58 protein-coding genes and 1 other RNA gene (2 of these 59 cut by a window edge) are annotated in these 57671 nt (G+C 39.5%); 47 read left to right on the top strand and 12 right to left on the bottom strand.

Going from position 1 to position 57671, the window contains the following annotated elements; genetic code table 11:
* The 3 genes from rplJ to H5S39_RS11150 form a co-directional block, all read left to right on the top strand.
* Window positions 1-223, top strand: the 3' portion of a protein-coding gene (gene rplJ / locus H5S39_RS11160) for a 50S ribosomal protein L10 (protein ID WP_182597140.1). Its footprint begins 278 nt before the window's first position; the window shows 223 of its 501 coding nt (coding positions 279-501); its start codon lies beyond the left edge, outside the window; its stop codon occupies window positions 221-223.
* A 62-nt stretch (window positions 224-285) separates the two neighbouring features.
* Entirely contained in the window at window positions 286-651 is a 366-nt protein-coding gene (rplL, locus tag H5S39_RS11155; protein ID WP_003666310.1) for a 50S ribosomal protein L7/L12, read from the top strand.
* Window positions 652-853: 202 nt separating this feature from the next.
* Complete coding sequence (locus H5S39_RS11150; protein WP_182597139.1) at window positions 854-1897, top strand: DUF5692 family protein; 1044 nt, start codon at window positions 854-856, stop codon at window positions 1895-1897.
* 275 nt (window positions 1898-2172) lie between these two features.
* Here the strand turns inward: H5S39_RS11150 and H5S39_RS11145 are convergent, their stop codons facing one another.
* The 3 genes from H5S39_RS11145 to mscL form a co-directional block, all read right to left on the bottom strand.
* A complete protein-coding gene (locus H5S39_RS11145; RefSeq protein ID WP_182597138.1) occupies window positions 2173-2460 on the bottom strand; it encodes a hypothetical protein in 288 nt (95 codons plus the stop codon).
* A gap of 236 nt (window positions 2461-2696) precedes the next feature.
* Window positions 2697-2924 carry a hypothetical protein gene (locus H5S39_RS11140; RefSeq protein WP_182597137.1) on the bottom strand — a complete coding sequence of 76 codons (228 nt, stop codon included), beginning with the start codon at window positions 2922-2924 and terminating at the stop codon, window positions 2697-2699.
* A 137-nt stretch (window positions 2925-3061) separates the two neighbouring features.
* The gene (gene mscL, locus H5S39_RS11135) at window positions 3062-3445 is read right to left on the bottom strand and encodes a large-conductance mechanosensitive channel protein MscL (RefSeq protein ID WP_182597136.1); all 384 of its coding nucleotides are present in this window, start codon (window positions 3443-3445) and stop codon (window positions 3062-3064) included.
* A gap of 198 nt (window positions 3446-3643) precedes the next feature.
* Between mscL and H5S39_RS11130 the strand changes: the two genes are divergently transcribed.
* The 3 genes from H5S39_RS11130 to H5S39_RS11120 are packed head-to-tail and all read left to right on the top strand — an operon-like array spanning window position 3644 to window position 5329.
* Complete coding sequence (locus H5S39_RS11130; protein WP_182597135.1) at window positions 3644-3976, top strand: PadR family transcriptional regulator; 333 nt, start codon at window positions 3644-3646, stop codon at window positions 3974-3976.
* Window positions 3969-4580, top strand: a complete 612-nt coding sequence (locus tag H5S39_RS11125; RefSeq protein WP_182597134.1) for a DUF1700 domain-containing protein — start codon at window positions 3969-3971, stop codon at window positions 4578-4580. The genes H5S39_RS11130 and H5S39_RS11125 overlap by 8 nt, the downstream gene beginning before the upstream one ends.
* A complete protein-coding gene (locus H5S39_RS11120; protein ID WP_182597133.1) occupies window positions 4577-5329 on the top strand; it encodes a DUF4097 family beta strand repeat-containing protein in 753 nt (250 codons plus the stop codon). The genes H5S39_RS11125 and H5S39_RS11120 overlap by 4 nt, the downstream gene beginning before the upstream one ends.
* A gap of 103 nt (window positions 5330-5432) precedes the next feature.
* Here the strand turns inward: H5S39_RS11120 and adhE are convergent, their stop codons facing one another.
* The 4 genes from adhE to nrdH all read right to left on the bottom strand — a co-directional run bounded on the left by adhE (window position 5433) and on the right by nrdH (window position 12080).
* Window positions 5433-8069: a bifunctional acetaldehyde-CoA/alcohol dehydrogenase gene (gene adhE / locus H5S39_RS11115; RefSeq protein WP_182597132.1), complete on the bottom strand. Its 2637-nt coding sequence runs from the start codon at window positions 8067-8069 to the stop codon at window positions 5433-5435.
* A 380-nt stretch (window positions 8070-8449) separates the two neighbouring features.
* Entirely contained in the window at window positions 8450-9469 is a 1020-nt protein-coding gene (gene nrdF, locus H5S39_RS11110; protein ID WP_182597131.1) for a class 1b ribonucleoside-diphosphate reductase subunit beta, read from the bottom strand.
* A gap of 118 nt (window positions 9470-9587) precedes the next feature.
* Entirely contained in the window at window positions 9588-11759 is a 2172-nt protein-coding gene (gene nrdE / locus H5S39_RS11105) for a class 1b ribonucleoside-diphosphate reductase subunit alpha (RefSeq protein ID WP_182597130.1), read from the bottom strand.
* A 99-nt stretch (window positions 11760-11858) separates the two neighbouring features.
* Window positions 11859-12080 carry a glutaredoxin-like protein NrdH gene (gene nrdH / locus H5S39_RS11100; protein WP_153930482.1) on the bottom strand — a complete coding sequence of 74 codons (222 nt, stop codon included), beginning with the start codon at window positions 12078-12080 and terminating at the stop codon, window positions 11859-11861.
* Between the two features lie 260 nt (window positions 12081-12340).
* Here nrdH and tadA point away from each other — a divergent pair, with 260 nt between their 5' ends.
* The 19 genes from tadA to tsaD all read left to right on the top strand — a co-directional run bounded on the left by tadA (window position 12341) and on the right by tsaD (window position 28975).
* Window positions 12341-12841 carry a tRNA adenosine(34) deaminase TadA gene (tadA, locus tag H5S39_RS11095; protein ID WP_182597129.1) on the top strand — a complete coding sequence of 167 codons (501 nt, stop codon included), beginning with the start codon at window positions 12341-12343 and terminating at the stop codon, window positions 12839-12841.
* A gap of 48 nt (window positions 12842-12889) precedes the next feature.
* Window positions 12890-12987: signal recognition particle sRNA small type (gene ffs, locus H5S39_RS11090), an RNA gene on the top strand.
* A 161-nt stretch (window positions 12988-13148) separates the two neighbouring features.
* Window positions 13149-14978, top strand: coding sequence for a DNA polymerase III subunit gamma/tau (dnaX, locus tag H5S39_RS11085; protein ID WP_182597128.1), 1830 nt, complete (start codon window positions 13149-13151; stop codon window positions 14976-14978).
* 17 nt (window positions 14979-14995) lie between these two features.
* The gene (locus tag H5S39_RS11080; protein ID WP_231832891.1) at window positions 14996-15304 is read left to right on the top strand and encodes a YbaB/EbfC family nucleoid-associated protein; all 309 of its coding nucleotides are present in this window, start codon (window positions 14996-14998) and stop codon (window positions 15302-15304) included.
* A 2-nt stretch (window positions 15305-15306) separates the two neighbouring features.
* Complete coding sequence (gene recR, locus H5S39_RS11075) at window positions 15307-15909, top strand: recombination mediator RecR (RefSeq protein WP_182597126.1); 603 nt, start codon at window positions 15307-15309, stop codon at window positions 15907-15909.
* Between the two features lie 4 nt (window positions 15910-15913).
* Window positions 15914-16162 carry a YaaL family protein gene (locus H5S39_RS11070; protein ID WP_182597125.1) on the top strand — a complete coding sequence of 83 codons (249 nt, stop codon included), beginning with the start codon at window positions 15914-15916 and terminating at the stop codon, window positions 16160-16162.
* 9 nt (window positions 16163-16171) lie between these two features.
* The gene (gene tmk, locus H5S39_RS11065; protein ID WP_182597197.1) at window positions 16172-16813 is read left to right on the top strand and encodes a dTMP kinase; all 642 of its coding nucleotides are present in this window, start codon (window positions 16172-16174) and stop codon (window positions 16811-16813) included.
* A gap of 18 nt (window positions 16814-16831) precedes the next feature.
* Window positions 16832-17155, top strand: coding sequence for a cyclic di-AMP receptor DarA (gene darA, locus H5S39_RS11060; RefSeq protein WP_182597124.1), 324 nt, complete (start codon window positions 16832-16834; stop codon window positions 17153-17155).
* A gap of 13 nt (window positions 17156-17168) precedes the next feature.
* Window positions 17169-18182: a DNA polymerase III subunit delta' gene (holB, locus tag H5S39_RS11055; protein WP_182597196.1), complete on the top strand. Its 1014-nt coding sequence runs from the start codon at window positions 17169-17171 to the stop codon at window positions 18180-18182.
* 10 nt (window positions 18183-18192) lie between these two features.
* Entirely contained in the window at window positions 18193-18543 is a 351-nt protein-coding gene (locus H5S39_RS11050; protein ID WP_182597123.1) for a DNA replication initiation control protein YabA, read from the top strand.
* 8 nt (window positions 18544-18551) lie between these two features.
* Complete coding sequence (rsmI, locus tag H5S39_RS11045; protein ID WP_182597122.1) at window positions 18552-19418, top strand: 16S rRNA (cytidine(1402)-2'-O)-methyltransferase; 867 nt, start codon at window positions 18552-18554, stop codon at window positions 19416-19418.
* A 9-nt stretch (window positions 19419-19427) separates the two neighbouring features.
* Entirely contained in the window at window positions 19428-20198 is a 771-nt protein-coding gene (locus tag H5S39_RS11040; protein ID WP_182597121.1) for an acyl-[acyl-carrier-protein] thioesterase, read from the top strand.
* Window positions 20199-20472: 274 nt separating this feature from the next.
* Window positions 20473-21987, top strand: coding sequence for an exopolyphosphatase (locus H5S39_RS11035; RefSeq protein WP_182597120.1), 1515 nt, complete (start codon window positions 20473-20475; stop codon window positions 21985-21987).
* Between the two features lies 1 nt (window position 21988).
* A complete protein-coding gene (locus H5S39_RS11030; RefSeq protein WP_182597119.1) occupies window positions 21989-24229 on the top strand; it encodes an RNA degradosome polyphosphate kinase in 2241 nt (746 codons plus the stop codon).
* 3 nt (window positions 24230-24232) lie between these two features.
* A complete protein-coding gene (locus H5S39_RS11025) occupies window positions 24233-25201 on the top strand; it encodes a Ppx/GppA family phosphatase (RefSeq protein WP_182597118.1) in 969 nt (322 codons plus the stop codon).
* 164 nt (window positions 25202-25365) lie between these two features.
* On the top strand, window positions 25366-26361 hold the full coding sequence (gene galE, locus H5S39_RS11020) for a UDP-glucose 4-epimerase GalE (RefSeq protein WP_182597117.1): 996 nt from the start codon (window positions 25366-25368) through the stop codon (window positions 26359-26361).
* Window positions 26362-26667: 306 nt separating this feature from the next.
* On the top strand, window positions 26668-27393 hold the full coding sequence (gene tsaB / locus H5S39_RS11015) for a tRNA (adenosine(37)-N6)-threonylcarbamoyltransferase complex dimerization subunit type 1 TsaB (RefSeq protein ID WP_182597116.1): 726 nt from the start codon (window positions 26668-26670) through the stop codon (window positions 27391-27393).
* Window positions 27377-27928, top strand: coding sequence for a ribosomal protein S18-alanine N-acetyltransferase (gene rimI, locus H5S39_RS11010; RefSeq protein WP_182597115.1), 552 nt, complete (start codon window positions 27377-27379; stop codon window positions 27926-27928). Before tsaB ends, rimI begins: the two co-directional genes overlap by 17 nt.
* Before the next feature lie 18 nt (window positions 27929-27946).
* Window positions 27947-28975 carry a tRNA (adenosine(37)-N6)-threonylcarbamoyltransferase complex transferase subunit TsaD gene (tsaD, locus tag H5S39_RS11005; protein ID WP_182597114.1) on the top strand — a complete coding sequence of 343 codons (1029 nt, stop codon included), beginning with the start codon at window positions 27947-27949 and terminating at the stop codon, window positions 28973-28975.
* A gap of 61 nt (window positions 28976-29036) precedes the next feature.
* On the opposite strand, the gene proC is transcribed toward tsaD, so the two are convergent.
* Genes proC through proB form a run of 3 tightly spaced genes read right to left on the bottom strand, consistent with a single transcriptional unit; the run spans window position 29037 to window position 31881 of the window.
* Entirely contained in the window at window positions 29037-29813 is a 777-nt protein-coding gene (proC, locus tag H5S39_RS11000; RefSeq protein WP_182597113.1) for a pyrroline-5-carboxylate reductase, read from the bottom strand.
* A 23-nt stretch (window positions 29814-29836) separates the two neighbouring features.
* A complete protein-coding gene (locus tag H5S39_RS10995) occupies window positions 29837-31081 on the bottom strand; it encodes a glutamate-5-semialdehyde dehydrogenase (protein ID WP_182597112.1) in 1245 nt (414 codons plus the stop codon).
* 11 nt (window positions 31082-31092) lie between these two features.
* Window positions 31093-31881, bottom strand: coding sequence for a glutamate 5-kinase (proB, locus tag H5S39_RS10990; protein WP_182597111.1), 789 nt, complete (start codon window positions 31879-31881; stop codon window positions 31093-31095).
* 588 nt (window positions 31882-32469) lie between these two features.
* Here proB and H5S39_RS10985 point away from each other — a divergent pair.
* From H5S39_RS10985 to H5S39_RS10975, 3 genes are read left to right on the top strand one after another with little or no spacing between them, the layout of a single operon-like run.
* A complete protein-coding gene (locus H5S39_RS10985; RefSeq protein WP_182597110.1) occupies window positions 32470-33255 on the top strand; it encodes a carbon-nitrogen family hydrolase in 786 nt (261 codons plus the stop codon).
* 11 nt (window positions 33256-33266) lie between these two features.
* Complete coding sequence (locus H5S39_RS10980; RefSeq protein ID WP_182597109.1) at window positions 33267-34445, top strand: pyridoxal phosphate-dependent aminotransferase; 1179 nt, start codon at window positions 33267-33269, stop codon at window positions 34443-34445.
* Between the two features lie 12 nt (window positions 34446-34457).
* Window positions 34458-35420, top strand: coding sequence for a ketopantoate reductase family protein (locus H5S39_RS10975; protein WP_182597108.1), 963 nt, complete (start codon window positions 34458-34460; stop codon window positions 35418-35420).
* A 230-nt stretch (window positions 35421-35650) separates the two neighbouring features.
* Here the strand turns inward: H5S39_RS10975 and H5S39_RS10970 are convergent, their stop codons facing one another.
* Window positions 35651-37579, bottom strand: a complete 1929-nt coding sequence (locus H5S39_RS10970) for an ABC-F family ATP-binding cassette domain-containing protein (protein WP_182597107.1) — start codon at window positions 37577-37579, stop codon at window positions 35651-35653.
* A 240-nt stretch (window positions 37580-37819) separates the two neighbouring features.
* Between H5S39_RS10970 and H5S39_RS10965 the strand changes: the two genes are divergently transcribed.
* The 8 genes from H5S39_RS10965 (at window position 37820) to H5S39_RS10930 (ending at window position 46638) form a co-directional block, all read left to right on the top strand.
* Window positions 37820-38464 carry a redox-sensing transcriptional repressor Rex gene (locus tag H5S39_RS10965; RefSeq protein ID WP_182597106.1) on the top strand — a complete coding sequence of 215 codons (645 nt, stop codon included), beginning with the start codon at window positions 37820-37822 and terminating at the stop codon, window positions 38462-38464.
* A 234-nt stretch (window positions 38465-38698) separates the two neighbouring features.
* On the top strand, window positions 38699-38983 hold the full coding sequence (gene groES, locus H5S39_RS10960) for a co-chaperone GroES (RefSeq protein ID WP_163705040.1): 285 nt from the start codon (window positions 38699-38701) through the stop codon (window positions 38981-38983).
* A gap of 85 nt (window positions 38984-39068) precedes the next feature.
* Window positions 39069-40694, top strand: a complete 1626-nt coding sequence (groL, locus tag H5S39_RS10955; RefSeq protein WP_182597105.1) for a chaperonin GroEL — start codon at window positions 39069-39071, stop codon at window positions 40692-40694.
* Between the two features lie 191 nt (window positions 40695-40885).
* Window positions 40886-42493 carry an APC family permease gene (locus H5S39_RS10950; protein ID WP_182597104.1) on the top strand — a complete coding sequence of 536 codons (1608 nt, stop codon included), beginning with the start codon at window positions 40886-40888 and terminating at the stop codon, window positions 42491-42493.
* Window positions 42494-42576: 83 nt separating this feature from the next.
* Window positions 42577-44415: a potassium transporter KimA gene (gene kimA / locus H5S39_RS10945; protein WP_182597103.1), complete on the top strand. Its 1839-nt coding sequence runs from the start codon at window positions 42577-42579 to the stop codon at window positions 44413-44415.
* 21 nt (window positions 44416-44436) lie between these two features.
* On the top strand, window positions 44437-44697 hold the full coding sequence (locus tag H5S39_RS10940) for a hypothetical protein (RefSeq protein WP_182597102.1): 261 nt from the start codon (window positions 44437-44439) through the stop codon (window positions 44695-44697).
* Between the two features lie 144 nt (window positions 44698-44841).
* Window positions 44842-45252, top strand: coding sequence for a MarR family winged helix-turn-helix transcriptional regulator (locus H5S39_RS10935; RefSeq protein WP_182597101.1), 411 nt, complete (start codon window positions 44842-44844; stop codon window positions 45250-45252).
* 3 nt (window positions 45253-45255) lie between these two features.
* Entirely contained in the window at window positions 45256-46638 is a 1383-nt protein-coding gene (locus H5S39_RS10930; protein WP_182597100.1) for an MFS transporter, read from the top strand.
* A 161-nt stretch (window positions 46639-46799) separates the two neighbouring features.
* On the opposite strand, the gene H5S39_RS10925 is transcribed toward H5S39_RS10930, so the two are convergent.
* Window positions 46800-47438 carry a YigZ family protein gene (locus H5S39_RS10925; RefSeq protein WP_182597099.1) on the bottom strand — a complete coding sequence of 213 codons (639 nt, stop codon included), beginning with the start codon at window positions 47436-47438 and terminating at the stop codon, window positions 46800-46802.
* A 61-nt stretch (window positions 47439-47499) separates the two neighbouring features.
* Here H5S39_RS10925 and H5S39_RS10920 point away from each other — a divergent pair, with 61 nt between their 5' ends.
* The 11 genes from H5S39_RS10920 to galU form a co-directional block, all read left to right on the top strand.
* A complete protein-coding gene (locus H5S39_RS10920) occupies window positions 47500-48834 on the top strand; it encodes an ATP-dependent helicase ComFA (protein ID WP_182597098.1) in 1335 nt (444 codons plus the stop codon).
* A gap of 7 nt (window positions 48835-48841) precedes the next feature.
* The gene (locus H5S39_RS10915; RefSeq protein WP_231832890.1) at window positions 48842-49495 is read left to right on the top strand and encodes a ComF family protein; all 654 of its coding nucleotides are present in this window, start codon (window positions 48842-48844) and stop codon (window positions 49493-49495) included.
* 131 nt (window positions 49496-49626) lie between these two features.
* Entirely contained in the window at window positions 49627-50175 is a 549-nt protein-coding gene (gene hpf / locus H5S39_RS10910; RefSeq protein WP_182597096.1) for a ribosome hibernation-promoting factor, HPF/YfiA family, read from the top strand.
* Between the two features lie 223 nt (window positions 50176-50398).
* Window positions 50399-52762, top strand: a complete 2364-nt coding sequence (secA, locus tag H5S39_RS10905) for a preprotein translocase subunit SecA (RefSeq protein ID WP_182597095.1) — start codon at window positions 50399-50401, stop codon at window positions 52760-52762.
* Window positions 52763-52845: 83 nt separating this feature from the next.
* Window positions 52846-53962, top strand: a protein-coding gene (prfB, locus tag H5S39_RS10900; protein ID WP_375139120.1) for a peptide chain release factor 2 whose coding sequence is annotated in 2 segments (ribosomal slippage) — window positions 52846-52917 and window positions 52919-53962 — 1116 coding nt in all. Because the reading frame shifts where the segments join, the coding sequence is not laid out codon by codon here.
* 35 nt (window positions 53963-53997) lie between these two features.
* Window positions 53998-54333: a PspC domain-containing protein gene (locus tag H5S39_RS10895; RefSeq protein ID WP_182597093.1), complete on the top strand. Its 336-nt coding sequence runs from the start codon at window positions 53998-54000 to the stop codon at window positions 54331-54333.
* On the top strand, window positions 54333-54689 hold the full coding sequence (locus H5S39_RS10890) for a phage holin family protein (protein WP_182597092.1): 357 nt from the start codon (window positions 54333-54335) through the stop codon (window positions 54687-54689). The genes H5S39_RS10895 and H5S39_RS10890 overlap by 1 nt, the downstream gene beginning before the upstream one ends.
* A 14-nt stretch (window positions 54690-54703) precedes the next feature.
* On the top strand, window positions 54704-55657 hold the full coding sequence (hprK, locus tag H5S39_RS10885; RefSeq protein ID WP_182597091.1) for an HPr(Ser) kinase/phosphatase: 954 nt from the start codon (window positions 54704-54706) through the stop codon (window positions 55655-55657).
* Window positions 55658-56473, top strand: coding sequence for a prolipoprotein diacylglyceryl transferase (lgt, locus tag H5S39_RS10880; protein WP_182597090.1), 816 nt, complete (start codon window positions 55658-55660; stop codon window positions 56471-56473). It begins immediately after the preceding gene.
* 29 nt (window positions 56474-56502) lie between these two features.
* Window positions 56503-57519 carry an NAD(P)H-dependent glycerol-3-phosphate dehydrogenase gene (locus H5S39_RS10875; protein ID WP_182597089.1) on the top strand — a complete coding sequence of 339 codons (1017 nt, stop codon included), beginning with the start codon at window positions 56503-56505 and terminating at the stop codon, window positions 57517-57519.
* A gap of 65 nt (window positions 57520-57584) precedes the next feature.
* A protein-coding gene (gene galU / locus H5S39_RS10870; protein ID WP_182597088.1) for a UTP--glucose-1-phosphate uridylyltransferase GalU crosses the window boundary here: on the top strand, window positions 57585-57671 show its start. It continues 828 nt past the right edge of the window; the window shows 87 of its 915 coding nt (coding positions 1-87); it begins with the start codon at window positions 57585-57587; its stop codon lies off the right edge, out of view.

Genomic DNA, 57671 nt, shown 5'->3' with positions numbered 1-57671 from the left:
AGCTAAGATCTTGAAGAAGTTCGCTGATGATCACGATGCTCTTGAAATCAAGGGTGGTTTCATCGAAAAGAGCATTAAGACTCTTGACGAAATCAACGAATACGCAACTATGCCAGGTCGCGAAGACCTATTGTCCATGCTTGCATCTGCATTACAAGACCCAATGCGGAAGATTGCACGTGCAGTCAAGGCTATTGCCGACAAGGAAGACGAAGCCGCATAATTGTCGTATATCGATACAATATAAAATTAAAATTAATTACCTAAATATTGGAGGAAATAAACATGGCTTTTGATAAGGATGCTATCATTGCTTCATTAAAGGAAGCATCAATCTCTGACCTTAACGACTTGGTTAAGGCTATCGAAGAAGAATTTGACGTTTCTGCTGCTGCTCCAGTTGCAGTTGCAGGTGCTGCTGGCGGTGACGCTGCTGCTAAGGACAGCTTCACTGTTGAATTAACTGAACCAGGTTCAGCTAAGGTTAAGGTTATTAAGGCTGTTAAGGACATCACTGGTCTTGGCCTTAAAGACGCTAAGGACCTTGTTGATGGTGCTCCATCAGCTATCAAGGAAGACGTTAAGGAAGACGAAGCTAACGACATCAAGGAAAAGCTTGAAGCCGCTGGTGCTACTGTTACCCTTAAGTAGTCTTATTTCATTAAGTGATAAGGATAGGTTGAGTTTAATTACTCAGCCTATTTTTTATTTTAAACTACTATTTTATTTGTTTTTTATCTTAATATAAGACAAACACCCAATAATAAGCCTATTATCTTTTTAAAGCACTTAGTAGAATAATTGTTGAAAGCAATGTAAGTGGTTTCTTAATATTTTTAGGGGAGGAGATATTATGTTATTCCAGGTTTACGGTAACCAAGCGGGGTGGCAATTACTTGGCTGGATAATGGTATTTATTTGTCTGATTATTGCAAACGAAATTGCCCGGCGAAGCAAAATTGGGGGACTTTTTTTCTTTGTTGTTTTGCCAGTAGTTTTAACGATTTATTTTGCTGTTATTTATATTTGTGCAGGTCAAGGTCAATCATGGGCGCTCCATAATCAGACTTACGTTCATATGAACAGTTGGTTTCACTATGCTAAGCTGTATGCAGCAACTTTTGGTTGTATTGGTTTTATGATCTTAAAATATCACTGGGGCCATCTTGGTAAAGCTTATTGGTTTAAGTGTTTTCCATTTGTTATTGTCGCAATTAATATTTTTATTGCGGTAGGAAGTGATTTTGAATCAGCAATTCGTGGAATGAATGCTCTGCAAACAACGGGGAGTCAATGGTGGCTTTCGTCTGAGGGCGTATGGCTTTATGGTGGTTGGTGGAATGTTCTGAATGGAATTGCGGGTATTATCAATGTATTTTGTATGACTGGCTGGTGGGGTATTTATTCTTCCAAAAATGAAGAAGATATGTTATGGCCAGATATGACTTGGCTTTTTATCCTTGCATATGATGTTTGGAACTTTGAGTATACCTATAATAATCTACCGACACATTCTTGGTATTGCGGAGTAGCATTACTACTTGCACCTACATTTGCAGCAGCTTTTTGGAATATGGGTGGTTGGATTCAAAATCGGGCAAATACTTTAGCAATTTGGTGTATGTTTGCGCAAGTAATTCCAGAATTTCAAGATAGTAGTAAGTTTGCTGTACTACCGGTTTTATATAAAAATGGAGTTATGAATCCATCTGTTCATCCAGGAAGCGCTGATCCACATATGATGGGAATTATTGCAGTGTTATCATTAGCAATTAATGTTGTTGTTTTTGCAATCATTTGGAAACGGGCTAAGGCAATGGACATTAATCCATACACTCATGAAGTATTTATTGGTACTAAGGATTATGAAGAGGCAATGGTACGAGCTCAAAAGTGAGATAACATAAAATGATAGCGGTTTAAACATTGCTTTGGATAATTAAAGATAAATTAAATGACTAAAGTTGACTAATTGCCAATTTTGGTCATTTTTTCTTAATATTTTGTGGTTTAAAACGCAAAAGGCCCAGAATATAAAAATACTCTGAACCTAATGATCTTTATAGAGGTGGGGAAACCAAAATTTGATGAATTAGGTTTTCTCCTCAATGTATTATTGTTACGTTAATCCGTGGTACGTTTTGTACCGGGTTTCTTCAAAAGTCTGCTTGATTAGTTAGTTGAGTGGTGTGTTGTGCTATCTTCATTAGTTCGGTAGCCGAAGTAGAATTGGATAGCTGCAATTGCAATATTTACCCAGTTCATAGCGATAAACCAACCATTGATTGCGCTTGCATCGTGTGATACACCATAGTAAACCCAAAAACCAATAACAATTGCACAAACGTTGATCCAAGCGAAAGTCTTTTGTAGTATTTGATTGTTAAGTTGGAACCACATCCAAATAACGTTGATAACAAACCAAATAGCTAAGATCCAAAAAATAACATTGAACAACATAAGACATCCCTCCTTAGGGCCCGCATGGAATTGATGGGTAAAAACCATCAACCTCAATTACATTGACTGTGAAAAATTACTTACTGTGTTTGATTAAGTAACAGTGACTGTAACCGTTCGAATACGGAAAATAATACCTATTCGATATGCTTGCGCTGATAATATGCGGTTTGCAGGTGAATTTAATCGAAATTGCAAAACAATAATTAAGAGAGAAGAAGACCAGTTAATAACATTTAGTTTTTAGAAAGCTGTTGCTTTGCATCTTCATAGCCATCAACATAGTCCTGAAGCGCATGCATCTTACCTCTGATAAACCTATTAGTAACATTAATAATCCGTTGCGGATACTTACGAAACGGCTCTAGCGCCTTATAATCTTTAACGGCCCGATTGTACCCTTTTCGATATGCGCTAATTTCCTTTTCACTGTTATTCATAGGACGAACTTTCTTTTTAAACATTATCATCACCTCTTTTGTTGCCCTACCATGATAGTACCAAGGATATAAGATTAATGCTAATAATATGATATAAAAATTTAAATAAGTATATAAATAAAGAAATAGCTATTGTTTCAACACCGTTGGGAGGAGAATAGCTATTTCTTATTTTTTTCTTTTAGTAGTGTCACAATCTCCTTAAGGTATTGTACTTCTTCGCTTGTTTTGACCTCTTTATTATCTTCATTATCTTCTTTTTTACGGAAACGATTGATTGCTTTTACCATTATAAAGACAACAAAGGAGATAATTAAGAAGTTGATTACTGCATTTAAGAAACTTCCATATCTAAATTGAGCATCGCCGACTGTCCAGACTAAATTCGAAAGATCAATTCGGCCAACAAAAATACCAATAAGCGGATTGATAATGTTGTTAACTAGGGACTTAACAATTGATGTAAAGGCTGCACCAACGATGATCCCCACTGCCATATCAATTACGTTTCCTCGTGCAATAAATGCCTTAAATTCTTTTAACATATATTCTCTCCTTTTATCTTTTTATTGGGACAATTACCTTGTAATAAGAGTCTATCAAGGAAATTTTAATTAATTATGATTAATAATTCTTTTTTCGCTAATTTATAAAAAAATTAAATCTTTAGTCCGTATTGTATACTATATTTATTAGTGATATTATATGACGTATAATATAGTGAGAACAAAAGGAGGGGAATAATGAAAATTCAAATAACAGCAGATTTGCTGGATGGAATGGTTTTAGCAATTCTTGAACGTGATGATTATTATGGTTATGCATTGACCCAGCGGATGCAATCAGCAATTACGATTTCAGAATCGACCATGTACCCAGTTTTACGGCGGTTAAAAAAAGAGGGGTATTTAACAACTTATGATCAGCCTTATCAGGGGCGAAATCGACGTTATTATCAAATAACTGCGGCTGGTAAAAAGCATTTACAACGTATTCGAAAGCTTTGGCATGATTATAAAGAAAGTTTAGATGGAATCTTTTATGTAAAACGTAAGGGGGATGGTAAAGATGACTGAACCGCAAAAGTATATTAATGACCTAGCAGCGTATTTAAGTCCATTAGCGGCTAAAGACCGAGATGATGCTTTAGAATTTTATGACGAGTATATTGCGGATGCAGGACTTAATACGCGGAAAGCAATTGAAGAAAAATTGGGAACGCCGCGGCAATTGGGTCATAAGATCTTGGCTGATTATTCAATTAAGGTGAATGACAAAGCAGCCAAGAAGGGACCGGCATCCGCTAAATCAAGTTGGCGTGTTTTTTGGTGGGTGTTAGTAGCAATTATCACTTCGCCAATTACTCTTGGTTTGGGTATTGCTGTATTGGCAGTATTAATTGGTATTGGTGCTGCTGCTTTGGGGTTGATTATTGGAATAATTGCAATGATCGGCAGTATTGCAGTTATTGCAGTAGTTGCGTTATATGCCGGAGTCACATTACTTATTGTTGAACCTTTTAGTGGCTTATTTTATCTTGGGATAGGTTTAACACTAATTGGTTTATTCCTTATCTGTGTGCCATTATCATACTGGTTGATTCGGTTGATTGCTCAAGGAATCGCTAACTTTGCGAAATTCTTGTATAACAGGATTCAAGCAAGGAGGGAAGCTAAATGAAGAATGTATTTAAAATAGGCGGAGTAGTATTAGTAGTTGGTTTGATCATCCTCGGGATTGGCTTCTTTAACGGTGGAAATAAAACAGTATATTTTGATGGTAGTCGGCCTAGAATTGTTCATAACCACGTTTATCATTTAAGTACTAATAAAAGTTTTGAACGTGTTGATATTTCAGCTTCAACAGCAAATGTAGTTATTCGTGAAGGAAAAAAGTATCAGGTTGCTTACTATGGAGTAGGTGGGCATGTGCCTGCAGCTACGGTTCATAATCAGGTTGCTTCTCTTCGCCAGACCGGTGGAGCTTTATATGCTCTCAACCTTAATAGCTACCGAGACCAAGATTTAATTGTTATTACAGTTCCTCATGATCAACCGTTAGCAGGGCAAATTCATTTGGATAGCGGTGATTTAACAGTTAAAGATATCAACCTTGAGAATGCTCATGTTAAGGTAGATTCAGGAGATGTCGACTATCAGGGGGTAACGTTAAATAATGGCCAGACTAGCATTCAATCAGGGGATTTTGAAGGTCAACAGCTAACAGTTTACGGTCACTATACTGTCAAGAATGATAGTGGGGACAATACTGTTACTAATACGACTGTCGATGGATACGAGCTTCAAACTGATGATGGCGACAATGAACTTAATGGTGAAGATAAAGGAAGTCAGACGCTTACTGAGAATACATCGGCAACGAATGTTCTAAAATTAGTAACTCAATCTGGTGATAATGAAGTAAACTAATGTCTAGTGACTGTCATAGGTCAACAAATATAGAATTATTTAAAATTAATAAAGCGCTGAAGTTACGGTTAACCATAACTTTAGCGCTTTAACTTGTTGTTAATTAGTTTTCTTCTACGCCAGTACCATCGTAGCAACGTTCAAGTAATTCCTTGAGTTGGCTAACAAGTGGTTCAACTGGGTTAGTAGTAGTACATTGATCTTCGTAGGCGAGGCGAGCAAGATCATCAACAACCTTGTCGAAGTCTTCACGCTTAACACCATTTGCCTTTAAGCTTAACTTAACACCACATTCGTGAGCAAGTTCGATAACTTTCTTAGCATATGCTTCAGCCAATTCTTCATCAGTATTACCTTTCAAACCGATGAACCGTGCAATATCAGCATAGTCCTTAGTTGCGTGGTAAGTTTCGTAGTGTGGCCAGAGAGCAAGCTTTTGTGGCCGCTTAGCGTTGAAACGGATAACTTGTGGCATTGCAATAGCGATCATTAAACCGTGAGGAAGGTCAAATGCTCCTCCCATCTTGTGGGCAAGTGAGTGGTTGATACCTAAGAAGGCTTGACCAAATGCCATCCCAGCCATTGTTGAGAAGTCGTGCATCTTACGACGAGCTAACTTATCACCTTGAACTGACTTAGGAAGGTTTTCCATAACACCTTTGATAGTTTGTAATGACCAACCACGAGTGTAGTCAGTTGCCATTACTGAAACGTATGATTCGGTTGCGTGACATAAAACGTCCAGTCCAGTCCAAGCAGTAGTTGTTGCAGGAACAGTTTCAACGAATTGTGAATCAACGATGGCAATGTTTGGTGTTAAGGCGTAGTCAGCAAGTGGGTACTTAACGTGGGTTTCAGAGTCAGTAATAACCGCAAATGGAGTAACTTCTGAACCAGTACCTGAAGTAGTAGGGATACCAATAAGTTGTGCCTTAGTAGGTTTCTTGATTTGGTAAGCACGCTTACGGATATCAAGGTACTTTTGCATGACACCATACCATGAAGTTTCTGGGTGCTCATAGAACATCCACATAGCCTTAGCAGCATCCATTGGTGAACCACCACCAAGAGCAATAATTGTGTCAGGCTTGAAGTCGTTCATCATTGCGACACCCTTTTCAACAGTATGTGTTGATGGGTCTTCTTCAACGTCATCAAATACTAAGAAGGCAGTGTTATTTTGACGTTGACGTAATTGGTCGATAACACGTTGAACGTAACCCCGTTTGCTCATTCCTGGACCGGTAACAATAAATGCCCGATCAATGTTTGGAATATCTTGCAATTCTTTTAGTGAGTTGCGTTGAAAGTATACTTTTGGGGGGATCTTAACCCATTGACGATTTTCACGCCGTTTTGCAATTGTTTTGATGTTTAAGAGATCCCAATCAGTAACGTTATGTGAGATTGAGTTACTACCGTATGAACCAGTACCTAAAGTAAGTGATGGGGTCATGTTGTTGTAAATATTACCGATACCACCAATACCAGATGGTGAGTTAACGATGATCCGTGAAGCACGCATTTCAAGACCGTACTTAGTAGCTAAGTCATCATCGAGTGTGTGAATAGCAGCAGTGTGTCCTTCACCACCATAGTGTAATAATTGAGCACAGATATCGAAGGCATTTTCGTGGGAAGTTGCCTTGTACATTGTTAATACTGGTGAAAGCTTTTCAGCTGAAAGTGGGTATTTGTCACCAACACCTTCATATTCTGCGATGATAACTTTGGTGTTGTCAGGAACTTTGATGCCACACATGTCAGCAATTGCATTAGCGGAACGACCAGCAATAGGACCACGAACTTGGTGACGGTCTGGATCGATAAAGCCGTCAGTAAATTTATCAATTTCGTTTGGCTTCAAGAAGTAACAGTTCCATTTTTGGAATTCTTCTTTAACCTTGTCATAGATTTCTTCATCAACAACAACTGAATTTTCAGTAGCACAAATCATACCGTTATCGAAAGTCTTTGAAAGAACGATATCGTAAACTGAACGTTCGATGTTAGCAGTCTTTTCGATGTAGGCAGGACCGTTACCAGGACCAACACCAAGGGCAGGGTTACCAGAACTATAAGCTGCTTTAACAAGGGAAGGACCACCAGTTGCTAAAATAGTAGCAGTGTTAGGGTGTTGAAGCAATGCAGTGGTATTTTCACGACTACTTTCAGGAAGCCATTGAATCATGTTCTTTGGCGCACCAGCTTTTTCGGCAGCTTCTTGAAGAATTTTTGCGGTCTTGATAGATGACTTCATTGCTTGACGGTGGAATGAGAAGATAATTGTATTCCGCGTCTTAGCACTGATGATTGATTTGAAAATTGTAGTCGAAGTAGGGTTAGTAACCGGAACAATTCCAGCAATGACACCAAGAGGATCGGCAATAGTGATTGTTTGGTCTTCATCGTTGTCTTCGATAATACCAACAGTCTTATCGTGACGGATGTTGTTCCAAATATATTCACTTGCGTAGATGTTCTTGATAGCCTTATCTTCGGCAATACCACGACCAGTTTCGTTAGCAGCATCAATTGCTAGATCCATGTGATGTTCTTCAGCAGCAAGGGCCATTGCTTGACAAATCTTGTCAACTTGCTCTTGTGAGTAATAACGTAACTGTTCGAAAGCAGCTTGGCTCTTAGCCATTAAATCATTAACTAATTTTTGGGCATTTTGCTTTTTTTCTTCAGCAGTTAATTCTTTTTTTTCAACTTGTTTCTTGTTGTTAGCAGGCATAATTGAAATCTCCTTTTTTCAATTCTTTTTTGTTAACCTTTGAACATGTATAATATTACTACATTTTTTTGCGTTGTAAATACCTTTGTGAATATTTAAACAATGGTTACAAGTATTGAATTCGCTTACATTGTTGAGCTGATAATGCTAATAAAACAGCAAAAAAGATTGGTATTATTTTTAGAATACATGGCCTGCTTTTCTGACCTAGTCTTTATGATTGATTTATATTTCACAATAAAAAGAAAGTCGATAAAATAGTCAAAAAATAACATTATGCGTTTCTTTGCACATCTACGGAAAAGTTACGATATTGTGAGGATAATAAAAAGATGCCAACGTCCTTTAATTGAACGATGGCATCTTTTTATTATAATTAATTAATCGCGAGAATTTTTATCTTTACCTGCATTTGGATCTTTAACGTCATAATCGCTATCACTCATTGCTTCAACGGCGCCCATGCGATATCCATTACCGACTTGGCTAAAAAAATCGTGGTTAGAAGTCGATGTAGAAATACCATTCATAACAACCGGATTAACGTCAGAAGCAGTATCAGGGAAGAGCGGGTCCTGACCAAGATTCATTAAAGCCTTGTTAGCATTATAACGAATGAAGGTCAAAACATCATCAGTCCAGCCAACTTGATCATAAAGAAGGTGAGTATACTTTTCTTCATTATCATAAAGTTCATAAAGGAAGTTATACATCCAATCTTTCATGTCTTGTTGTTGCTTTTCAGTTCGATCGCGCATTCCCACTTGGAACTTATAACCAATGTAAGTACCATGAACCGATTCGTCACGTAAGATAAGTTTAATGATTTCAGCTACGTTGTTTAATTTGTTGTGACCAAGATAGTACAGAGGAGTATAAAAACCAGAATAGAATAAGAAAGTCTCTAAGAAGACGTTAGCAACCTTCTTTTTAAGTGGATCCTGGCTTGGGTCTAAGTACATATTGGCAATCTTAACAGCCTTGTTTTGTAAATATTCTTCAGTGTCAGACCATTCGAAGATTTCTTTGATTTGGTCAGGAGTATTAAGAGTTGAGAAGATTGTTGAGTAACTTTTAGCATGAACTGATTCCATAAATTGGATATTGTTTAAAACAGCAGTCTCATGTGGCGTCTTAACATCTTCTTTAAGAGCAGTTAGTCCTGCTTCTGATTGGACAGTGTCAAGAAGGGTCAAACCACCAAAAACATGGCCAACAGTCCATTGATGATCATCATCTAATTCACGCCAATCATCCATATCATTGGCAACAGGAACCCGTGTATCGAGCCAAAATTGTTCTGTTAATTTTTCCCAAGTTGCTTTATCGATCATATCGGAAACTTCATTCCAGTTAATCGCATCGTAATGATTTACAGGTTTAAATTCTTCCAGTTTCATTGATTGAGCTCCTCCAAATACCTTGCTCTTAGTAAGCATGATAGCTTACTAAATAGCCAATTATACATAATATCAAGTTTACCAGTGCATTACATTTAAATCAAATGGGAGCTGAAAGTTAAATCACACAGCTTTCACATTGATTAGCACCAATTTCGTCATTGTCATCAGTAAAAGTTCGGATATAATAAATCGACTTGATTCCTCGTTTAAATGCATAGTGCCGTAGAATATTGAGGTCACGGGTAGTCATTTTTTCGGTTCGGCCATCTTTCCATTCATAGAGGCCAGCGGGAATTGTTGACCGCATAAAAAGAGTCATGGAAAGAGACTGATCAACGTGCTGTTGAGCAGCAGCGTATGTATCAATTACTTTACGCATGTCCATATCATAAGCGGAACGGTAATACGGCATTGTGTCGTTTGAAAGATATGGAGCCGGGTAGTAAATTTTACCAATCATCTTTTCTTGCCGTTCTTCAACCCGGTTAATAATTGGGTGCAAACTAGCCGTTGAATCATTGATGTAGGAAGTCGAGCCGTTAGGTGCCACGGCAAGCCGATATTGATTATATAGCCCGTCTTTCATGACGTTTTCCTTAAGCCGTTGCCAATCTTCAATTCCAGGGATAAAAATACCATTAAATAACTTTTTAACAACGTCTGACTGTGGTCCCCAATCTTTGTTGATGTACTTATCAAAATAGGAACCATCGGCGTACTTGCTGTTTTCAAAATCGTAAAAAGTTTCTTGCCGTTCTTTAGCAATCTCATTTGAAGCTACTAAGGACCAGTAATTTAAGAGCATAAAGTAAACACCCGTAAACTCTATTGCTACTGGACTACCGTATTGAATATGGTGCTTGGCGAGGTAGCTATGCAAGCCCATCGCCCCTAAGCCAACAGAGTGTGCAAGCCGGTTTCCATTTTGGATTGTGGGAACGACATCGAGATCTTCAACATCACTAATTCGGGTGAGCCCACGCATCATTGCCTTGATTGACTTGCCAAAATTAGGACTTTCCATCATATTGGCGATATTAGTTGAACCAAGATTACAACTAATATCAATTCCCATTTCAGAGTACGATTGGTCGTTATTTACTCGCGCTGGAACTTGAACTTGAGCAATTTCCGAACAAAGATTACTCATAACAATTTTACCATTAATTGGGTTATCGCGATTTTCAGTATCAATATTAATAATATATGGATAGCCAGATTCTTGTTGTAATTTGCTAATCTCGTCTTCAAGATCTCGTGCATTAATTTTTTTCTTACGGATATTATCATTTGCGACTAAGCTATCGTATTCTTTAGTAATATCAATGTAAGAGAAGGGTTTACCGTAAATTCGCTCGACATCATAAGGACTAAAAAGATACATATCTGCATCTTTTTCGACTAGCTCATAGAATTTGTCTGGAACAGTAATACCAAGTGAAAGAGTTTTTAATCGAATCTTTTCATCCGCATTTTCTTTTTTGGCCCCTAAAAATTCGATGATGTCCGGGTGAAAGACGCTTAGATAAACGACGCCGGCCCCTTGACGCTGACCAAGCTGGTTAGAATAAGAGAAGCTATCTTCTAATAATTTCATTACCGGGACAACTCCGCTTGCAGCCCCCTCAATTTTTTTAATTGGGGCTCCTGCTTCACGAAGGTTACTGAGGTTAATACCAACGCCACCACCGATTTTAGAGAGCTGGAGGGCAGAATTAATGGTACGTCCAATTGTGTTCATATCATCTGTAGTTTGAATTGCAAAACATGAAACAAATTCCCCCCGGCGTTTCCGGCCAACATTAAGGAAAGTAGGAGTAGCTGGTTGGTAACGTTGATGGATAATTTCATCAGCAAGCTGCATTGCCAAGTCTTCATCACCGTTTGCGAGGTAAAGGGCGTTCATAGCAACACGGTCAATGTAATTTTCAAGGTAGTATTCCTTATCATTGGTCCGCAAAGCATACTGAGCGTAAAATTTATAAGCGGCCATAAATGAATGAAAATGGAAGTCTTGATCTTGGAGATATTTATAAAGTTTCTTGATGAATTCACCACTATATTTGCTCATGAAACCCTTTTCAATATAGTCGTTGTCTTCTAACCATTGAAAACGTTCTTGAAGGGATGAAAAGTGCTTAGTATTTGGTTTGACATTTTCTTTAATAAAGTCTTCTAAGGCCATTTTATCTTTATCAAGTTGGATTTGCCCATTTTTTGGAATATTAACCTCATTGTTGTAATCATAATATTTGACCTTCGTCATATCGATATCTGATAATGCCATATTAATAACTCGCTTTCTAAGATGATTTAATTTTGTCAATAAAGAAGCCAGCACAACAATATAAATTGCTGCCTGGCAAGGTTGTTAATGCTATTTGATTTAGGCAAGCTGATTTAGTTGATCGGGACGAAAACCAGAAAATGCATTGCCATTGGGAAGCTTAACCACCGGGGTAGCCATGAAGCCTTCAGATTTTAATTGGGATACATATTCTGGCTGTTCATCTATATTGTGTTCAACAAACGCAATTTTATGCTGCTCTAAGAAACGCTTGGTCATTTTACACTGAATACAATTATTCTTTGAAAAGACAGTTACCATTTTAATTAGCCTCCTAAACGTTAATCGATGTTTTCTAGTATAGCGGGGAATTTAAAAAAATCAATTAAAAAAGTACTATATTTCGTGCTAAGTAAATAGTGAAACACAATATATAGTATTTAATACTGGTGATGTCACCTGTGAAACTTTTTTTGTAAAAAATATAAGCAGGTGATTAGTCAATCATAAATTAGTTTGAAAAGCTAAATTAATATTATACACTGAAAAACAGGATAATTTTAAGCAAATGGAGAAAGTAAATGGAAAAAAATAATTCATCATTACTAGCTCAGCAAAAATTTATGCGGATGGCAATTGATGAAGCACAACAGGCTAAGATTTTAAATGAAGTACCGATTGGCGCAGTTGTCGTTCATGATGGACAAGTAATTGGCCGAGGACACAACATGCGGGAAAAATTTCAAGATGTTACCTATCATGCGGAAATGCTTGCGATTATGGAAGCATGTACGAACTTACATAGTTGGCGGCTTGAAGATTGTGACCTATATGTTACCCTTGAGCCATGTATTATGTGTAGTGGCGCGATTATCAACGCACGAATAAAGAACGTCTATTATGGGGCACCTGACCCTAAAGCAGGGGCAGTGGACAGCTTATACCACCTTTTGACTGATTCACGCCTGAATCATCAAGTAAATGTTTATTCAGGAATTCTTGGTGATGAGTGCAGTCAAATGTTAAAAAGTTTTTTTCGGGAAATAAGACGGCGGCGAAAGGAAGCACGACGAAAAAAATAAAACTACCCCCTAGCATTTTAATGAAAAATAGTGTATCATACTATTTGCCGTAAGGCCTTAGGGCAAGGGTGCGCTTACGAACCGTGTCAGGTCTGGAAGGAAGCAGCACTAAGTATGATGTACCTTGTGCTCTAAGTTTTATTGATAATTGAGCTGATCTGTAGTATTTTACTGCAGATCTTTTTTTATAATCAAAATTTGAGCTAGTAATCTTGTCAGATAATTAATAAATATTTTCCTACTGTGTAAGGCAAATTCCTTGTATAATATTCTATAGTATTTTTAAATTTAGAAAGGAAGTCTGGCGATGAGCTATCAGGCGTTGTATCGTGTTTGGCGGCCACAGCGATTTGATGATCTTATTGGTCAACAGGTTGTTACAAGAACCTTAAAAAACGCAATTATTACTCACCAAATTAGTCATGCATACCTTTTTGCTGGTCCACGGGGGACAGGAAAAACATCAGCGGCAAAAATCTTCGCAAAGGCAGTTAATTGTCATCATTCTCAGGATGGCGAGCCTTGTAATGAGTGTGCGACATGTAAAGCGATTACTAATGGGCAGCTCAATGATGTTATTGAGATTGATGCAGCTTCTAATAATGGTGTAGAAGAGATTCGTGATATTCGTGATAAAGCAAAGTACGCACCAACGCAAGCTGATTATAAAGTATACATTATCGATGAAGTTCATATGTTGTCGACAGGAGCTTTCAATGCTTTATTAAAAACGCTTGAAGAGCCACCTGCTAATGTGATCTTTATTCTTGCAACTACTGAGCCACATAAGATTCCGTTAACAATTATTTCGCGGGTTCAGCGATTTGATTTTCGACGGATTTCTGCCCAAGATGCTTTTGATCGGATGAAGTATATTCTGGATCAAAAACAGGTAACCTACGACGAAAAGGCTTTATGGGTAATTGCTAATGCTGCAGAAGGTGGGATGCGGGATGCTTTGAGTATCTTGGATCAAGTGTTGTCCTTTAGTGACAATAAGGTTAGTCTTGATGATGCCTTGTTAGTTACAGGTAGTGTTACAAAGCAACTTTTAAAGCAGTACTTTTTACAGGTGTGCCAACATGAAGGTGCGACCGCCCTCAATACGATGAAAGATATTCTAGCTGAGGGAAAAGATGGGCAGCGCTTTATTGAAGACCTGATTTCATTTATTCGCGATGTTTTATTGTATCAAGAATCACCAGAATTGATTAAGGTTGAGAGTACCGGTTTAAAGAAAGAAGACTTTCAGCAGTTGTCACAGGCAGCATCCTCGGACATCCTTTACCAAATGATTGATGAGTTAAATAATATTCAAGAAGAGATGCGATTTACTACTCATCCGGATGTATACTTAGAGGTTTTGACGATTAAGTTAGGTCAGGTTGGACAACAGGCGACAGCACCGGTATCTCAGAGTATAAGCCAATCTGTTGCGCCTGGTGTGTCAAATGATACAATTAACAAATTACAGCAAGAAATACAGCAGTTACAGCAAACGGTTAAGCAGTTACAAGAAGCTCCTGCTAAGAATGCGCGGGTAAGTACTCCTGTGCGTCAAAAAAGTGAGCAACCACGAGTCCAACAAAAGAAAGTTCATGTTAATATTAATAAGGTCTACCCAGTACTTGAAAATGCTACTCGACAAGACTTAGTCAAGGTGCGTGATCTATGGGGCGATATGCTGAATATGCTATCGGTTCCGCAACGATCTTTATTACATGTTTCGCAACCAGTTGCAGCAAGTGCGGTGGGGATTATTGTAGCATTTGATTATCCTTTCCTATTCCAGCAAGCGGCAGATGATACAACACTGCTGAAAAATATGGAAGATGCATTGCAACGGTTAACGGGAAATGAACGTCAGGTTGTATTTGTGCCTAAGGATAAGTGGCCACAAATTAGACGTGATTTTCTTCAAGATCATGGCTATGGGAAAAAGAATTCCCAGGCTGACAAACAATCAGGTTCGCCAACGAGTCAGACCAGTGCTGCGGCACCAGCTGTATCAGATGATGAACCGCCGTTACCACCGGAAGAGGATGCACCGGTTGAAGAAGCTTCAATCAAGGATAAACAGGTTGCAGTTGCTCAAAAATTATTTGGTAGCGATGTAGTAAAAATAGAAAATAATTAAAAAGGATGGATGATATTATGATGCGTGGAATGAATATGCAACAAATGATGAAGCAAGCTAAGGCAATGCAAAAGAAAATGATGGCAGAACAAGAAGAACTAGCTAAACAAGAATTTGTTGGCAAGGCCCCCGATGATATGGTAACTGCTACTTTTACCGGAGATAACCAATTAATCGATTTAAAGATCAATCCTGAAGCGGTTGATCCTGATGATGTTGATATGCTTCAAGACTTAGTTATTGCCGCGGTTAAAGATGGGATGAAACAAGTAAGTAACGCTACACAACAAAAGCTTGGTAAATACACACAAGGTATGGGGTTATAAAAGTGATTCAATACCCAGAACCATTAGCAAAATTAATTGAGAGCTATACCAAGCTGCCAGGAATCGGCCAAAAAACCGCTACCCGTCTTGCTTTTTATACGTTGAGTATGCAAGAAGACGATGTAACAAATTTTGCTAAGTCGCTTTTATCGGCTAAACGCGACCTGCATGATTGTAGTATTTGCGGTAATATTACGGAAGATGATCCGTGTCCGATATGTCGGGATAAGACAAGGGACCGTTCACAGATTTTGGTTGTTGAACAATCACAAGATATTATGGCGATGGAAAGAATGCATGAGTATCATGGCCTTTACCATGTCCTACAGGGAGTAATTTCACCCGTGGCGGGTACTGGCCCTGAGGATATCAATATCACCAGTTTGCTTAAAAGACTTAAGAAAGATGATGAAGTAAAAGAGGTTATTATTGCGACCAATGCTTCCTCCGATGGTGAGTTGACAGCTGGTTACCTTGCTAAGTTGATTAAGCCTGCGGGAATTAAGGTGACACGGTTGGCGCATGGTCTTTCCGTTGGTGCTGATATTGACTATGCAGATGAAATGACACTATTTAAGGCAGTTCAAGGGCGGACGGAGATGTAAAAGAATGTTTTTTAAGCGCGCATCAAATGAAGTTGAACACCAGCGAAACGAGCGACTCCTTGATGCGGTTTATTCTACTAAGGCTAGCTGGGATCATGCACGCGAGACTGAACGAGCAGTATATGAAGCAAATGTCAACAGTGAGCTTCATTATCGCTCACGGATTCAGGAGCAAAAATTCTTATACTTGTATAAGCTTGCTCGCAAATTCAAAGTGCATGGAACGTTAAACCAGGGTGTTATAGACCGCTAGGAGAGTATGATGGACGGAAAATTTATTTCATTTGAAGGACCGGATGGCGCTGGTAAGACTAGCGTTATTCGGCAGATTCAAGAAGAGCTTGAGCAGCAGTTAGGCGAAGAAGAATTAATGTATATTCGTGAACCAGGCGGCAGCAGAATTTCAGAGGAGATTCGTCAATTATTATTTGATAATAAAAATACTGATATGGATCCACGGACTGAAGCATTGCTTTTTGCAGCATCACGACGCCAATTAGTGGTTTCTGAAATAATTCCAGGATTAAAAGCAGGGAAGGTTATTTTATGTGACCGTTATATTGATAGTTCGATTGCTTATCAAGGAGCAGGCCGCGGACTTGGCGAAAGAGAGATTTGGACAATTAACCAGTTTGCAATTGATGGTTTGATGCCTGACCTAACGATTTATCTTGATATTGAATCAGAGCTGGGGTTGACACGAATTGCCAAACATCGCTCAAATCAGGTTAATCGTCTTGATAGAGAGAAACTAGCTTTCCATCAAACCGTGCGGCAGTCATACTTGCGGCTTCAACAACGGTATCCTGAGCGAATTAAATTGATTGATGCAAGTCAACCATTGCCAGCTGTAATCAATGATGTAAAAGCAACAATTCATGACCGATTTTCAGAGTTATTTTAACGAAAAGGGTGATTAATAATGAAGATGATTATTGCAATTGTCCAATCAAAGGATAGCAACCGTTTACGTAAGGCCTTTAATAAGGCAGAAATTCATATGACCCAATTAGCAACTACCGGTGGATTCTTACGCGAAGGAAATGCAACTTTTTTAATTGGAATTGAGGACAATCGTGTTCAAGAAGTTCTTGATGTAATTAAGAAGAATGCTGAATCACGTGAACAATACGTTACTTCTCAAATGCATATGGATGTTGAGGGTGGCTCTGCTTTTCCAGTTAATGTAAAGATTGGTGGAGCAACGGTCTTCGTTTTACCAATCGAGGATTTCATTAAGTTTTAAAGTAGGTGAGATGGTGGCTGAACAAGGACTGACGCGTGCTGAACGATTACAACCAACAATTATTACTCGTTTTCAAAAAATATTAGCAAATAAAGAGCTTGCTCACGCATACCTACTAGTCGGGCCGGGAGGATCAGGTAAGATGTCTGTCGCTAGGTGGTTAGCCTTAAGACTTTTTTGTCTACATCCAGAAAATAATGAACCTGATTTAACTTGTCCCGAATGTCAACGTATTTTATCGGGAAATCATCCTGACATTGTATATGCGTCTCCAGAAGGCCGTCAGATTAAAGTTGATGAGATTAGGCATTTAAAAAAAGAATTTACCAAGAGTGCTGTTGAAGGAAATAAAAAGTTATTTATTATTCAAGATGCTGATAAGATGACCAATGGAGCAGCTAATAGTCTACTAAAATTTATTGAAGAACCGGGAGCCGGTGTTTATATTTTAATGTTAACGGCTAATAAAAGTGCGTTGCTACCAACAATTCGGTCACGAACCCAGGTAATTGAATTACCGCCATTGAAAAAAGAAGCTCTTTTGAAGGTGTTAGCAGAGCATGATATTCCTGTAGCACAACGACAAATTGCTGTTGGGATTACTGATTCTGTATCGGCAATTGAGCAGTGGCAAGAAGATGACTGGTTTGGCAATACAATCATGGCAGTTTTACAATGGTATAAGGATACGGCAAAAGGTGACATGCTGGGTTTTGTTGACGTACAAACATCACTTTTAAAAGTTGCGACTGATCGTGATAAGCAACAAATTACTTTGGACTTAATTGCACTGATTTGGCGGGATACATTAATACTGGCATCTGGGATTACTGACCCTAATCGTTTGCATTTTAATAATGCTTTAAGTGAAATACGAGAAGTTGCTAGTCGATATTCGGTTCAGCAGTTATTAGCAGCAAGTCAACTAACATTGAAAACTCGGCATTTACTGGAACAAAATATTAGTTTTCAAAATGTTGTCGAACAATTAACAATCAGGCTTGTACAAACATTAAGTGCTAGATAGGGGCGAGAAAATGAGTGATCAGCATAATTCAAGTAATATTTATGAACGTTTTGCTCAAGTAATGCAACAGACACGAGATCTAGTTAGCAACATGGAGCAATTGCAGGATCAAATAACCGCGATTCTTGAAGAAAATGTTGAACTGTCAATTGAAAATGAACATCTTCGTCAGATAGTGAAGAAGGGTCAAGCAAAGCATGATGACAATCACTTATCAGGATCACGGCAAAACTTGAAGGAACTGTATCAGCAAGGATTTCATGTTTGTAGTGAATATTATGGTAAGCGGTTAGCGCCAAATGAATCGTGTACTTTTTGTCTTGATGCGATCTTTGGTCACGATCAGGGAATGACAAAATAGGAGGACCTATGCAGCAAACTAGTAGTTTTAGTGAACACCAGACAGGCAGCTTATATCTTGTGCCAACGCCCATTGGTAACCTAGATGATATGACTTTTCGGGCAATTAAGACACTTAAAGAGGTTGATTTGATTGCAGCCGAAGATACTCGCCATACTCAGCAGCTACTAAACCACTTTGAAATTTCTACTCGGCAAATAAGTTTTCATGAACATAATACTGAGCAACGGGTTCCAGAATTAATTAAAAAATTAAAGGATGGCCTTTCTATCGCTCAGTGTAGTGATGCAGGGATGCCCTCTATCTCAGATCCTGGCAAGGAACTAGTGGCAGCTGCTGTAAAAGAGGGGATACCTGTTATTCCGCTTCCGGGAGCCAATGCGGGGTTAACTGCTTTGATTGCTTCTGGGCTAGTACCCCAACCATTTTATTTTTTTGGCTTTTTAGATCGCAAACATCAGCAACAGGTTAATGCCCTTGAAGAACTAAAAAGCCGTAAGGAAACAATGATTTTTTACGAGGCTCCTCACCGCCTAAAGAAAACATTAGCAACGATGGCTGAAGTCTTTGGTGCTCAGCGTCAAGTGGTTCTTGCCCGCGAGCTAACTAAACGGTATGAGGAATTTACCCGCGGAACCCTTGCGGAGATATTAGATTGGTATGCTAGTCATCAGGCTCGCGGCGAATTTGTAATCATTGTGGCGGGTAATGATCATCCTGCCGAAGAAGAAAAGAAGACTTCGCAACTACCACTGGCTGAGCAGGTTGATCAAGCAATTCTTACTGGCCTTTCAACGAATGCCGCTATTAAGCTTGTTGCTAAGCAGAATCATATTAAACGCCAAGAATTATATAAGCAGTATCACCAATTGTAGGAGAAAAAAATGAAACTAACACAGGATGCTCAAACTTATGAAATGCCTCATTTACTAGCATATTACGAATGTGATGAAACCGGTCATCCTAGTATGAGTATGATGTTAAGTATGATATCAATGGTATCTGATGAACACAGCATGAGTTTAGGAATGGGAACTAATGAAGTACAACAGACCGGTGGTACGTGGGTCGTTAGTGGTTATGAAGGTCAACTCAATAAGAAACAGCCATTATTTGGTGAGACAATTATTCTTGGAACAAGGGCTGTTGCTTACAATCGCTTTTTTGCCGTACGTGAATTTTGGATTATGGATCAGAATCATAAAGTGGAGTACGCCCACTTCAAATCAATGTTTGTTTTTATGAATCTTAAGACCCGACGGATGGAGTCTATTCCACCTGTTTTGATTAAACCCTTTAATTCACCGATGGAAAAAAGAATTCCCCGCTTAAAACGTCCTCATAAATTGGCGGAAACATCAGCGGTAGTTGAACAAAATTACCGGGTACGCTACTTTGACCTTGATGCTAACCATCATGTAAATAATGCTCGCTACTTTGACTGGCTCCTTGATCCGCTTGGCCGAGAATTTTTGCGGAAACATCAGATTCAAAGTTTCAGTTTGCAGTATCTACAAGAGGTACGAGATGGAGAAATAATCAATAGTCGGGTAAACCAGTTAAAAGCAGAAGAAACCACTAGTTATCACCAAATTGTAGTAGGCAATCAGGTTGATGCAATCGCTGAGATAAATTGGTATAAAAATAATGGGTAAATAACCTCTTTGATAAGACTAACTTAAGGTGTTAGTTATTATCTTTTGTTTTAGATGGGAGCTTTAAGGTTGTTTTCCGTATAAAACTTAACAATAGTTATAAATAAAGGACTGATGGAAAAAACATCCCCATTAGTCTTTTTTTGTGTATAAAAATATCCTATTTTAAGGGAAATCGCTATTGGAAAAGGTAATTCCCTTTCACGTTTTTGTAGAGCCGGACAAGGGAAGATGGTATTCTATGAATAGTAGTAAATATGAGGGGTGAGTTGATGTGAAAAAATCATTGACAGCGATAATCTATTTAGAACCTGATCAGGTTAGCTTGCGGATTGTCGAAATACCGACATTAATGATGGTTAACAGTGTCCGATCAGGATTATTAAATATTGGAAAGTCTAAGGTTGCCAATTATTCGGAAAATATGGCAGCAATTGTTAGTAATATTGAAGGGTTTAAGCAAATTATTAAGGATTATCAGGCTAGTCCGGTTAAATTTTATGGGGATTTGGAAGATCTTGACCCGGTAACTGCACGGTATGTTAGTGATCAGTTGGAAGTACGGACAGGATTACAAATTGAGTGGCTTAATAATAATCAATTAATGGCGCAGTCGATGAGTTACTTATTGACCCTTTTGCCAGAATTTGCCAAGCTGAGTAAGCATAATATGTATTTGCTTAGTATTGGTCTTAGTTCTACGACGCTAGCTTATTTCCATCATGGTAATTTTGAACGAGCATGGGACATTGACTTAGGAAATGCAAAGATTAGTCACCTTGTTAATCGTTTGCGGAAGACGGCGACAAATCCAACTGAAATTATTCAAGATTATATCAGTAGTAAGCTGGAGTACCTGACACCCGAATTAACAAAGAAAAAGCATACGGTAATGATGATTCAAAATGCGTTGGCTCTTAATAAACTCTTTTTACCGCATGGAAAACAAATTGCTGAGGTTCCGTTAGCTGAGTTTCATGATGATTATCAAAAGATTCTTTCTCCAGCTAAGGATGGCTTAGTAAAAAATATTAAAATTGATGACCAGCAGTTTGAATTACTTTTACCCAACTACTTAGTGACAGCGCGGACTGTTCGTTTAATTCAACCCGCTGGCTTATATGTAACCGATATTTCAACAATGGATGGGATTTCTCATGGAATTGGTGTTAATAATGATCAGACCCGCCGGCAGATTAATGGGATGATTCGGACAGCAGCAGATAATATTTCAGAACGGTACGGGGTTGACTCGGCACACCGTGACTTTGTAACGCAATTTTCATTACAATTGTTTGATCAACTACGCCCGATTCACCGGTTGGGTCAGCATGAGCGTTTACTCTTAGAAATTGCTAGTCGGATTGATGATATTGGTAATTTTATTAATCAGCGGGGCCACTATCGCCATTCTGCTTATATTATGGAAGCCACCCCTCTGATTGGTCTTTCAGATAAAGATAATCGGATCATTGCAGAAGTTGCTCGTTATCATAGTGCGGAATCACCAGATATTAGCCAAGCTCATTACCGCCATCTTGATGATGATATCCAGATGCCAGTGGCTAAACTTGCGGCTATTTTACGGCTTGTCGATGCGTTAGATGACTCGCGATTGCAAAAAATTTCAAAAATTAAGTTAACGCTGGTAGGCGATGATCAGTTAATTATTAAAGCTACAGCTAATGATGATTTGGTATTAGAGAAGTGGTCATTTAGTCAGAAATCACAACTGTTTAGGGACGTATACGGTATTCAGCCAGTGTTAACTGAGAGGAGTAATCATTAACATGTATAAGGACTTTTATAAACCACAAAATTATGTTAACCGAGAATTAAGCTGGATTGACTTTAATGGTCGGGTATTAGGTGAAGCAACCGATACTGCCAATCCATTGCTTGAACGGGCCAATTTTTTAGGGATTACCCAGAGTAATGTTGACGAATTCTTTATGGTACGAGTAGCCTCACTTCATAAGTTAGCTGCGGCTAAGGTAACGACAACGGATGCGTCTGGATTGACACCTGAAGAACAGTTGGATGCGGTAAATGAAAAAGAGCATCGAATGGTTAGACAACGTTATGAAGTTTATAACCAGCAAATTATCCCTGAGTTAGCTGAGAATGATATTCGGATTATACATATTCGGCAGTTAAACGAGAAACAATATGAATTTATTCAGCGCTACTTTAATGATGAATTGATGCCGGTCCTTACACCGATGGCAGATGATGCTTCGCGACCGTTTCCCTTTATTTCTAATAACTCTTTGAATATTGCTGTTCAATTACGACGCCGGATAAGGCATACTACACATTTGCAAGAAGAAATTTTAGAAGGGGACCAAGAAGTTCATCGTCACCAGGTAGAACCACATGACGACCGCCAAGAAGCAGATATTAAGTTTGCAACGGTACGGGTACCAGAGATTTATAAGCGGCTTGTCCGTCTTCCTGGTGAAAATAATTTTATTTTAATTGATGAGATTATTACGGAATTCCTAGGTGCCTTATTTCCTGGCTATGAGATTCTTGCGACGGCCTCTTATCGTGTAATGCGAGACATGGATTTAGACGTAGCAGAAGAAGATACTTCTGACTTATTAAGAGCTGTAAAACATCAGCTTCGAGAACGGGAACACGGACGCGTGATGCGGTTGGAGGTTCCGCGGTCAATTGATAACTGGTTAAAGGAACAGCTAATTGACAATTTGCATGTTAGTGAACGATCCCTTTATGAAGTTGATGGTCCAGTTGATTTGACATTTTTAAAAAAGTTATCGGGGATGGTCGATGGACATGCCGATTTACGCTTTCCACCATATAAACCATATTTAAATCCAGCATTAGATATGGAGCATAATATTTTTGCTGCAATCCGTCAGCGAGATTATTTAATGCAACACCCGTACGATAATTTTCAGGCTGTGGTTAACTTTATTCACCAAGCGGCAGTTGATCCTGATGTCCTAGCAATTAAAATGACCTTATACCGGGTTTCTGGAAATTCACCGATCATTAAATATTTGGGAATGGCTGCTCAACAAGGGAAACAGGTGACAGTTCTTGTTGAGGTTAAGGCACGGTTTGATGAGCAGAATAATGTTCGCTGGGCGCAACGTTTGGAACAGATGGGTTGTCATGTTATTTATGGCTTAGTCGGTTTAAAAACTCACTGTAAGGTTGCGTTAGTAATACGTCGTGATGAAGATGGATTACGGCGTTACATGCATTTAGGAACCGGAAATTATAATGACGTTACTGCCCACTTTTACACTGATATGGGACTATTTACTTGTGACCATGAGCTTGGTATAGATATGACTAACTTATTTAACATGCTTTCTGGATTTGCTCGCCCGGCTTACTTTAATGAGCTCCGGGTTTCCCCCGATGGGATTCGGACCTTTATCAATGCAAAAATTGATGAACAGATAAAAAACGCAAAGAATGGTAATCCTGCTTTAATTCGAATGAAGATGAATTCGTTGTCAGATAAGCAAATTATTGCTCGTTTATATGATGCGGCTGCTAACGGGGTTAAAATTGAGTTACTAATTCGGGGAATTACCTGTTTACGAAATGATCTGCCAGAGCTTCATGGGAATATCGAGGTGCACTCAATAGTTGGCCGCTTCCTTGAACACTCACGAATTTATTACTTTAAGAGTAATGGACATGAAGAAGTCTATCTTGCCAGCGCTGACATGATGACACGAAATCTTAATCGACGAGTGGAAGAATTATATCCGGTAACGCAAAATGATACTAAAGCCCACGCTATTCACATTTTTGATATGATGTGGAAAGATAATGTTAAGGCGCGTACATTGGTGGGAGATCATTATGAGCGAATTGACCGTGGATCAGCTGCTCCCTTTAATTCGCAGGAATACTTTGTGGCACAGGCAGTTAAGTTAAATAAGGAAAAGAAAAAAGAAAAGAAGGCGCAGAAACACTTTTCGGCAGTCTTTGAAACTCTAAGTCGACATGTTTCTAACCTTCACCTCGATGATCGAAAGGATGAATAGCTAATGGTCAAAGAAAAGCATCTAGCAATTATTGATCTTGGTTCCAATTCGGTTCGCTTGAAGATAACTAAGATCCAAGAAGCAGGTAACTATGAAACGGTTCAATACGAAAAAAGGTATGTCCGTCTTGCTTCAAATATTGGACCAGAAAGGATGCTTAAGCAGGGACCGATGAAGCGAACTCTAGGGGCATTAGAAGAGTTTCGAGCGATTTGTGACCGCTATCGTGACAAGAATTTGACAATTTTAGCAGTTGCAACAGCTGCTGTTCGTCAGGCACAAAACCAGCTGCAGTTTTTAGAAAAAGTGCGCCAAACAACTGGCTTTGATATCCATGTTATTAGTGGTGAACGTGAAGCCTACCTAGATTATGTTGGGGTGAATCAAACATTGCCGTTGGACAAAGGACTGATTATTGATACTGGTGGTGCAAGCATGGAATTAGTTTCTGTTAATAATGGTGAGGCTGAAGAAACCGTTAGTATTCCAATTGGGTCGGTGACAATTTCGCAAACTTACCACCTTGATGACAAAATTAATCCGGCCGATCTTTTTGACGCGATGGTACGGATTGATGAGGTTTTGTCGCAACAGCGGTGGCTTAATCGAATGCGCCAAACTAAGATTATTGCTTTAGGAGGTTGCAATCGAGCATTAGCAAAAGTTTACCGTTGGCAACAAGCACTAAGTCCAAATGAAGTGATGCCGGTTCACGGTTTAACAATGCGAGCGGAAGAGGCTTTTCTAATTATGCGCCAATTATTAGAAGTTGACCGGCAAACTCGTGCGGGAATTCGTGGAATAACGAAGGTGCGAGCTGATGTGATTGTTGGAGGATTATTACCGTTGGTTTCACTAGTCCGCCAATTATCAATTGATGAGATTAGTTTTAGTAATAGTGGTTTACGAGAAGGGTTACTATTTAAGTATCTTGACCAGCAGATTGATTTTGATGAGCTTAGGAGTAAATGATAATTAATGGATGAGTAGTCATCATGCGTCTAGTTTGTATGTGATTTTCTACTTTATATTTACATTAAACTTTTACTTCTTTTTACTAAATTTTACTGAATTTCAAACGTAAAACTGTGCTACAATCACTATGAAAGCTTTAGTTGGATCAAGGAGGAAACAAGATGTCAATTTTAGTTGCTGGTGGTGCCGGATATATCGGTTCCCATATGGTAAAAGACCTTATTGAACACGGTGAAGATGTAGTAGTTGCTGATAATTTATCAACAGGTCACCGTGATGCAATCAATCCAAAGGCTAAGTTTTATGAAGGCGATATCCGTGATCGTCAATTCTTAGATAAAATCTTTGATAATGAAGATATTACTGCAGTTGTTCACTTTGCTGCTTTCTCAATTGTTCCTGAATCAATGAGTAAGCCACTGAAGTACTTTGATAACAACACTGGTGGAATGATTACTTTGCTTGAGGCAATGCATGATCATGATATTAAGTACATTGTCTTTAGTTCGACTGCCGCTACTTATGGTGTTCCTGAACATATGCCAATCAAGGAAACCGACCCGCAAAAGCCAATTAATCCATACGGCTTGAGTAAATTGATGATGGAAGAAATGATGGCATGGGCTGATAAGGCTTACGGAATTAAGTTTGTTGCCCTCCGTTACTTCAACGTTGCTGGTGCTGCTCCAGATGGTACAATTGGTGAGGACCACGGTCCAGAAACTCACCTCGTACCAATCATCCTTCAAGTTGCACAAGGCAAGCGGGACGAATTAAGTATTTTTGGTGATGATTACAACACACCAGATGGGACCAATGTTCGTGACTATGTTCATGTCATGGACTTAGCTGACGCGCACATCCTTGCAATTAAGTACCTTAAGGAAGGCAATAAGAGCAATGCCTTTAACCTTGGTTCATCTACCGGTTTCTCAAACAAGCAAATGCTAGAAGCAGCGCGTGAAGTTACTGGTAAGCCAATTCCAGCTAAGATGGCGCCACGTCGTCCGGGAGATCCTGACTCATTAGTTGCCGCTAGTGATAAGGCCCGTAATATTCTTGGCTGGGATCCCAAATATGATGATGTTCATGACATTATTGCTACTGCTTGGAAGTGGCACTCAACTCACCCAAAGGGCTATGATGACCGCGACTAATTACAATTAAATTAAAATGAGGCTGGGAATTAACCCAACCTTTTTTACTGTTTTAAAAGATAAGAATGTCACAACGCAGTAGCTGGCTGGCAGTTTAAACGCTGATAAATCAGCATTTGACCAGCCTAGCCATCCTTGCGGGGGTGGGAAGACGAACTAGACAAGCTAGTTCTTTCCCACTCCCTATTTTAATTTAAAAAGGATTATTTATATTGCATGATGATTCATTAAAGATATTAAACCTAAAAAGCACGCAAACCATGTCTATTGTGATAAGATGTAAGATGATTGAAAGGACTGATTGAAATGAAAATACTTGCCATTGATACATCAAACCACCCGATGAGCGTGGCATTAGTTGAAGATGAGCAATTGCTAGCAACGACAACCTTAAATATGGTGCGTAATCACAGTATTTACTTGATGCCAGCGATTAGTAAATTATTTGAATTGGTCCAATGGCAACCAGCTGATATTGACCGAGTTGTTGTTGCGCAAGGCCCTGGTTCTTATACGGGGGTTAGAATTGCGGTAACGACGGCAAAGGTATTAGCAGATACGGAAAATATTGACTTGGTGGGAGTATCAAGTCTCGCGGTCTTAGCACGGAATGTTGAACCAGCATCTACGGCAATTATTGTTCCATTCTTTGATGCACGTCGAGGAAATGTTTTTGCAGGTGCCTATCGCTGGCAAAATGGTGAACTGATAAATGAGATAGCAGATCAACACCTAGGAATAGATGTTTTGCTTAACCAGTTGGCAAAGCTAGATCAGTCCGTACTTTTAGTAGGGCACATGACTGATAAGATTCGAGCTAAGTTTGACCAGCTTCCAGCTAATGTGACATTATTGCCACGAGTATACGGAATTCCGTCTACATATCAGTTGGCGCTTGCGGGTAAGCAAGGGGCGCCGGTAAAAGAGATTGATTCTTTTGTTCCCCATTATTTAAGAATTACTGAAGCGGAAGCAAATTGGCAAAAACTGCATCCAGGAGAAACAAGAAAAAACTATGTTCGAGAAGTTTAAAGAATGGTTTGCGACGACGGGGTCACCAAAACGACCATGTCTTGATTTTACACGGCGAGTGGTAATGATTAGTGGACACCAGTATATTGTGCGAATGGCAGATGATACTGATATAGATACGATGGTTACAATTGAAGAACGGATCTATGGGAAAGCACCGTGGAGTTATGCAGCGTTTCGAATTGAGTTACAACGGCCGCATGATCGTTTATACCTAGTAATTGAAGATGACCAGCAGGTAGTTGGTTTTATCGGGACTGCTGTTGATTGGTACCATTATGACCTTCACATTACCAATGTTGGGATCACTCCTAGTTATCAAGGCAAGGGAATCGGTACTTATTTGATTTCGACCACGAAGAATTATGCGCGACACTTAAAGCTGCATTCAATGAGTTTAGAGGTTCGTGTTCATAATTTTTCAGCTCGTAAGTTATATGAGAGTCTCGGTTTTAAAGATCATCATATCAAGCGTCGTTACTATTTAGATAACCATGAAGATGCAGTTGATATGCAAGCAAATTTACTCAAGTAGAGGAGATTTTATTTTATTATGGCAGAACGCACACTAATACTAGCGTTTGAGTCTAGTTGTGATGAGACGAGTGTTGCCGTAGTTGAAAACGGCACGAAAATTTTATCAAATATTGTAGCAACGCAAATTGACAGTCACCAGCGTTTCGGTGGGGTTGTTCCGGAAGTTGCTAGTCGTCACCATATTGAACAAATTACTAAGTGTACGGATGAAGCACTCGCCCAATCGAAAGTTAGTTATGATGACATTGCCGCGGTGGCAGTTACTTATGGTCCGGGATTGGTTGGATCATTACTGATTGGGGTGACGGCGGCTAAGGTAATTGCCTGGGCGCATAATTTACCGTTGGTTCCAGTAAATCACATGGCAGGACACATCTATGCGGCTCGTTTTGTTGGTGAGTTTAAGTACCCGCAAATGGCCTTATTAGTTTCAGGGGGACATACCGAGTTAGTTTATATGCCATCAGAGCATGAGTACCAGATTATCGGTGAGACGCGTGATGACGCTACCGGTGAAGCTTATGACAAGATTGGTCGGGTCCTTGGAGTTAATTATCCGGCAGGAAAAACTATTGATGAGTGGGCAGCAAAGGGTGAAGATACATTCAATTTTCCCCGGGCGATGGAAAAAGAGGCCAACTATGATTTTAGTTTCAGTGGTCTTAAGAGTGCCTTTATTAATACGGTTCATAACGCAGACCAGCGGGGAGAAAAATTAGATAAGTATGATCTTGCCGCCAGTTTCCAGCAGAGTGTCGTTGATGTATTAGCGGAGAAGACAATGCGGGCTCTTGACCGTTATCCAGTAAAGCAATTGATTCTTGCCGGTGGGGTAGCAGCTAACCATGGTTTACGGACGCGGTTAGATCACGATATGAAGAAGTACCACCCTGACATTACGATGTTACAGGCACCATTAAAGCTATGTGGTGACAATGCAGCGATGATTGGTGCGGCAGGTTATGTTGACTTTCAACATGGCGATCGGGCAGGCATGGACCTCAATGCAGTTCCTGGTTTAATGTTTGATCGAATGAAAATTTAGTAAATAAAAGCGATAATCTTAGCAATCTATTGACAGATGAACCAGATTATCGCTTATTTTTTTATTGTTCGCCGTTTGCTTTGTTAACGGCATCAATTATTGCGTAACGGAAACCATGCTTCTCAAGTGCTTCAACCCCCTTGATAGTAGTACCGCCAGGAGAAGTTACCTGGTCACGTAATAAGGCTGGTGCTAATTTGCTATCATATGCAAGAGTACCAGTTCCCTTTACCATACTAGCAACTACCTGGTAGGCGGTTTGGCGGTCAAGGCCATGTTTAACCGCTGCATCACTCATTGCGTCCATCATTACATCGACGAATGCAGGACCACAGCCACCAATGACACCAATGATATCAAGCTTATCTTCGGGAAGTTCGATGACGTCACCAAGGCTATTTAAGACAGTAAGAATGGTAGTCGTCGCTTCAGCCGTGATATCGGTAGGAAGTGCGAGGCCGATTGTTCCGGCGTTTACCTCAACGGGGGTATTGGGGATGATATTAGCAATGGTTTTATTAGGAAGAACCTTAGCAAGTTCTTGGTGACTTATACCAGCAGCGGCAGAAATAATGATGGCTTTATTATCAATAGCAGTGGCTAATTCTTTTGCAACCGCTACGGTGACAGGAGCAGGAGTGGTGAGGATGATTATATCAGGTTTTAATGAAGCAACTTCTGCGGTCGTGTTTACTAGGTGAAAGTTAAGTTCTTGAGCTAGTTTGGCGACACGGGGATTGACGGGATTCATTGCACTGATGGTAAATTTGGCCGAATTATTAAGTCCCTTAATAATTGCACTTCCCATATTTCCAACGCCGATAACTGTAATTTTCATATTATTTTCCTCCTTTTTATTCATTAATGGCGAACCTGACCATTTCCGGTAATTTCATATTTAATCGTTGTTAATTGCTGCAAGCCCATTGGTCCGCGCGCGTGAAGCTTTTGGGTACTGATCCCAATTTCGGCACCGAAGCCAAATTCACCACCATCAGTGAAACGAGTTGAGGCGTTGACATATACGCAGGCAGAGTTAATTGCTTGCTGGAAGTAACGACCGCGGTTGATATCATTGGTAATGATTGCTTCCGAGTGGTGGGTGCTATGTTTGTTGATATGGTCAATCGCACTGTCAAGGGAATCGACTATTTTGACAGCCATGATGAGGTCATTGTATTCAGTATCCCAATCTTCATCACTGGCGGGGTGGATAGTAGGTACTAATGAGCAGCTTCTTTCATCACCGCGTAATTGGACGCCGTGGTCAATTAATTTCTTAGCGATTACTGGTAGGAATTTCTTAGCGACATCTTGGTGGATAAGTAATTTTTCCGCAGCATTGCAGACAGATGGTCGTTGAACCTTAGCATTAACGGTAATCGCGGCTGCCATATCGAGGTCTGCATCTTTGTCAATATAGATGTGACAATTACCAGCGCCGGTCTCAATGACAGGGACAGTGGCATTTTTCACTACTCGTTGGATAAGATTATGGCCTCCACGTGGAATCAAGACATCGATATAATCAGTAAGGTTCATCATTTCATCTGCTGACTGGTGGCTGGTATCAGTGACTAATTGAATTGCATCAGCAGGGAGTCCCTGTTCTTTTAGTGAGTTGCGTAAAATTGTTGCGAGGGCGATGTTAGTCTGGAGCGCTTCCTTGCCTCCGCGTAATATTACGGCATTACCACTCTTGAATGTTAATCCAGCGGCATCAACAGTAACGTTTGGGCGCGCTTCAAAGATAATTCCAATCACGCCTAGGGGAACACGACGTTGTAAAATTTCCAGTCCATCATTTGTTACCCAGCCCTTATCAATTTGAGCGGTTGGGTCAGCAAGATCAGCGATGGTACGTAAACCGGCTGCCATATCATTGATTCGTTGGGGGGTGACCATTAAGCGGTCAGTAAACTTGGCAGGCATGTCCGTTGCATTTGCAAGATCTTTTTTATTAGCAGTAATAATTTCATCTTGGTGATTAATTAGGTCAGCTGCTAGTTGTAACAGTGCGGCGTTTTTATCAGCGGCTTTTAATAGTGCAAGCCGGTTTGCGGCTACTTGTGCTTTTTGACCAAGCATAACTAATTTTTCTGTCATAAGATGACCTCCTATTTTCCAAAGTGCGTACCAATAGTTTGTCCATCAAAAATATCAAAGAGTATCTTAGGATTTTTTCCTGAACAAAGAATCATTTGTTTACCTGCCTGCATCATCGTTGCGGCTGCTCGGAGCTTAGTGACCATTCCACCGGTTCCAAAGCGGGTACTAGAGCCACTTGCGGCTGCCTTTATTTCAGGTGTGAGGGTAGCAACTTTTCTGATAATTTGGGCATTACTAAATTTATGTGGGTCCTTATCATAAAGACCATCAATGTCAGAGAGGACGATTAGTCGGTCTGCGTCGATGGCTGTTGCCACTTGCGCTGATAATTCATCGTTATCACTAAAAGTAGTATAGTGATCCAATTCATCAACAGAAACTGGATCATTTTCATTAACAATAGGAATTACCCGTTGTTTAAGCAGAGTACTAATTGTATTAAGGGTGTGCCGGCGGCTGACAGGGAAGTCAAGGACATCGCGGGTTAAAAGTAGCTGGGCAACATGAGTCTGGTAGTCTAAAAAACGTTGAGAATATATCCGCATTAATTCGGCCTGACCGATTGATGCAAGTGCTTGTTGTTTAGCGATCTCGGCAGGTCGATTTTTTAATCCAAGGCTAGCAAGACCAACACCGATTGCCCCGGATGAAACTAAAATAAGTTCATATCCCTGGTTATTAAGGGTGGCAAGGGTAAAGGATAGCTGGTCAATTGTTTTTAAATTGATTCGGCCGTTCGGTAAAACGAGGCTGCTTGTTCCAATTTTTACAACAACTCGTTGGTGTGTATCTGTCATTGTGAAGATCCTTTCGTAAACAAAAAGCGCCCTTAACCGAGACACCAATTATGGCGGTACCATTCTCGTTTAAAGACGCGCTTTACTCTTTTTAAGTTTTTATTAAAATTAGTTAAAAATTGTAGGAGGATGTTGGCACTTGCTATAGTTTTCAGTCGACGACCATAGTTCCTGTACTGGCTTACTTATATCTACAACTAAAATTTTAATCGAGCCAGTGGTCGTTTGTCAACACTTATTATTTTTACGGTTAAATTAAAATGCCATTGACAAATAATTAAAAATAAATTAGAATAACGCCAATAATTAAATAAGAAGTTGTCAAGATGAGTAGGAGTAACGATGCATTTAGAGAGTTTTCGGTTGGTGGAAGAAAATTACAAATTACTTTGAAGATGGTCTTGATGGATTAGTACAATGGTGAGGGAAACTAAGCTATTGTCGGCTGATACCCGTTATCAAGTATCGAAGTTTGACTAGAACTTATTGAGGCTGTTGATGAGAGTGAACAGTAAATAAAGGTGGTACCACGGGAGAATACTCGTCCTTACATTTGTAGGGGCGAGTATTTTTTATGGAGGCGAAAAGATGAAACTAAAAGTTGCGCTGGGCCAGTTAGATATTGAATATGCTCAACCGGAGAAAAATGTGGCAAAGGTTAAACGTATGGTTGCAGAAGCAGCGACTCATAATGCTGATGTAGTTGTATTACCTGAAATGTGGAATACCGGTTATGCATTGTCACGGTTAGACGAGTTAGCAGATATAGCAGGACAAAAGACACGGAAGTTATTGGAAAAAGTTGCTGCCGATTGCAAGATTGATATCGTTGGTGGTTCGGTCGCGACAAATAAAGAAGGTCAATATTTTAATACCACGTATATTGTTGATCGGACCGGCAAAACTATTAGTAGCTATGATAAGGTTCACTTATTTGGCTTAATGAGTGAAGATCAGTATCTAACTGCTGGTGAAAAAGAAAATTATTTTACTCTTGCTGGAGTTCCAAGTGCGAGCTTCATCTGTTATGATTTACGTTTTCCTGAATGGGTTAGAACGGTCGCTTGTCACGGGAGCGAAATCTTATATTTCCCAGCAGAGTGGCCAGCTGAACGAATTTCGCAGTGGAAACGTCTCGTGCAGGCGCGAGCAATTGAAAATCAGGCATTTGTTGTTGCGGTCAATCGGGTGGGGGACGATCCAGATAATCATTTTAGTGGTCATTCCATCATTGCTGATCCGCTTGGCAATATACTTGTTGATGCTGGTGAGGTAGAACAAGTATGTTACGGAGTAGTTGACTTAACTCAAATAAAGGCAGTCCGGGGACCAATCCCAGTATTTAAGGATCGGCGTCCAGCATTATATAGATAGGAGGATTCACCATGAAATTTGAACAATCACGACTTTTAGATGGGTTACCAAAGCAATTTTTCGCAAATTTAGTTGCTAAGGTGAATAAAAAAGTTGATGAAGGAGTTGATGTTATTAACCTAGGGCAAGGAAACCCAGATAAGCCAACTCCTGACTACATTGTAAAGAGTACGCAAAAGTGGGTAGCTGATCCACAAACTCATAAGTATTCCCTATTTCGTGGCTTACCAGCTTTCAAACAGGCGGCAGCTGATTTTTATCATAAGAAGTATGGGGCACAATTTGACCCAGAAAAAGAAGTTGCTATTCTTGGTGGATCAAAGATTGGGCTAGTGGAGTTACCATGGGCATTGATGAACCCTGGCGATACCTACTTGTTACCTGATCCGGGGTATCCTGACTATTTATCCGGTGCTGCATTAGGAAAAGTAAACTTTGTCACGGTACCATTGCTAGCAGAAAATAATTTTTTACCTGATCTTGATGCGATTCCAGAAGAAACCGCTAAAAAAGCCAAGTTCTTCTATCTTAATTATCCAAATAATCCAACTGGTGCAGTAGCGACACCAGAATTCTATGAGAAACTGGTCAGCTGGGCTAAGAAGTATCAGGTTGGCATTATCAGTGATTTTGCGTATGGAGCAATCGGATTTGATGGTAAGGCGCCGGTTAGTTTTATGCAAACACCAGGTGCTAAAGATGTTGGAATTGAGTTCTATACTTTCTCTAAAACATTTAATATGGCAGGCTGGCGAATTGCGTTTGCGGTTGGTAATCAAGATATTATTGAAGCGTTGAATCTGATTCAAGATCACTTATTTGTAAGCCTCTTTCCTGCTTTACAGCGGGCAGCAATTGATGCGTTGACAGCTCCACAACGAGATAGTGCAGTAGCAACAATTGTGGGCCGGTATGAAGAACGACGAAATGCGTTTGTGGAGGCGGCAGAGAAGATTGGGTGGCATGCCTTTATTCCACGGGGGACATTCTATGCGTGGATGCCAGTACCAGCGGGGTATACAAGTGAGCAATTCGCTGATGTATTACTCAATAAAGCGGGGGTAGCCGTAGCGCCAGGAAATGGTTTTGGAACCCATGGCGAGGGCTATGTTCGGATTGGCTTATTAATAGAACCAGAACGGCTGGTTGAAGCAGTTAACCGGATTGGCAAATTACATTTATTTGATTAGGAGGTTATTATAATGACATTAAAGTATACAGTATTAGGCGCTGGTGCAATGGGACTACGGTTTGGTGTTTTATTACAGGAATTAGCTGGTGCTCAGGTTGATTTTGTTGATAACTGGGATCCACAAGTTGAAACGATTAAGAAGCAGGGCGGCGTATACGTATCACGAGACCATGAAAATCGTCACTTGGTCCCTGTTGATATTTATTCACCTGAAGAATATCAGGGGGATCCAGATGTTTTCATTGTTTTTGCTAAGCAGATGACACTTAGTGACTTACTCGAACGCAGTGCTCACTTTTTCCATTCTGATCACCAATATGTTTTTTCTGGGATGAATGGAATGGGGCATATTGAAAAGATTAACAAGTATTTTCCCAAGGAACACGTTATTGCCGGAACCTGCTTGATTGGAACTGTCCTCAATAAGGCAGGGGATGTCGACTTTATCGGTAAACCTGGTGCCGGCTCAATCAATCTTGCACCACAAGTGGGCGAACCAGATGAACGGGTAAAAGAAATTGTTGCTGATTTTACCACTGCTAATATTAATCCCCATTTAAATGATAATTTTTATGGCACTTTATTGACGAAAGTCGTATTTAACTCTGTTATTAATACAATCTGTACCTTATTTGAAATTCAAATGGGGCAATTTATTGACTATGACGGTGCCGAAAAATTAGGTAAACAATTAATTAATGAGGCATTTGATGTTGCTGAGCGGGCTGGCATTCAACTATTAAGTACGCGTGAAGAAGAATGGCAAACGATTAAGTATGTTAGTGAAGTTACCAATCCGCTTCATTACCCATCCATGTACCAAGACATGAGTAAGAACCGGCCAACAGAAGTAGATTACATTAATGGTTATATTTATGACCTAGGCAAGAAATACAATTATGAAGCCTCAACCCATGACTTCTTGCGTAATCTTGTTCACCTAGCTGAAAATACACGTAAGTTTAGGCAATAATGGCGGTAATAAATGTTACTAAGCCCAAAATAATTCCTAGAAAATTAGCGATAACTACCGGTCAGTCCTTTCATGGCTTGAGACTAACCCATAGTGGAACATTGATGGCAGCAAAGAATAGTTGTATTAAATCGGGTAACCAGCTAGGTTTGCTGCAATTTTTTATAAAATCAATGGTTAAATTTTAGAAGTAAAAGTAAAAAAGATCGGGAAATTCTTACCGATCTTTTTTACTTTTGTTCATCAAATTCTTCTAACTTTTCAGCTGCTTCTGTCCAGGCAATTTCTACCTCTTCTGACTGAGCCTTTAATTCATCAAGCTGTTTTTGCAAATCAGTTAATTTGCCGATATCGGTTGCAATATCTGGTTGACTCATTTGCTCTTGAACTTCTTCTTGTTTTGTTTCAAGAGTTGCCATTTGTTGCTCAAGGTCATCAACTTGACGCTGAATTTTTCGCCGTGCCCGTTGTTGTTCTTTACTTTGTTGGTATGACTTTTTTCCAACGGTTGTTTTAGTTGTTGGGGCAGTGTCAATATCGTTAGAATTTTCTTTAGCGAGCGCAGCAAGGTAGTCATCATAATTTCCTTCATAGTGCTTGATGCCGTCCTTACTCATTACGAGAACATCAGTTGCAACCTGGTTAATGAAGTAACGGTCGTGTGAAATAAAGAGGACGGTACCATCAAATTCGTTGATTGCATTTTCTAGTACTTCTCGACTGTCAATGTCAAGGTGGTTAGTCGGTTCATCAAGGATAAGGAAGTTAATTGATTTAAATGATAATTTAGTTAATTCAAGCCGTGCTTTTTCGCCACCAGAGAGTTCGTGGACTACTTTATAAACATCATCACCGACAAAGAGGAAGCTGCCAAGTAAGGAACGAATATCTTTTTCAGGAACTTCAGGATGATCGTCCCATACTTCTTCTAAGACAGTTTTATCTGGGTGAAGTTGTTGCTGCTCCTGGTCGTAGTAACCGACTTCAAGGTTGGCGCCGGGCTTAATAGTTCCGCTAATTAATGGAATTTTGTGGAGGACAGATTTTAATAGTGTTGACTTACCGATTCCGTTTGGCCCGATGATTCCAACTCGTTGTGGTTTGCGAATACTGAAAGAGAGCGGACCTGCTAAGATTTGGTTATCATAGCCAACCTTTGCTTGCTCAACATCTAATACCTCATTGCCGCTTGGCTTATCTGCATGGAAATGGAAGTGAATAGATTTGTCGTCGGTTTGGGGCCGTTCTAGGCGTTCCATCTTTTCTAGTTGTTTTCTACGTGCTTGTGCTCGCTTAGTGGTTGAAGCACGGACAATATTACGATTGACGAAATCTTCAAGCTTGGCGATCTTTTTTTGTTGCTGGTCATAATGCTTCCACTCAGCTTGTAGCCGTTCTTGCTTATGCTGGACGAACTGGGAATAGTTTCCCGTATAGTGAGTCAGCGTTTTATTATCAAGGTCATAGACGTCTTTAACAACTTTATCTAAAAAGTAACGGTCGTGAGAAACAATCAAGAGGGCACCTTGATAACTTTTAAGGTAGTCTTCTAGCCACGATAAAACGTTCATATCAAGGTGGTTAGTCGGTTCATCGAGGATTAGTAGACCTGGGGCTTGTAAAAGAATTTTTGCAAGGGCCAATTTCGTCTTTTGTCCCCCTGAAAGAGAATTAATAGGGGTATCATAACTATCTTCGCCAAAACCGAAGCCATGTAAAATTCCCCGCATCCGGGAAGCATACTCAAAGCCACCCTGCTTTTTGAAAGTAGTTTGCAGGCTGTCATATTTTGATAGCACTTGTTGGTATTGTGGATTACTGCTATCAAGGTCAGCCAATTGTTGCTCGAGGTCGTGGATTTGCTTTTCCATTTTATGGAGGGGAGCAAAAACTGTATCTAGTTCAGTCCAAATACTATTTTGGCTATCGAGTCCTTGGTCCTGGGCAAGATAACCGATTGTTAGGTCCTTAACTTTTGTAATTGTCCCCTCATCCGGTTCAGTAATACCGGCAATCATTTTAAGAAGGGTAGTTTTTCCGGCACCGTTACGACCAACCAGTGCGGTTCGTCCGTGCTCCTGAATTTGCATATTCATATTGTGAAATAAAACATCGGCACCAAAACGCCGCATTACGTCATTTGTTTGTAAAAGTAACATTATTGTAACCTCATTTAATACGTTGATTTAATATGGTTTTATTTTAGCAGATTTTAAATTTAAATAAAAAATTTCAAAATATTTTTGTATTTTAGTTCACAAAAAACCTTTTAATTGCTAGAATATACACAGAATTAAATTTCACAAAGTAAAAATTAGTGGTATCGTCCATCTCGAAAAACCTAGCATTAGTTGGCGACTAGGTTGGCGAAAACTAATTTTAGGAGGAACAAAAGTAGAATGGCTAACAAAAAAATTCCACGTGCAACTGCTAAACGGTTGCCAATTTATTTTCGCTATCTTAACGTATTAAAGGATGCAAATAAGCAACGGGTTTCATCAACGGAGCTATCTGACGCAGTTCAAGTGGATTCAGCAACGATTCGTCGCGACTTTTCATATTTTGGTGAACTTGGTAAGCGGGGATATGGTTATGATGTTGAGAGTTTATTAAAGTTTTTCAAGGGAATTCTTCATCAAGATTCTTTGGTAAGTGTTGCCCTTGTTGGTGTTGGTAGTTTAGGGAGCGCCTTATTAAACTTTAATTTTCACCAAGACACAAACTTACGAATTAGTGCAGCTTTTGATACTAAGCCAGAATATGCGAACACGGTTAAGAGCGGTATACCGATCTATCCTTCAGAAGATATGGTTAAGCAATTAAAAGAACAACAAATCGATGTTGTTATTTTAACTGTTCCGGGGATTAAAGCCCAGCATGTTGCAGATCAATTAGTTGAAGCAGGAGTAAAGGGAATTCTTAACTTTACACCAGTGCGATTATCTGTGCCTAAAAATGTTCAAGTGCAAAATATTGATTTGACGAATGAATTACAAACATTGATTTACTTTATAAAAAACTATACTGAAGATTCAGCTGAATAATTTAGTAGAAAGCATTAGTTTGATAGAAATATTAAACTGGTGCTTTTTGTGTACTAATCAAGCGTAATTAAACATTTTTTTACGGAAAGAATACGTTCAAAACGATGATGGTCAAAAAAAGTCAAAGTGTTTTTATTGCATTTTGAAAATAACATGTTATATTTAAATATGTATTTAGCACTTGGAGGTTTTGAGTGCTAAAAATAAAACTATTAACAAGATGGAGGGATTAACGTGTTAAAACCATTAGGAGATCGCGTTGTTCTAAAAGCTGAAACTGAAGAAGAAAAGACAGTTGGTGGAATTGTCCTTGCTTCGAACGTAAAGGAAAAGCCAACTACTGGAAAGGTTATTGCCGTTGGAGAAGGTCGTACTTTAGAAAACGGACAAAAGCTTGCTCCAGCTGTTAAGGAAGGCGACCGCGTATTGTTTGATAAGTACGCTGGTAACGAAGTAGAATATGATGGTGAAAAGTACTTGGTTGTTCACGCTAAGGACTTAGTAGCAATTGTTGAATAAAAATTACTAACTGAAAATTATTAAGGCTGAAGGATGGATTTCCTTCATTATTATGAAAAATGAAATTAATTTTGAGGTGACATAAATGGCAAAAGAAATTAAGTTTTCTGAAGACGCACGGAGCGCAATGCTCAGTGGTGTTGATAAATTAGCTGATACTGTTAAGACAACGATGGGTCCAAAGGGACGGAACGTTGTTTTGGAACAAAGCTACGGCACGCCAACTATTACTAATGATGGTGTTACGATTGCTAAGAGTATTGAACTCGAAGATCACTTTGAAAACATGGGTGCAAAGCTTGTTTCCGAAGTTGCTTCAAAGACTAATGATATTGCCGGTGACGGGACGACTACCGCTACTGTTTTGACCCAAGCAATTGTAAATGCCGGAATGAAGAATGTTACATCTGGTGCAAATCCAGTTGGTATTCGTCGGGGTATTGACAAGGCTACTGAAACTGCTGTTGAAGCACTAAAGAAGATGTCTCATGATGTAAAGACTAAAGATGACATTGAACAAATTGCTTCTATTTCAGCTGCTAACCCAGAAGTTGGTAAGTTAATTGCTGATGCAATGGAAAAGGTTGGTAACGATGGGGTTATTACCATTGAAGATTCCCGTGGTGTTGACACTAGTGTTGACGTTGTAGAAGGAATGAGCTTTGACCGTGGTTACATGTCACAATACATGGTTACTGACAATGACAAGATGGAAGCAGATCTTGATAACCCATACATCTTGATCACTGATAAGAAGATTAGCAACATCCAAGATATTTTGCCATTACTTCAATCAGTTGTTCAAGAAGGTCGCGCTCTCTTGATTATTGCTGATGATATTACTGGTGAAGCATTGCCAACGCTTGTTTTGAACAAGATTCGTGGTACTTTCAATGTTGTTGCTGTTAAGGCCCCTGGCTTTGGTGACCGTCGGAAGGCTCAACTTCAAGATATTGCGGTATTGACTGGTGGTACTGTTATTTCTGATGACCTTGGTATGAGCTTGAAGGATGCTACTGTTGACCAATTAGGCCAAGCAAATAAGGTTACTGTTACTAAGGACACTACTACAATTGTTGATGGTGCCGGCTCAAAGGAAGCTATCCAAGAACGGGTAGAACAAATCAAGCAAGAAATTGCTAAGTCTACTTCTGACTTTGACAAGGAAAAGCTTCAAGAACGTCTTGCAAAGCTTTCTGGTGGTGTTGCAGTTGTTAAAGTTGGTGCCGCAACTGAAACTGAATTAAAGGAAAAGAAGTACCGTATTGAGGATGCATTGAATGCTACTCGTGCTGCCGTCCAAGAAGGATTCGTTCCTGGTGGTGGTACTGCATTGATTAATGTAATTCCAGCTCTTGATAAGATTGATGCTGAAGGCGATGAATTGACTGGTATCAACATCGTTAAGGCAGCCCTTGAAGCTCCAGTTCGTCAAATTGCTGAAAACGCCGGTGTTGAAGGCTCAGTTATTGTTAATGAATTGAAGAATGAAAAAGAAGGTATTGGATACAATGCCGCTGATGGCAAGTTTGAAGATATGATTAAGGCAGGTATTGTTGACCCAACAATGGTTACTCGTTCAGCTCTTCAAAATGCTGCCTCTGTATCAGCATTGCTTCTTACTACTGAAGCAGTTGTTGCTGATAAGCCAGAACCAAAGGATAACCAAGCTCCTGCTGCCCCACAAGGCGGAATGGGCGGTATGATGTAATCTAGTTTTCTAGATGATTTTAACGGCTTTACACTTTTAGATGGGTGTAGGGTCGTTTTATATTATGAATAAGCAGTTTTTATCATTGTGATGGTGAAGACTGCTTTTTAAATTAATCTAAAGTTCTTAAATTGTGGTAAAGTTAATGAGTGTAAATTTTTAGCTAAATTATAAATGAAAGGAACTAAGAAATGGAAAAATTAAAGTTCCAAAAGATTACTTTGTTTTCAGGAGTAATGTTAGCACTAAACTCATTGATTGGGTCTGGGTGGCTATTTGGTGCTGGTACAGCTGCTAAGGTTGCAGGACCAGCCGCAATTATTTCCTGGATTTTAGGGGCGATTATTATCATCAGTATTGCCCTGACTTATGTTGAATTAGGAGCGATGTTCCCAGAAAGCGGTGGTATGAGTCGTTATGCGCAGTATAGTCATGGTCCGCTTTTGGGATTTATTGCGGCATGGGCAAATTGGATTTCCCTAATAACCCTTGTCCCGATGGAAGCCGTTGCCTCAGTTCAATACATGAGTTCATGGCCCTGGACATGGGCAAATTGGACTCACCATTTTATGAAAAATGGCAATATTACTACGCCCGGATTACTGGTAGTATTTGCCTTTATGGTAGTATTCACATTAATAAATTTCTGGTCAGTAAAGTTAATGACGCGGTTTACCAATCTTATTTCAATTTTTAAAATTCTTTTACCGACATTAACCATTATAATGTTAATTATCGCTGGCTTTCATCCGGGGAATTTTGGTCATAATCTTAGCACGTTTATGCCATATGGGAGTCGATCAATTTTTGAAGCGGCGGCTGTATCAGGGATAATTATGTCATATGATGCCTTTCAAACAGTAATAAATATGGGTGGTGAAATGGTTAACCCCCATAAAAATATTGTCCGGGGTGTTCTTATTTCGATGATTATTACTGCTGTAATTTACATTATGTTACAAGTAGCGTTTATTGGGGCAATTGATCCTGCATTCCTTGCACAAAAAGGATGGCATGGTATTAACTATACGTCACCTTTCGCAGATATTGCGATTTTACTTGGGATGAATTGGCTAGCAATTCTATTGTATATGGATGCATTTGTTTCACCGTTTGGAACAGGGGTGGCGTTTGTAGCAACTGCTTCTCGGGCACTGGCAGCAATGACCCATACTGGGCACCTTCCACAATGGCTTGGTCATCTTGAGCGACGATATATGATTCCCCGCTTTGCCATGGTTGTTGACTTGATTTTAGCAGTTATTATGGTTAGCCTTTTTCGTAATTGGAGTTTGTTAGCAACTGTTATTACGGGGTCGACTCTGATTGCTTACCTTACAGGGCCGGTAACTGTGATCTCATTACGTAAAATGCATACTAAACTAAAGCGACCATTTCATCCTAAATTTATGACTTGGCTTGCACCATGTGCGTTTGTTTTGACTAGTTTATCGATATATTGGACAATGTGGCCAACGACTGTTCAGGTTATTGGAGTTATCTTATTAGGATTACCAATTTATCTTTATTATGAGATTCGGTATCGACATGCAGCGGGACTAAAGGATTTGCAAAATTGCTTTTGGATGCTAGCCTACCTTGTTTTTATTTCGACTATTTCATATATTGGTAGCGATGGCTTTGGTGGTCAAAATTGGCTTAAATATCCATGGGATTTTGTTGTTATCATTGTTTGTTCCCTTGGCTTTTATTGGTGGGCAGTTGCTAGTCGGATGAAGGAAGTAGATCCAGCGGCAGAAAAAGTAAATGCAAAGGTAAAATTACCAGAAGAAGATTAATTGAGCCGTTGTATATTGCAAAGTTTATTGATAAATTGTAGTATTATCATTTATAAAAAAGTGAAAAATTAGAGGAGGATAGTATGTGGCGTTATTTAAAACGTGTTTTGATCGGGAAACCGTTAAAAACCCTCGATGAAGGGCAGACACATCTAACCAAGTTTAAAGCATTAGCAATGCTTTCATCTGATGCAATATCGTCAGTTGCTTATGGACCGGAACAGATTACGACGGTTTTAGTTACTTTGTCAGCGGCAGCAATTTGGTATTCGATTCCGATTGCGGCAATTGTTCTGATCTTGTTATTAGCGATTACGCTATCGTACCAACAGATTATTCATGCCTATCCTAGTGGTGGGGGTGCATATGTCGTTGCAACAAGAAATTGGGGAAGTAATGGTGGATTATTTGCTGGTGGATCCCTGTTAGTTGACTATATGCTAACTGTTGCCGTATCAACGACATCTGGGGTCGAAGCGATCACTTCTGCTATTCCGGCACTGTACAAGTTTTCGATTCCCCTTGGAATAATCATTGTTTTAATAATTATGTTTATGAATTTACGGGGGATGAGCGAGAGCGCTAATTTCTTGACGATTCCGGTTTATTTCTTTGTTGTAATGATGATTATTATGGTCATTTGGGGTGGATATAACATAGCAATGGGGCATATCCATTACAAAGCCATTGTTGATTATGGCACTCCGGTTTCAGGGATGTCATTTGTTTTACTAATTCGGGCATTCTCTGCTGGTTCATCATCATTAACGGGGGTTGAAGCAGTAAGTAATGCGGTTCCTAATTTCAATAGGCCGAAAGAGAAGAATGCATCGACGACTCTTGCAATTATGAGTGCCATTTTAGCATTCTTCTTTATTGCCGTTATCTTCTTCAGTTTCTACCTTGGTGTTGTTCCAAATTCACGGACAACGATTCTTTCGCAGATGGCTGCGCAAATTTTTGGGGGACATGGTCTTGGATTTTATATGTTACAGCTATCAACAGCAATGATTTTGGCGGTGGCTGCTAATACTGGTTTCTCGGCCTTTCCTATTTTAGCCTTTAATATGGCCAAGGATAAGTATATGCCACATGCATTTATGGACCGTGGCGACCGGTTGGGGTACTCTAATGGAATTATCTCATTAGCTATTGGTGCAATTATTTTAATCTTGATTTTCCATGGTCAGACCAACATGTTAATTCCGTTGTATGCTGTGGGGGTGTTTGTCCCATTTACCTTGTCACAATCAGGAATGATTATTCACTGGTTCCGTGAACGAGAGGGCTTCTGGCTTGGTAAGGCGTTTATTAATTTAGTGGGCGCATTAATCTCATTTGCCCTAGTTATCTGTCTTTTCTGGCAGCACTTTGCAAATGTTTGGCCGTACTTAATTATTATGCCGTTACTATTGTGGATGTTTCATGCTGTCCATCGTCATTATGTTAAAGTTGCTGCGCAGTTGCGAGTTGCTGAGAAGACAAAAGTTCAGTTGCACGATTATGATGGGGCAACGGTTATTGTATTAGTTGGTAATGTTACGCGGGTAACTCGTGGTGCGATAAACTATGCCCGGTCGATTGGTGATTATGTCATCGCTATGCATGTTTCATTTGATGAGAATCCAGGTAAAGAGCATAAAACAGCTAATGAATTTAAAGCTGAATATCCAGATGTTCGGTTTGTTGATATTCATTCTTCGTACCGTTCAATTGCTAAACCGACATTACGGTTTGTTGACGTGATTGCTAAACGGGCAGAGGCAAGAAACTATTCAACAACAGTGCTTGTGCCCCAGTTTATTCCAAAGCGGCCTTGGCAATTAGCTCTGCATAACCAGACTAGTGTCCGTCTTCGTGCACTATTAAATTCTCGGGAAAACATTATTGTTGCTAGTTACAATTATCATTTACAAGAATAGTGTAAGAAAGTGTTAACTATTATGAACAAAAAACAACTTTTATGGGGTGGATTATTTGCAGTTGGTTTGTTTCTAGCTGCAAGTTATTCAATTGACAATCGGGGCTTTCATTCAGGAATTTATGGAATTATTGGCTGTGTCCTCATTCTTGGTTCGTATGCTGGATTGAACTGGGAAAAGTTACGAAAAAAGGATCAGCATACGCGACAGATTCTAGTAATTTTAAGTTGTGTTTTAGCACTAATAGTGGCTTTGGATATTGTAGAATTAGTGTTAAGTTAATAGATCAATTAAAGTGCTTTCTGCTTATGGAATTATTCCATAAGTGGGAGGCTCTTTTTATTTAATGATTGCTATTGATTATTTAAGCAGACCTTACTATAATATTTTTGTTAGTTGACTAACAAAATGAAGGGGTAGGTAGTAATGATTGGACGACTAATAAAATTAGCTAATAACAAAATGAATCAAGAGATGAATACCTTTGCTCATCAATACGGGTTAACAGGAACCCAGATGTCGATTATTGACTTTTTAACTCATTTCCCGGGAAATAGCTGCGATCAACATCAAATTGAATCCGAGTTTGGAATTAAAAGGTCAACTACGACGGTATTATTACAACGAATGGCAAAGAAGAACCTTATCACTCGTACCTCGTCTCTAGTGGATCATCGTCAAAAAGTAGTGACGTTGGCTACTGATGGGAAGAAATTGGCACCACTTGTTAGCCAATATTTAAAGGAATATGAAGCTAAGATCAAAGTAGCATTTAGTAAGCATGATATTACAGTGGTTGAGCAATTTTTAACGTCAATAGTAAAGGAGAAAAAGTAAATAATGACTGATAAAATTTCGCCTAGAGTTATTGCGGCAATTATTGCAACGGGATTAATGTCATTTTGTGGTGTAATTGTAGAGACTGCAATGAATGTTACGTTCCCAATTCTGATGCAGGAATTTACGATTACAACTAATACGGTACAGTGGATTACTTCGATTTACTTATTATTAGTTGCGATTTTTGTGCCACTGTCGGCGATTCTTAAAAGCTCATTTACAACAAAACGCCTATTTACTGTAGCAATTTTATTATTTATTAGTGGAGTCGTGATTGATGCAGTAGCGCCGACATTTCCGGTATTATTAATTGGACGAGGAATTCAGGGCGTTGGTACAGGGATTGCTTTACCCCTAATGTTTAATATTATTATGGAGCAGGTTCCTTCTAGTAAGATCGGATTGATGATGGGAGTTGGCAACTTAATTACCGGGGTAGCTCCAGCGATTGGACCAACTTTTGGTGGCGTGGTTGCTAGTCAGCTTAACTGGCGGTGGGTTTTCTATCTTTTACTTCCATTACTCATCATTTCACTGTTGCTGGGAGAATGGGGGATTATCCAAAAGTCAGTTATTCGCCGACAACACGTTGATTTATTTAGTATGTTAATGATTATTTGTCTATTTACAGGTTTAGTAACCGGATTTAGTAATCTTGGTAGCCAGCCCTTCGTTAGCTTGAGGGTTGGTGGATGCTTACTGGTAGGGCTGATTGGAATGGTTGGATTAGTTTGGCGTTCCTTAATAATTAGTAAGCCGATTTTACAATTACGCTTATTCAAGAATTTATCATTTACCGGTCACGTATTAGGCTTTTTCCTTACCCAGATAATTTCGTTGGGTTTTGCTTTTTTATTACCGAACTATATTCAAATAGTTAATGGTAGTACTGCGATGGTTGCCGGATTAGTTGTTTTACCAGCTGGATTTGCCGGTGCGATTTTTGCCCCACTAGGCGGACGTATTTTAGACCGTTTTGGTGCGCGCAAACCAATATTAATTGGAATAACTTTGTGTTTATTATCGTTATTGCTGTTTACATTAATGAGTCGCAGCTTGAGTAACTCATTTATTGCAGTGGTATATATCTTTTACATGGCCGGTATGGGAATGTGCATGGGAAGTGTAATGACAAATGCATTAGCTGTGATTGGAAAAGAAAATACACTACAAGGGAATGCCATTTTGAATACCCTCCAGCAATTTGCAGGGGCAATTGGAACATCCTTAGTAGCAATGATTGTAGCAGCAAGCCAGGCACACTTGCATATTAGTCGTAGTAATTCGACAGCAATTGGAACGCAGAAAGCATTTACCTTATTGACGTTTTTAGCAATTACCGTGTGGATCAGTTATTATTATTCGGTAAAAAAGAGTAAGTAGCAGGTAATTGGTTAATCTAGAACGATCGTGATCCTAATAAAACTTGTAAAGTAGCAAAGGGCTAGTGAGAAAATGTTGATTACTCACTAGCCCTTTGCTGTTGTAGACTATACTATTTTGCTAAGTTATGAATTATGGTCTTCTATTATTCATATTCACGATTAACTTTGATAGGGAACTTCATTAAACCGCTGAGGACCTTCTGTAATTTGTAGCTGATCGTTAAAGCGGTCCGTAAGGCTTTTTTTCACGGATGCTAACTCGTCTTCGTTAACATAAATACTAGTTATTACGTTTACACCATATTCTTCTCCTGCCACTTCTAAACTATTTTCTTTTAAGTAATATAAGAGAGGGTCATGTTGGGAATAAGAGACGGTTATTTGAAGCGTTGCTTGCTTGACGCGTTGGATTAATCCCGCTTGATGAATGGCTGCAGTTGTTGTGTTGCTATATGCGCGAATAAGTCCGCCCGCACCGAGTTTAATTCCACCAAAATAACGAGTCACAATGGCTACTACATCATGAATTTTAGCAAGTTTAAGCGATTCAAGAATTGGAATTCCAGCTGTTCCACTGGGTTCGCCATTGTCGCTTTCACGTTGAATATGGTCATCCTCGCCAATCATGTAAGCAAAACAATTATGGGTTGCTTTGCGGTGCTCGGTTTGAACTTTATTGATAATTCCTTTTGCTTCTTCCTCAGATGATACTCGGGCAATCGTACAAATGAACCGTGATTTTTTAATCACCTGCTCATATACGGTATCCTGAGCAATAGTAAGGTAATTTTCTGTCATTTTAAACTTCCTTCATGCATTTTTGATCTTTTTACGTATATATACTATAGGGGGATAAATAATGGATATTAGTTATTACTATGGCAGACAAGTATTGGCGAGCCGTTTTGCGCCGGTTCCTGCTGGTATCCAGGTTTTGCCAACAATTGGGGTCGGTTTACGAAACATTCGATGTAATCGTTGCAACCAGTTAACTGCAAGGGAAGAGGCTGCTTTGCCTCGTAATGAATTTTATTGTCCACATTGCATTAACCTGGGGCGCGTTTCAACATTAAATAAATTCTATCATGTTCCCGAACCAAATCAATTTGCAAAGAACGATCAGCCGACGTTAACATGGCATGGCAAATTATCTCCGTTACAAGCACACGCGTCATCGATAATTGCTCAGCGAATGGCTAGTCATGAACAACAGTTGCTATGGGCAGTGACAGGAGCGGGAAAGACAGAGATGATGTTTGCCGGAATTGCAGCGGCACTTCAACGCGGTGAACGAGTCGGAATAGCATCACCACGCGTCGACGTTTGTCTTGAACTTTTTCCTCGTCTCCGAGCAGCTTTTGCTAATTGCGACATTGCCTTATTACATGGTCGGCAAGAGTTACCTTATCACTATGCCCAGTTGACAATTTGCACAACGCATCAATTGTTACGATTTTACCATGCTTTTGATAATTTAATTATTGATGAGGTTGATGCTTTTCCGTATGCAGCTAATGAATCGCTACTTTATGCAACTAACCATGCAATTAAAGAAGACGGCGGATGCCTGTATCTAACGGCAACTCCTGGTGATACCTTATTACGCGCAGTAAAGCAGCACCGCTTGGCAGTTAGTTACTTGCCATTACGGTATCATGGATATCTTTTGCCACCAATAAAGGTCCAACTTGCTTTTTGGCGCCAACACTTAAAGCATCATCAACTACCTAGAATATGCGTCCAGGCGATGCGGGCAAGTTTGGCGCATCAACATCGTTTCTTATTGTTTGTACCGCATGTAGCAGACTTACCATTAATATATACAGCTATTCAATCTTATTTCCCGCGTCATCATTTTACTACCGTCCATGCTAATGATCCTGACCGTTTAATAAAAGTTCAGCGAATGCGTGATGGTAAGTATGATTTTTTAATTACAACCTCAATTCTTGAACGTGGAGTTACCTTCCCTGAAATTGACGTATATGTTTTAGGTGCTGATGAAGGAGTTTTTACTTCTTCGGCGCTTGTTCAAATTGCCGGACGTGCTGGGCGTGCACAAAGTCGGCCGACGGGTAATGTGATTTTATGGGTTAGTAGTAATTGCCGACAAGTGCATCAAGCAGTTCAACAGGTAAATTATATGAATAAGAAAGGGCAGCAAATAAAAAATGAAATGCGTATTATGCAATAAGGAAATTATGGTTCGGCTAACGTTGCGGGATATTTTTTGGTCACGGGAAATTTTAAATGAGGTGGCTTGTAAAGATTGTGTAGGACAATTTGCACATTGGCAAGCAGAAAATCATTGTCAAGGATGTGGAAGAGGGGGATGCACCAAAGGACAAGAGTTGTGTGATGAATGTCGCCGTTGGAATCAACTATATGGATGGTATTTACACCACCGAGGGTTATATCATTATAATTTGAAGATGAAGGAGTATATGCACCGTTACAAATTTGCGGGTGATTACCGCTTGCGAAAAGTATTTCAAACCGAATTCAGTACCCATATTCAACGGGTAGCAGCGGACTATGTTATTCCAATTCCGGTAACAACAGTGACGTGGCAAACGCGGGGATTCAATCAGGTAGTAGGTTTATTACGAGAAGTTCCATATTTACCAGCGCTTAAGGTTAAAGCAAGGGAGAAAGTAAACCAATCCAGTAAAACGCGGCAAGAACGATTATTAACACCACAGCCATTTACTCTTGAAATGCCGGAAAGATTTAAGCAAAAGAAAATCCTTTTGGTTGATGACATTTATACGACCGGGCGGACACTCTATCATGCTGCCGACCTATTTCATCAGGCCGATTGTGCTTGGGTTAAAAGTATCTCATTAGCACGTTAAATTCTTTTTAAGATACGTTAATATAGTTTGTTAATTAACCGGAACTAATCTATAATAAAAGTAGGATATGAGAAGAGTGGTCCTTCTGATATCAGATCAAGCAATAGCTTGGCTGAAAGGAGAGAAGTACAATGTTAAAGTTCAATATTCGTGGTGAAAATGTCGAAGTTACTGAATCAATTCGGGATTATGTGGTAAAGCGGATCAGTAAGCTTCAAAAGTTCTTTGAAGATAGTGTTGAAGCTACCGCCCACGTGAACTTAAAAGTTTATCCAAACCGGACATACAAAGTTGAGGTAACCATTCCATTACCATACTTGACTTTGCGGGCAGAAGAGACTTCTAATGATATGTATGGAAGCATTGATTTGGTTACAGATAAGCTCGAACGGCAAATTCGGAAGTACAAGACCAAGGTAAACCGTAAGTCACGTGAAAAGGGCTTAAAGAACCTTGAATTTATTCCATCTGATAATGATGTTGTAGATGAAGCTGATGATGAATTAAAGATTGTACGGACAAAGCAAGTTTCATTAAAGCCAATGGATCCAGAAGAAGCAGTCCTTCAAATGGATATGTTAGGACATGATTTCTTTGTTTTCCAAGATGCTGATACAGATGGTACAAGCATTGTTTACCGTCGTAATGATGGTCGGTATGGCTTGATTGAAGCAGAATAGTCAATGCTAAATAATTAACGATAGCGCGGATGAGGAATCATTGGCGCTTTTTATTTCTGATATCATTTGGACCGTCTTTTTAGTGATTATAATTGTGCCGAAAATTTTTATTTACGTTGCGAACGTGGTAAAATATTATGGTTAGAATAAAAATATAATTGGCTTGAGTAGTACTTTTTTATTGATATTGGACTTAAGCCAGAAAAATAGGAAGGACGCTTTTATGGCCAATATTCTTAAAAAATGGATTGAAAGCGATCGTCGCGAATTACGACGAATTAATAAAATAGCAAATAAAGTAGAAAGTTATGCTAAGCAGATGTCAGAAATGACTGATGAACAGCTTCAGGCAAAGACTGATGAATTCCGGGAACGTTATAAAAAAGGAGAGTCCTTGGATCATATGCTTCCAGAAGCCTTTGCAGTATCTCGTGAAGGAGCTAAGCGGGTTTTAGGTCTATACCCATTCCATGTCCAAATTATGGGAGGAATTGTTCTCCACGAAGGTAACATTGCTGAAATGCGGACTGGTGAAGGTAAAACCTTGACTGCGACAATGCCAGTGTACTTAAATGCCATTTCTGGAAAGGGTGTTCACGTTATTACGGTTAATGAATACCTATCAAAGCGTGATGCAACAGAAATGGGACAATTATATAACTGGTTAGGTTGTTCGGTTGGAATTAATAATTCAGAAATGAGTCCCGACCAAAAGCGAGAAGCATATAAAGCTGATATTATGTACTCAACTAATAGTGAGATCGGGTTCGATTATCTTCGTGATAACATGGCAGTTTACAAAGAAGACCAGGTACAACGGGGATTGAATTATGCATTGGTTGATGAAGTTGATTCAATTTTAATTGATGAAGCACGAACTCCATTGATTATTTCTGGACCTGGTACAGGAACTTCAAAGCTATATCGGCAGACAGACCGGTTTGTTAAGCAATTAAAAAAGGATGTTGATTACAAGGTTGACCTTGAATCAAAGACAGTTTCTTTAACCGATGAAGGAATTAAGAAAGCCGAAAAGTACTTTAACTTAAAGAACCTTTATGATCCAGAAAATACTGCCTTAACTCACCACTTGGATCAAGCCTTGCGTGCTAATTACATCATGTTCCTTGACAAGGATTATGTTGTCCAAGATGGGGAAGTTTTGATTGTTGATTCCTTTACTGGACGGGTAATGGAAGGTCGACGCTTCTCTGATGGCTTACACCAAGCAATTGAAGCCAAGGAAGGCGTTGAGATCCAAGAAGAGAATAAGACAATGGCTAACATCACTTACCAGAACTTATTCCGAATGTACAATAAGCTGTCAGGAATGACCGGTACTGCTAAGACTGAGCAAGAAGAGTTCCGCGAAATTTACAACATGGAAACTATCACGATCCCAACAAACCGCCCTATTCAGCGGAAGGATGAGCCTGATTTGCTATATCCGACCTTGCAAAGTAAATTTGCAGCAGTTGTTAAACGGATTAAAAAGCTCCATGCAAAGGGACAGCCAATTCTAGTCGGGACAGTTGCCGTTGAGACTTCTGAATATCTTTCACAGCTTTTGGATAAAGAAAATATCCCACACGTTGTTTTAAACGCCAAGAATCACGCTAAAGAAGCAGAGATTGTTAAAAACGCTGGTCAAAAAGGTGCTGTCACAATTGCTACCAACATGGCCGGACGGGGAACCGATATTAAATTAGGACCTGGTGTTCGTGAACTCGGTGGCTTAGCTGTTATTGGTACTGAACGTCATGAATCACGACGAATTGATAATCAGCTTCGGGGACGGTCTGGTCGTCAAGGTGATCCAGGTTTATCACAGTTTTATCTTTCACTTGAAGATGATTTGATGAAGCGGTTTGGTGGTGACCGGATCAAGTCATTCCTTGAACGGATGAAGGTTAATGACGAAGATGCCGTTATTCGGAGTCGCTTCCTAACTCACCAGGTTGAATCTGCTCAAAAACGAGTTGAAGGTAACAACTATGACTCACGGAAGAATGTTTTGCAATATGATGATGTAATGCGTGAGCAACGTGAGATTATCTATAAGGAACGACAAGAGATTATCACGGAAGATGAATCGTTGAAATGGGTATTAATGCCAATTTTTAAACGTACAATCAAGCGTGAAGTTGATCAACATACTCTTGGTGAAAAGAAAGATTGGGATTTGCAAGGAATTGTTGACTTTGCAGAAGAGGTCCTAATCAAGCCCGATACGATTACGGTTAAGGATCTTGAAGGCAAAACACCGGATGAGATTGTCGATTACTTAATGACTTTTGCTAAGGGAGTCTACAAAGAAAAGCAAAAGCAACTATATGATCCTGCACAAATGCTTGAATTCGAAAAAGTTGTTATTTTACGAGTTGTTGATTCCCATTGGACTGACCATATTGATGTGATGGATCAATTCCGTCAATCGGTTGGTTTACGAGGATACGGGCAATTAAATCCGTTGGTTGAATATCAGACAGCTGGTTATCACATGTTTGAACAGATGATTGCTGATATTGAATATGAAACGACCCGTCTCTTTATGAAGTCTGAGATCCGACAAAATGTAACACGATAATTATAAATTTACTACTAGGTACGGCAGTAAGGTAACCCATGGCGGTACCGCTGTCGTATTGTTGTATTTACGGAGGCTTTATTGTGGAATTAAGCGAAGCAAAGAAACAAGTAGAAGTAATGCAAAAAGAAGTTACGCACTTCGGGAGGTCTCTTTGACCTTGATGCGTTAGATGAACGTATTGCCGAAATTGAACAAGAAATGGCACAAGCTGACTTTTGGAATGATAATGAAAAAGCGCAAAAAATCATTACTGAAAATAATAGTTTAAAAGATAAGCGCGATACATTTATTAACTTACGTGATCAGATTGCTGACTTAGAGACATCGATTGAATTATTGGCTGTTGAACCTGATGATGACTTACAGAAAGAATTTGAATCTTCCTTTGAAAAAACGCAAAAAGCTCTTGAGCAGTATCGTTTAACCCAGTTATTAGATGGTGAATATGATTCTAAAAATGCAATTTTAGAAATCCACCCGGGAGCTGGGGGAACAGAAGCGCAAGATTGGGGAGAGATGCTCTTACGGATGTACGTTCGTTGGGGTGAACAGCATGGTTTTACGGTTGAAACAGCTAATTATGAAGCGGGCGAAGAGGCAGGAATTAAAAGTGTTACTCTGTTAATCAAGGGACATAATGCCTTTGGTTATTTGCGGAGTGAAAAAGGTGTTCATCGCTTAGTAAGAATTTCGCCTTTTGACGCGGCAGGTCGTCGTCACACATCCTTTGCTTCGGTTGATGTAATGCCAGAACTAGATGATAGTGTTGAAATCGATATTGATCCGTCTGATTTACGGGTTGATACATTTCGTTCTAGTGGGGCTGGTGGTCAGCATATTAATAAGACTGAATCAGCTGTTCGAATTACTCATATTCCGACTGGTATTGTGACTTCATCGCAAGCAGAGCGGTCACAATTGCAAAACCGGGTAACAGCAATGAATATGCTGAAGTCAAAGCTTTATGAATTAGAAGAAGAGAAAAAAGCTAAGAAGCGGGCGGAAATTGAAGGCGAACAGCTTGATATTGGCTGGGGATCGCAAATTCGGTCGTATGTTTTTCATCCTTATACCCTTGTCAAGGATAATCGGAGCGGTTATGAAACCCATAATGGGCAAGCGGTAATGGACGGTGAACTTGATCCTTTTATCAATGCCTTTTTGCAATGGAAACTTAGTCAAAAGAATCCTCAATAATTTATTTTTATTATATTAGAAGGGAAGTGAGCGGAATGCGTGAGAGCCAACATAAAAGATTAACGCGATCTGGATCAGATAAAATGATTGCTGGTGTTTTTGGTGGGATTGGTCAATACTTTAAGATTCAACCGAATATTTTACGAATTTTATATGTCCTTATAACCATTTTTACCGGTTTTGTTCCAGGGATCATTATTTATATTATCTTAGTAATAATTATGCCTGCTGATCCGCAAAATCCTGATTTATTAGGAATGTTAAAGTCGTTTAGTGAAGCACAAACAAAGTCCCATCAGTCCCAACAGCGTTCTCGGCGAACATTAACAGACGTAGAAGAAAAAGACATTAAAAGAAATGGAAGATCATAATGGAATTCTGGAAACGCGTATTAATTGATACGATCCTCTTTATTGCGCTGGCAGGTTTATTTGCTGGTACAGGGATGTTTTATATTACTAGTGCATGGATTGCGCCGTTAGCAAGTTTTGTTTTGGCAATCTTAAATGTGCTAATCAAGCCGATCTTAGTAATATTGTCGTTGCCGATTAATATTTTGACCCTTGGTCTTTTTAGTGTTGTAATTAATGGAATAATGCTGCAACTGACGTCATTGCTTGTCGGTCCAGCAAACTTTCATTTCTCGTCATTTGGTGCTGCAATTTTGATTGCGATTATTATGGCAATCTTTAATACAATTATCACTAGCCACGAGGAAAGAATGTAAAGGAGTGGAAAAAAGTGTCCAACAGTATTACGGTTCAAGAATTAGTTGAGAAGGTGCGATTAAAGGTCTTACAAGGTGAAGATTATTTGCAGCGTAAGATTACAACTAGTGATATTTCACGTCCGGCCCTAGAGTTTGCAGGATATTTTAAGCATTATCCAGCAGTTCGAATCCAATTATTAGGAATTACGGAGACTTCCTTTGCAAAAGATTTGACTCATGAACAACGCGAAGAATATATGACCAGAATGTGCATGCCCCAAACTCCGTGCTTTGTTATTTCAACTAACCTGCCAATCCCAAAGGAGCTTAAGAAAGCAGCAAACGATGCTAAAATCCCAATCTTAGGAACACACCTTACATCTTCACAGATTTTAAGTAATATGACTTCTTATTTATTGGGACGATTGGCACCTCGTAAATCTCTCCATGGTGTATTAGTAGATATTAGTGGGGTGGGTGTTTTAATTACTGGTGATTCTGGAGTTGGAAAGAGTGAAACTGCTCTTGAATTAGTTCGTCGCGGACATCGCTTGATTGCCGATGACCGGGTTGAGGTATACGCTCGTGATGAACAAATCCTGGTAGGAACTGCACCACAAATTCTAAAAAATTTAATGGAAATTCGTGGAATCGGTATTATTGACGTATCAACATTATATGGTACAGGAGCTATTATGCCGTCTGATCAAATTAATTTAATTGTTCATCTTGAAACATGGACGCCGGATGTTCAATTTGATCGTTTAGGAGACCGTGGTGATACGCAGACTATCCAAGGAGTAATCGTGCCAAAAGTTTCGGTTCCGGTTAAGACTGGTCGTAATTTAGCAATTATCATTGAGTCAGCCGCAATGAATTATCGTGCTGAAACAATGGGATATGATGCAACGGAAACATTTGATCGTAACCTTAACCAGCTAATCAAGCAAAATTCAGAACGAGATAGTAAGGGGTCCGCAAACTAGATGACTAACTTAGCAATAAAGGCAGCGTTAAACCCAATTGCCTTTCAAGGTGGTCCGTTTACCATTCATTGGTATGGCATAATTATTGCTAGCGGTGTTGTGTTAGCGTTATTACTTTCAGTCCGCGAAGGAAAGCGGCAGGGGATTCCTGAAGATGATTTTTACGATTACCTATTATGGGCACTTCCTATCGCTATTGTCTGTGCACGAGCATACTATGTAATATTCCAGTGGGATTATTATTCTCAACATCCTAGTGAGATTATTGCAATTTGGGATGGCGGAATTGCTATCTACGGAGCTATTCTTGGTGGTTTTGCAGTGTTACTTGTTTTTTGTCACTATCGTCATATTTCTGGTTGGTTAATGATGGATGTTATTGCACCTACTTTAATTATGGCGCAAGGAATTGGTCGCTGGGGTAATTTTATGAATCAAGAAGCATTTGGTGCAATTACTACACGGGCAAGCTTGGTTGCTCAACATATTCCGCATTGGATAATTAACCAAATGTATATTGGTGGGCATTATCGGATTCCGACGTTTTTATATGAATCATTGTGGGATCTTGCAGGATTTGTATTCCTGTTACTCTTGCGTCATCGGCAACACCTTTTTCGACGTGGCGAAATCTTTTTATCATATGTAATGTGGTATTCGTGTGGACGTTTTATAATTGAGGGGATGCGGACAGATAGCTTAATGCTTGGGTCAATCCGTATTTCACAATTGCTTTCGGTTATCTTTTTTATTGGTTCGTTAGTAATATGGATAATTCGTCGTCGGCAAAAAAATATTCCGTGGTATATGGCATAAGTAAATCAATTAAATAAAGGAGAAGGATTATGGCAGAAAAGATCGCTGTTTTAGGCGCAGGTTCGTGGGGTAGTATTTTAGCAAATATGCTTACCGAAAATGGTCATAATGTTATATTGTGGTCACGTAATGAAGACCAAGTGAAGCAGTTGAATACAAATCATACTAATCCGCGTTATATGAAGGACTTTGTCTATTCTGATAAATTAGTGGCAACAACAGATATGAAACAAGCCGTTAAGGATGCCAATGTTATTTTGATTGTTATTCCAACTAAGGGATTACGCGAAGTTGCTCAAAAATTAAATAATATTTTAACGGAGCTAAATCAAAAGCCATTAATTATTCATGCAACTAAGGGACTAGAACAAAATACATATAAGCGTCCTTCTGAAATGTTGAGTGAAGATATTTCTCCTAATAACCGGGAAGCAATTGTCGTTCTTTCAGGTCCTAGTCATGCAGAAGATGTGGCAATAAAGGATATGACGGCTGTCACAGCAGCTTGTGAAGACCTTCAAAGTGCTAAAAAAGCCCAGAAGTTATTTAGTAATTCATATTTTCGGGTCTACACCAATGATGATGTGATTGGTGCGGAGTTTGGTGCTGCATTAAAGAATATTATTGCTATTGGTGCCGGTGCTATTCAGGGCCTGGGTTACCACGACAACGCTAGGGCAGCTTTGATTACTCGGGGATTAGCAGAAATTCGGCGCTTGGGAGTGGCCTTTGGTGCTAATCCGATGACGTTTATTGGTCTTTCCGGAGTTGGAGATTTAGTTGTTACTGCTACTAGCAAGAATTCGCGAAATTGGCGAGCGGGTTACCAGCTAGGACAAGGAAAAAAGCTTCAAGATGTTATTGACAATATGGGAATGGTGATCGAAGGTGTTTATACTACTAAGGCGGCTTATGAATTAAGTCGCAAGCGGCAGGTTCAAATGCCAATTACCGAAGCCCTTTACCGTGTTTTGTATGAAGGAGAAGACATCAAGACAGCAATTTCTCAATTAATGAGCCGAGATCTTACGTCAGAAAATGAATAAATATGGTAAAATGCTAAAGGATGGATATTGAGAGAAATTGAAATTACGGAAAGGGTTTTATAATTATGAAACGTGTTAGAAAGGCCATTATTCCGGCTGCTGGTTTAGGAACCCGTTTTCTACCTGCAACTAAGGCTTTAGCAAAGGAAATG

This window comes from Limosilactobacillus rudii (genome assembly GCF_014145455.1).
GTDB lineage: Bacteria > Bacillota > Bacilli > Lactobacillales > Lactobacillaceae > Limosilactobacillus > Limosilactobacillus rudii.
The sequence above is the reverse complement of the archived record's forward strand: the minus strand, read 5'-3'. Positions and strand labels throughout refer to the sequence as shown.

Coding starts and splice junctions, on each gene's coding strand:
- rplL (WP_003666310.1), top strand. CDS start 286: ATGGCTTTTGATAAGGATGCTATCATTGCTTCATTAAAGGAAGCATCA.
- H5S39_RS11150 (WP_182597139.1), top strand. CDS start 854: ATGTTATTCCAGGTTTACGGTAACCAAGCGGGGTGGCAATTACTTGGC.
- H5S39_RS11145 (WP_182597138.1), bottom strand. CDS start 2,460: ATGTTGTTCAATGTTATTTTTTGGATCTTAGCTATTTGGTTTGTTATC.
- H5S39_RS11140 (WP_182597137.1), bottom strand. CDS start 2,924: ATGTTTAAAAAGAAAGTTCGTCCTATGAATAACAGTGAAAAGGAAATT.
- mscL (WP_182597136.1), bottom strand. CDS start 3,445: ATGTTAAAAGAATTTAAGGCATTTATTGCACGAGGAAACGTAATTGAT.
- H5S39_RS11130 (WP_182597135.1), top strand. CDS start 3,644: ATGAAAATTCAAATAACAGCAGATTTGCTGGATGGAATGGTTTTAGCA.
- H5S39_RS11125 (WP_182597134.1), top strand. CDS start 3,969: ATGACTGAACCGCAAAAGTATATTAATGACCTAGCAGCGTATTTAAGT.
- H5S39_RS11120 (WP_182597133.1), top strand. CDS start 4,577: ATGAAGAATGTATTTAAAATAGGCGGAGTAGTATTAGTAGTTGGTTTG.
- adhE (WP_182597132.1), bottom strand. CDS start 8,069: ATGCCTGCTAACAACAAGAAACAAGTTGAAAAAAAAGAATTAACTGCT.
- nrdF (WP_182597131.1), bottom strand. CDS start 9,469: ATGAAACTGGAAGAATTTAAACCTGTAAATCATTACGATGCGATTAAC.
- nrdE (WP_182597130.1), bottom strand. CDS start 11,759: ATGGCATTATCAGATATCGATATGACGAAGGTCAAATATTATGATTAC.
- nrdH (WP_153930482.1), bottom strand. CDS start 12,080: ATGGTAACTGTCTTTTCAAAGAATAATTGTATTCAGTGTAAAATGACC.
- tadA (WP_182597129.1), top strand. CDS start 12,341: ATGGAAAAAAATAATTCATCATTACTAGCTCAGCAAAAATTTATGCGG.
- dnaX (WP_182597128.1), top strand. CDS start 13,149: ATGAGCTATCAGGCGTTGTATCGTGTTTGGCGGCCACAGCGATTTGAT.
- H5S39_RS11080 (WP_231832891.1), top strand. CDS start 14,996: ATGATGCGTGGAATGAATATGCAACAAATGATGAAGCAAGCTAAGGCA.
- H5S39_RS11070 (WP_182597125.1), top strand. CDS start 15,914: ATGTTTTTTAAGCGCGCATCAAATGAAGTTGAACACCAGCGAAACGAG.
- tmk (WP_182597197.1), top strand. CDS start 16,172: ATGGACGGAAAATTTATTTCATTTGAAGGACCGGATGGCGCTGGTAAG.
- darA (WP_182597124.1), top strand. CDS start 16,832: ATGAAGATGATTATTGCAATTGTCCAATCAAAGGATAGCAACCGTTTA.
- H5S39_RS11050 (WP_182597123.1), top strand. CDS start 18,193: ATGAGTGATCAGCATAATTCAAGTAATATTTATGAACGTTTTGCTCAA.
- rsmI (WP_182597122.1), top strand. CDS start 18,552: ATGCAGCAAACTAGTAGTTTTAGTGAACACCAGACAGGCAGCTTATAT.
- H5S39_RS11040 (WP_182597121.1), top strand. CDS start 19,428: ATGAAACTAACACAGGATGCTCAAACTTATGAAATGCCTCATTTACTA.
- H5S39_RS11030 (WP_182597119.1), top strand. CDS start 21,989: ATGTATAAGGACTTTTATAAACCACAAAATTATGTTAACCGAGAATTA.
- H5S39_RS11025 (WP_182597118.1), top strand. CDS start 24,233: ATGGTCAAAGAAAAGCATCTAGCAATTATTGATCTTGGTTCCAATTCG.
- galE (WP_182597117.1), top strand. CDS start 25,366: ATGTCAATTTTAGTTGCTGGTGGTGCCGGATATATCGGTTCCCATATG.
- tsaB (WP_182597116.1), top strand. CDS start 26,668: ATGAAAATACTTGCCATTGATACATCAAACCACCCGATGAGCGTGGCA.
- rimI (WP_182597115.1), top strand. CDS start 27,377: ATGTTCGAGAAGTTTAAAGAATGGTTTGCGACGACGGGGTCACCAAAA.
- tsaD (WP_182597114.1), top strand. CDS start 27,947: ATGGCAGAACGCACACTAATACTAGCGTTTGAGTCTAGTTGTGATGAG.
- proC (WP_182597113.1), bottom strand. CDS start 29,813: ATGAAAATTACAGTTATCGGCGTTGGAAATATGGGAAGTGCAATTATT.
- H5S39_RS10995 (WP_182597112.1), bottom strand. CDS start 31,081: ATGACAGAAAAATTAGTTATGCTTGGTCAAAAAGCACAAGTAGCCGCA.
- proB (WP_182597111.1), bottom strand. CDS start 31,881: ATGACAGATACACACCAACGAGTTGTTGTAAAAATTGGAACAAGCAGC.
- H5S39_RS10985 (WP_182597110.1), top strand. CDS start 32,470: ATGAAACTAAAAGTTGCGCTGGGCCAGTTAGATATTGAATATGCTCAA.
- H5S39_RS10980 (WP_182597109.1), top strand. CDS start 33,267: ATGAAATTTGAACAATCACGACTTTTAGATGGGTTACCAAAGCAATTT.
- H5S39_RS10975 (WP_182597108.1), top strand. CDS start 34,458: ATGACATTAAAGTATACAGTATTAGGCGCTGGTGCAATGGGACTACGG.
- H5S39_RS10970 (WP_182597107.1), bottom strand. CDS start 37,579: ATGTTACTTTTACAAACAAATGACGTAATGCGGCGTTTTGGTGCCGAT.
- H5S39_RS10965 (WP_182597106.1), top strand. CDS start 37,820: ATGGCTAACAAAAAAATTCCACGTGCAACTGCTAAACGGTTGCCAATT.
- groL (WP_182597105.1), top strand. CDS start 39,069: ATGGCAAAAGAAATTAAGTTTTCTGAAGACGCACGGAGCGCAATGCTC.
- H5S39_RS10950 (WP_182597104.1), top strand. CDS start 40,886: ATGGAAAAATTAAAGTTCCAAAAGATTACTTTGTTTTCAGGAGTAATG.
- kimA (WP_182597103.1), top strand. CDS start 42,577: ATGTGGCGTTATTTAAAACGTGTTTTGATCGGGAAACCGTTAAAAACC.
- H5S39_RS10940 (WP_182597102.1), top strand. CDS start 44,437: ATGAACAAAAAACAACTTTTATGGGGTGGATTATTTGCAGTTGGTTTG.
- H5S39_RS10935 (WP_182597101.1), top strand. CDS start 44,842: ATGATTGGACGACTAATAAAATTAGCTAATAACAAAATGAATCAAGAG.
- H5S39_RS10930 (WP_182597100.1), top strand. CDS start 45,256: ATGACTGATAAAATTTCGCCTAGAGTTATTGCGGCAATTATTGCAACG.
- H5S39_RS10925 (WP_182597099.1), bottom strand. CDS start 47,438: ATGACAGAAAATTACCTTACTATTGCTCAGGATACCGTATATGAGCAG.
- H5S39_RS10920 (WP_182597098.1), top strand. CDS start 47,500: ATGGATATTAGTTATTACTATGGCAGACAAGTATTGGCGAGCCGTTTT.
- H5S39_RS10915 (WP_231832890.1), top strand. CDS start 48,842: ATGGTTCGGCTAACGTTGCGGGATATTTTTTGGTCACGGGAAATTTTA.
- hpf (WP_182597096.1), top strand. CDS start 49,627: ATGTTAAAGTTCAATATTCGTGGTGAAAATGTCGAAGTTACTGAATCA.
- secA (WP_182597095.1), top strand. CDS start 50,399: ATGGCCAATATTCTTAAAAAATGGATTGAAAGCGATCGTCGCGAATTA.
- H5S39_RS10895 (WP_182597093.1), top strand. CDS start 53,998: ATGCGTGAGAGCCAACATAAAAGATTAACGCGATCTGGATCAGATAAA.
- H5S39_RS10890 (WP_182597092.1), top strand. CDS start 54,333: ATGGAATTCTGGAAACGCGTATTAATTGATACGATCCTCTTTATTGCG.
- lgt (WP_182597090.1), top strand. CDS start 55,658: ATGACTAACTTAGCAATAAAGGCAGCGTTAAACCCAATTGCCTTTCAA.
- H5S39_RS10875 (WP_182597089.1), top strand. CDS start 56,503: ATGGCAGAAAAGATCGCTGTTTTAGGCGCAGGTTCGTGGGGTAGTATT.